Annotated in this window: 62 protein-coding genes and 1 pseudogene (1 of these 63 only partly in view); 33 read left to right on the plus strand and 30 right to left on the minus strand. The window is 45.5% G+C overall.

The window, feature by feature from the left end; all coding sequences use genetic code 11:
* From NWF01_04520 to NWF01_04535, 4 genes are all read left to right on the plus strand, one after another.
* Window positions 1-510: endonuclease III (locus NWF01_04520; protein MCW4024284.1), on the plus strand; the 510-nt coding region annotated here is incomplete at its 5' end.
* 50 nt (window positions 511-560) lie between these two features.
* A complete protein-coding gene (locus tag NWF01_04525; GenBank protein ID MCW4024285.1) occupies window positions 561-1,040 on the plus strand; it encodes a redoxin domain-containing protein in 480 nt (159 codons plus the stop codon).
* A 146-nt stretch (window positions 1,041-1,186) separates the two neighbouring features.
* Window positions 1,187-1,798 (plus strand): peptidylprolyl isomerase, encoded by a 612-nt coding sequence (locus NWF01_04530; GenBank protein MCW4024286.1) that lies wholly within the window; start codon window positions 1,187-1,189, stop codon window positions 1,796-1,798.
* Between the two features lie 85 nt (window positions 1,799-1,883).
* Complete coding sequence (locus tag NWF01_04535; GenBank protein MCW4024287.1) at window positions 1,884-2,390, plus strand: peptidylprolyl isomerase; 507 nt, start codon at window positions 1,884-1,886, stop codon at window positions 2,388-2,390.
* A 35-nt stretch (window positions 2,391-2,425) separates the two neighbouring features.
* Here NWF01_04535 and NWF01_04540 read toward each other — a convergent pair whose 3' ends face one another.
* The 6 genes from NWF01_04540 to NWF01_04565 form a co-directional block, all read right to left on the minus strand.
* Window positions 2,426-2,632 carry a hypothetical protein gene (locus NWF01_04540; GenBank protein MCW4024288.1) on the minus strand — a complete coding sequence of 69 codons (207 nt, stop codon included), beginning with the start codon at window positions 2,630-2,632 and terminating at the stop codon, window positions 2,426-2,428.
* A gap of 226 nt (window positions 2,633-2,858) precedes the next feature.
* Window positions 2,859-4,472 (minus strand): lysine--tRNA ligase, encoded by a 1,614-nt coding sequence (lysS, locus tag NWF01_04545; GenBank protein ID MCW4024289.1) that lies wholly within the window; start codon window positions 4,470-4,472, stop codon window positions 2,859-2,861.
* A 74-nt stretch (window positions 4,473-4,546) separates the two neighbouring features.
* Window positions 4,547-4,885, minus strand: a complete 339-nt coding sequence (locus tag NWF01_04550) for a hypothetical protein (protein ID MCW4024290.1) — start codon at window positions 4,883-4,885, stop codon at window positions 4,547-4,549.
* A gap of 9 nt (window positions 4,886-4,894) precedes the next feature.
* Window positions 4,895-5,875: an SPFH domain-containing protein gene (locus NWF01_04555; protein MCW4024291.1), complete on the minus strand. Its 981-nt coding sequence runs from the start codon at window positions 5,873-5,875 to the stop codon at window positions 4,895-4,897.
* A complete protein-coding gene (locus NWF01_04560) occupies window positions 5,875-6,414 on the minus strand; it encodes a hypothetical protein (GenBank protein ID MCW4024292.1) in 540 nt (179 codons plus the stop codon). Before NWF01_04560 ends, NWF01_04555 begins: the two co-directional genes overlap by 1 nt.
* Before the next feature lie 148 nt (window positions 6,415-6,562).
* Window positions 6,563-7,390 carry a hypothetical protein gene (locus NWF01_04565; GenBank protein MCW4024293.1) on the minus strand — a complete coding sequence of 276 codons (828 nt, stop codon included), beginning with the start codon at window positions 7,388-7,390 and terminating at the stop codon, window positions 6,563-6,565.
* A gap of 447 nt (window positions 7,391-7,837) precedes the next feature.
* Between NWF01_04565 and NWF01_04570 the strand changes: the two genes are divergently transcribed.
* Genes NWF01_04570 through NWF01_04620 form a run of 11 tightly spaced genes read left to right on the plus strand, consistent with a single transcriptional unit; the run spans window position 7,838 to window position 17,911 of the window.
* Window positions 7,838-9,070 (plus strand): aspartate kinase, encoded by a 1,233-nt coding sequence (locus NWF01_04570; GenBank protein MCW4024294.1) that lies wholly within the window; start codon window positions 7,838-7,840, stop codon window positions 9,068-9,070.
* Entirely contained in the window at window positions 9,067-9,864 is a 798-nt protein-coding gene (locus NWF01_04575) for a 2-amino-3,7-dideoxy-D-threo-hept-6-ulosonate synthase (GenBank protein MCW4024295.1), read from the plus strand. The genes NWF01_04570 and NWF01_04575 overlap by 4 nt, the downstream gene beginning before the upstream one ends.
* Entirely contained in the window at window positions 9,861-10,877 is a 1,017-nt protein-coding gene (locus tag NWF01_04580; protein MCW4024296.1) for a 3-dehydroquinate synthase II, read from the plus strand. The genes NWF01_04575 and NWF01_04580 overlap by 4 nt, the downstream gene beginning before the upstream one ends.
* Window positions 10,874-11,554: a type I 3-dehydroquinate dehydratase gene (locus NWF01_04585; protein ID MCW4024297.1), complete on the plus strand. Its 681-nt coding sequence runs from the start codon at window positions 10,874-10,876 to the stop codon at window positions 11,552-11,554. Before NWF01_04580 ends, NWF01_04585 begins: the two co-directional genes overlap by 4 nt.
* A 2-nt stretch (window positions 11,555-11,556) precedes the next feature.
* Window positions 11,557-12,417 (plus strand): shikimate dehydrogenase, encoded by an 861-nt coding sequence (locus NWF01_04590; protein ID MCW4024298.1) that lies wholly within the window; start codon window positions 11,557-11,559, stop codon window positions 12,415-12,417.
* On the plus strand, window positions 12,414-13,289 hold the full coding sequence (locus NWF01_04595) for a shikimate kinase (GenBank protein ID MCW4024299.1): 876 nt from the start codon (window positions 12,414-12,416) through the stop codon (window positions 13,287-13,289). Before NWF01_04590 ends, NWF01_04595 begins: the two co-directional genes overlap by 4 nt.
* Window positions 13,286-14,590, plus strand: coding sequence for a 3-phosphoshikimate 1-carboxyvinyltransferase (gene aroA, locus NWF01_04600; GenBank protein ID MCW4024300.1), 1,305 nt, complete (start codon window positions 13,286-13,288; stop codon window positions 14,588-14,590). Before NWF01_04595 ends, aroA begins: the two co-directional genes overlap by 4 nt.
* On the plus strand, window positions 14,568-15,671 hold the full coding sequence (gene aroC, locus NWF01_04605) for a chorismate synthase (protein ID MCW4024301.1): 1,104 nt from the start codon (window positions 14,568-14,570) through the stop codon (window positions 15,669-15,671). Before aroA ends, aroC begins: the two co-directional genes overlap by 23 nt.
* 2 nt (window positions 15,672-15,673) lie before the next feature.
* Window positions 15,674-15,934 carry a chorismate mutase gene (locus NWF01_04610; GenBank protein ID MCW4024302.1) on the plus strand — a complete coding sequence of 87 codons (261 nt, stop codon included), beginning with the start codon at window positions 15,674-15,676 and terminating at the stop codon, window positions 15,932-15,934.
* A 28-nt stretch (window positions 15,935-15,962) separates the two neighbouring features.
* Window positions 15,963-17,042 carry a pyridoxal phosphate-dependent aminotransferase gene (locus NWF01_04615; GenBank protein MCW4024303.1) on the plus strand — a complete coding sequence of 360 codons (1,080 nt, stop codon included), beginning with the start codon at window positions 15,963-15,965 and terminating at the stop codon, window positions 17,040-17,042.
* Window positions 17,039-17,911: a prephenate dehydrogenase/arogenate dehydrogenase family protein gene (locus NWF01_04620; GenBank protein MCW4024304.1), complete on the plus strand. Its 873-nt coding sequence runs from the start codon at window positions 17,039-17,041 to the stop codon at window positions 17,909-17,911. The genes NWF01_04615 and NWF01_04620 overlap by 4 nt, the downstream gene beginning before the upstream one ends.
* Window positions 17,912-18,100: 189 nt before the next feature.
* Here NWF01_04620 and NWF01_04625 read toward each other — a convergent pair whose 3' ends face one another.
* Window positions 18,101-18,247, minus strand: coding sequence for a hypothetical protein (locus NWF01_04625; GenBank protein MCW4024305.1), 147 nt, complete (start codon window positions 18,245-18,247; stop codon window positions 18,101-18,103).
* A gap of 109 nt (window positions 18,248-18,356) precedes the next feature.
* Here NWF01_04625 and NWF01_04630 point away from each other — a divergent pair, with 109 nt between their 5' ends.
* The 3 genes from NWF01_04630 to ilvD all read left to right on the plus strand — a co-directional run bounded on the left by NWF01_04630 (window position 18,357) and on the right by ilvD (window position 21,867).
* Complete coding sequence (locus NWF01_04630) at window positions 18,357-18,536, plus strand: hypothetical protein (protein ID MCW4024306.1); 180 nt, start codon at window positions 18,357-18,359, stop codon at window positions 18,534-18,536.
* Between the two features lie 125 nt (window positions 18,537-18,661).
* Entirely contained in the window at window positions 18,662-20,158 is a 1,497-nt protein-coding gene (locus NWF01_04635; GenBank protein ID MCW4024307.1) for a 2-isopropylmalate synthase, read from the plus strand.
* A gap of 80 nt (window positions 20,159-20,238) precedes the next feature.
* Complete coding sequence (gene ilvD / locus NWF01_04640; GenBank protein ID MCW4024308.1) at window positions 20,239-21,867, plus strand: dihydroxy-acid dehydratase; 1,629 nt, start codon at window positions 20,239-20,241, stop codon at window positions 21,865-21,867.
* A gap of 61 nt (window positions 21,868-21,928) precedes the next feature.
* On the opposite strand, the gene ppcA is transcribed toward ilvD, so the two are convergent.
* Window positions 21,929-23,518: a phosphoenolpyruvate carboxylase gene (gene ppcA / locus NWF01_04645; GenBank protein ID MCW4024309.1), complete on the minus strand. Its 1,590-nt coding sequence runs from the start codon at window positions 23,516-23,518 to the stop codon at window positions 21,929-21,931.
* Window positions 23,519-23,885: 367 nt separating this feature from the next.
* Between ppcA and ilvB the strand changes: the two genes are divergently transcribed.
* The 7 genes from ilvB to pheA all read left to right on the plus strand — a co-directional run bounded on the left by ilvB (window position 23,886) and on the right by pheA (window position 31,357).
* Complete coding sequence (gene ilvB, locus NWF01_04650; protein ID MCW4024310.1) at window positions 23,886-25,595, plus strand: biosynthetic-type acetolactate synthase large subunit; 1,710 nt, start codon at window positions 23,886-23,888, stop codon at window positions 25,593-25,595.
* A 2-nt stretch (window positions 25,596-25,597) separates the two neighbouring features.
* Window positions 25,598-26,110, plus strand: a complete 513-nt coding sequence (ilvN, locus tag NWF01_04655) for an acetolactate synthase small subunit (GenBank protein ID MCW4024311.1) — start codon at window positions 25,598-25,600, stop codon at window positions 26,108-26,110.
* A gap of 111 nt (window positions 26,111-26,221) precedes the next feature.
* Window positions 26,222-27,490: a 3-isopropylmalate dehydratase large subunit gene (locus NWF01_04660; GenBank protein MCW4024312.1), complete on the plus strand. Its 1,269-nt coding sequence runs from the start codon at window positions 26,222-26,224 to the stop codon at window positions 27,488-27,490.
* A gap of 7 nt (window positions 27,491-27,497) precedes the next feature.
* Window positions 27,498-27,989, plus strand: a complete 492-nt coding sequence (locus NWF01_04665; GenBank protein ID MCW4024313.1) for a 3-isopropylmalate dehydratase small subunit — start codon at window positions 27,498-27,500, stop codon at window positions 27,987-27,989.
* The gene (locus NWF01_04670; GenBank protein ID MCW4024314.1) at window positions 27,986-29,020 is read left to right on the plus strand and encodes an isocitrate/isopropylmalate dehydrogenase family protein; all 1,035 of its coding nucleotides are present in this window, start codon (window positions 27,986-27,988) and stop codon (window positions 29,018-29,020) included. The genes NWF01_04665 and NWF01_04670 overlap by 4 nt, the downstream gene beginning before the upstream one ends.
* 4 nt (window positions 29,021-29,024) lie before the next feature.
* Window positions 29,025-30,548, plus strand: coding sequence for a 2-isopropylmalate synthase (locus NWF01_04675; protein ID MCW4024315.1), 1,524 nt, complete (start codon window positions 29,025-29,027; stop codon window positions 30,546-30,548).
* Window positions 30,545-31,357: a prephenate dehydratase gene (gene pheA, locus NWF01_04680; protein ID MCW4024316.1), complete on the plus strand. Its 813-nt coding sequence runs from the start codon at window positions 30,545-30,547 to the stop codon at window positions 31,355-31,357. Before NWF01_04675 ends, pheA begins: the two co-directional genes overlap by 4 nt.
* Window positions 31,358-31,400: 43 nt before the next feature.
* On the opposite strand, the pseudogene NWF01_04685 reads toward pheA, so the two are convergent.
* From NWF01_04685 to NWF01_04735, 11 genes and pseudogenes are all read right to left on the minus strand, one after another.
* A pseudogene (locus tag NWF01_04685) lies at window positions 31,401-33,725 on the minus strand (arylsulfatase).
* Window positions 33,726-34,055: 330 nt separating this feature from the next.
* Complete coding sequence (locus NWF01_04690) at window positions 34,056-35,420, minus strand: TldD/PmbA family protein (GenBank protein ID MCW4024317.1); 1,365 nt, start codon at window positions 35,418-35,420, stop codon at window positions 34,056-34,058.
* Window positions 35,407-36,792, minus strand: a complete 1,386-nt coding sequence (locus NWF01_04695) for a TldD/PmbA family protein (GenBank protein MCW4024318.1) — start codon at window positions 36,790-36,792, stop codon at window positions 35,407-35,409. Before NWF01_04695 ends, NWF01_04690 begins: the two co-directional genes overlap by 14 nt.
* 78 nt (window positions 36,793-36,870) lie before the next feature.
* The gene (locus NWF01_04700; GenBank protein MCW4024319.1) at window positions 36,871-37,125 is read right to left on the minus strand and encodes a hypothetical protein; all 255 of its coding nucleotides are present in this window, start codon (window positions 37,123-37,125) and stop codon (window positions 36,871-36,873) included.
* A gap of 116 nt (window positions 37,126-37,241) precedes the next feature.
* Window positions 37,242-38,540 (minus strand): endonuclease Q family protein, encoded by a 1,299-nt coding sequence (locus tag NWF01_04705; GenBank protein ID MCW4024320.1) that lies wholly within the window; start codon window positions 38,538-38,540, stop codon window positions 37,242-37,244.
* 78 nt (window positions 38,541-38,618) lie between these two features.
* Window positions 38,619-39,182, minus strand: a complete 564-nt coding sequence (locus tag NWF01_04710) for an NAD(P)H-dependent oxidoreductase (GenBank protein ID MCW4024321.1) — start codon at window positions 39,180-39,182, stop codon at window positions 38,619-38,621.
* A 59-nt stretch (window positions 39,183-39,241) separates the two neighbouring features.
* Window positions 39,242-40,015: an S-adenosyl-l-methionine hydroxide adenosyltransferase family protein gene (locus NWF01_04715; protein MCW4024322.1), complete on the minus strand. Its 774-nt coding sequence runs from the start codon at window positions 40,013-40,015 to the stop codon at window positions 39,242-39,244.
* Between the two features lie 16 nt (window positions 40,016-40,031).
* Window positions 40,032-40,313, minus strand: a complete 282-nt coding sequence (locus NWF01_04720) for a MoaD/ThiS family protein (protein ID MCW4024323.1) — start codon at window positions 40,311-40,313, stop codon at window positions 40,032-40,034.
* 59 nt (window positions 40,314-40,372) lie between these two features.
* Complete coding sequence (locus tag NWF01_04725; GenBank protein ID MCW4024324.1) at window positions 40,373-40,747, minus strand: hypothetical protein; 375 nt, start codon at window positions 40,745-40,747, stop codon at window positions 40,373-40,375.
* 16 nt (window positions 40,748-40,763) lie between these two features.
* On the minus strand, window positions 40,764-40,994 hold the full coding sequence (locus NWF01_04730) for a 30S ribosomal protein S17e (protein ID MCW4024325.1): 231 nt from the start codon (window positions 40,992-40,994) through the stop codon (window positions 40,764-40,766).
* A gap of 137 nt (window positions 40,995-41,131) precedes the next feature.
* Complete coding sequence (locus NWF01_04735) at window positions 41,132-41,905, minus strand: TatD family hydrolase (GenBank protein ID MCW4024326.1); 774 nt, start codon at window positions 41,903-41,905, stop codon at window positions 41,132-41,134.
* Window positions 41,906-42,048: 143 nt separating this feature from the next.
* Between NWF01_04735 and NWF01_04740 the strand changes: the two genes are divergently transcribed.
* Both NWF01_04740 and NWF01_04745 read left to right on the plus strand, forming a co-directional pair.
* On the plus strand, window positions 42,049-42,270 hold the full coding sequence (locus NWF01_04740; protein MCW4024327.1) for an NFYB/HAP3 family transcription factor subunit: 222 nt from the start codon (window positions 42,049-42,051) through the stop codon (window positions 42,268-42,270).
* A 107-nt stretch (window positions 42,271-42,377) separates the two neighbouring features.
* Entirely contained in the window at window positions 42,378-42,881 is a 504-nt protein-coding gene (locus NWF01_04745; protein MCW4024328.1) for a rubrerythrin family protein, read from the plus strand.
* 4 nt (window positions 42,882-42,885) lie between these two features.
* Here the strand turns inward: NWF01_04745 and NWF01_04750 are convergent, their stop codons facing one another.
* Window positions 42,886-44,076, minus strand: coding sequence for an FprA family A-type flavoprotein (locus NWF01_04750; protein ID MCW4024329.1), 1,191 nt, complete (start codon window positions 44,074-44,076; stop codon window positions 42,886-42,888).
* A gap of 152 nt (window positions 44,077-44,228) precedes the next feature.
* On the opposite strand from NWF01_04750, the gene NWF01_04755 reads away from it, so the two are divergent.
* A complete protein-coding gene (locus tag NWF01_04755; protein MCW4024330.1) occupies window positions 44,229-44,402 on the plus strand; it encodes a hypothetical protein in 174 nt (57 codons plus the stop codon).
* Complete coding sequence (locus NWF01_04760; GenBank protein MCW4024331.1) at window positions 44,371-44,877, plus strand: thioredoxin family protein; 507 nt, start codon at window positions 44,371-44,373, stop codon at window positions 44,875-44,877. The genes NWF01_04755 and NWF01_04760 overlap by 32 nt, the downstream gene beginning before the upstream one ends.
* An 18-nt stretch (window positions 44,878-44,895) precedes the next feature.
* Here the strand turns inward: NWF01_04760 and NWF01_04765 are convergent, their stop codons facing one another.
* The 3 genes from NWF01_04765 to NWF01_04775 all read right to left on the minus strand — a co-directional run bounded on the left by NWF01_04765 (window position 44,896) and on the right by NWF01_04775 (window position 48,047).
* On the minus strand, window positions 44,896-45,135 hold the full coding sequence (locus NWF01_04765; GenBank protein ID MCW4024332.1) for a YHS domain-containing protein: 240 nt from the start codon (window positions 45,133-45,135) through the stop codon (window positions 44,896-44,898).
* A gap of 37 nt (window positions 45,136-45,172) precedes the next feature.
* Entirely contained in the window at window positions 45,173-47,593 is a 2,421-nt protein-coding gene (locus NWF01_04770; protein MCW4024333.1) for a heavy metal translocating P-type ATPase, read from the minus strand.
* A gap of 178 nt (window positions 47,594-47,771) precedes the next feature.
* On the minus strand, window positions 47,772-48,047 hold the full coding sequence (locus NWF01_04775) for a peptidylprolyl isomerase (GenBank protein MCW4024334.1): 276 nt from the start codon (window positions 48,045-48,047) through the stop codon (window positions 47,772-47,774).
* Window positions 48,048-48,273: 226 nt separating this feature from the next.
* Between NWF01_04775 and NWF01_04780 the strand changes: the two genes are divergently transcribed.
* Complete coding sequence (locus tag NWF01_04780) at window positions 48,274-48,402, plus strand: hypothetical protein (protein MCW4024335.1); 129 nt, start codon at window positions 48,274-48,276, stop codon at window positions 48,400-48,402.
* Window positions 48,403-48,466: 64 nt separating this feature from the next.
* On the opposite strand, the gene NWF01_04785 is transcribed toward NWF01_04780, so the two are convergent.
* Window positions 48,467-49,591: an aminotransferase class I/II-fold pyridoxal phosphate-dependent enzyme gene (locus NWF01_04785; GenBank protein ID MCW4024336.1), complete on the minus strand. Its 1,125-nt coding sequence runs from the start codon at window positions 49,589-49,591 to the stop codon at window positions 48,467-48,469.
* Window positions 49,558-50,127 (minus strand): DUF4234 domain-containing protein, encoded by a 570-nt coding sequence (locus NWF01_04790; GenBank protein MCW4024337.1) that lies wholly within the window; start codon window positions 50,125-50,127, stop codon window positions 49,558-49,560. Before NWF01_04790 ends, NWF01_04785 begins: the two co-directional genes overlap by 34 nt.
* 84 nt (window positions 50,128-50,211) lie before the next feature.
* Between NWF01_04790 and NWF01_04795 the strand changes: the two genes are divergently transcribed.
* The 3 genes from NWF01_04795 to NWF01_04805 are packed head-to-tail and all read left to right on the plus strand — an operon-like array spanning window position 50,212 to window position 53,094.
* Window positions 50,212-50,907 carry a glycosyltransferase family 2 protein gene (locus NWF01_04795; protein MCW4024338.1) on the plus strand — a complete coding sequence of 232 codons (696 nt, stop codon included), beginning with the start codon at window positions 50,212-50,214 and terminating at the stop codon, window positions 50,905-50,907.
* Between the two features lie 4 nt (window positions 50,908-50,911).
* Window positions 50,912-51,901 carry a glycosyltransferase gene (locus NWF01_04800; GenBank protein ID MCW4024339.1) on the plus strand — a complete coding sequence of 330 codons (990 nt, stop codon included), beginning with the start codon at window positions 50,912-50,914 and terminating at the stop codon, window positions 51,899-51,901.
* Window positions 51,898-53,094: a glycosyltransferase family 4 protein gene (locus NWF01_04805; GenBank protein MCW4024340.1), complete on the plus strand. Its 1,197-nt coding sequence runs from the start codon at window positions 51,898-51,900 to the stop codon at window positions 53,092-53,094. The genes NWF01_04800 and NWF01_04805 overlap by 4 nt, the downstream gene beginning before the upstream one ends.
* Here the strand turns inward: NWF01_04805 and NWF01_04810 are convergent.
* The 5 genes from NWF01_04810 to NWF01_04830 form a co-directional block, all read right to left on the minus strand.
* Window positions 53,091-53,615, minus strand: coding sequence for a hypothetical protein (locus NWF01_04810; protein ID MCW4024341.1), 525 nt, complete (start codon window positions 53,613-53,615; stop codon window positions 53,091-53,093). The genes NWF01_04805 and NWF01_04810 overlap by 4 nt on opposite strands.
* Before the next feature lie 87 nt (window positions 53,616-53,702).
* Window positions 53,703-54,386, minus strand: coding sequence for a hypothetical protein (locus NWF01_04815; protein MCW4024342.1), 684 nt, complete (start codon window positions 54,384-54,386; stop codon window positions 53,703-53,705).
* A gap of 53 nt (window positions 54,387-54,439) precedes the next feature.
* Entirely contained in the window at window positions 54,440-54,757 is a 318-nt protein-coding gene (locus NWF01_04820) for a hypothetical protein (GenBank protein MCW4024343.1), read from the minus strand.
* A 46-nt stretch (window positions 54,758-54,803) separates the two neighbouring features.
* Window positions 54,804-55,760 carry a DUF362 domain-containing protein gene (locus NWF01_04825; GenBank protein ID MCW4024344.1) on the minus strand — a complete coding sequence of 319 codons (957 nt, stop codon included), beginning with the start codon at window positions 55,758-55,760 and terminating at the stop codon, window positions 54,804-54,806.
* On the minus strand, window positions 55,750-57,168 hold the 3' portion of the coding sequence (locus NWF01_04830; protein MCW4024345.1) for a radical SAM protein. The gene runs 9 nt beyond the window's last position; 1,419 of the gene's 1,428 nt are visible here — the last part of the coding sequence; its start codon lies beyond the right edge, outside the window; the stop codon is at window positions 55,750-55,752. The genes NWF01_04825 and NWF01_04830 overlap by 11 nt, the downstream gene beginning before the upstream one ends.

Below are 57,168 nucleotides of genomic sequence, written 5' to 3' on the forward strand. Positions count from 1 at the left end.
GATGCCCAAGTCAACAACGTCACCAAAACCCTCTTCAAAAAATACCAAAAACCAGAAGACTACGCCAACGCCGACATAACAGAACTCGAAAAAGACATCCACTCAACAGGCTTTTATCACAACAAAGCCAAAAACCTAAAGGCATGCTGTCAAATGCTGGTTGAAAAATTCCATTCTCAAGTCCCAAAAACCATGGAAGAACTGCTGGAACTCCCAGGGGTAGCACGCAAAACCGCCAACATAGTCCTTTTCAACTCATTTGGCATCACCGCAGGTATCGCAGTAGATACACATGTACGTAGACTTTCGCAACGATTGGGCTTAACCCAAACAGATAATCCCCAAAAAATTGAGCAGGACCTGATGACGATTACGCCTAAAGAGAAATGGATGCCGCTCACAGACTTGCTGATTTATCATGGCAGGGCAGTTTGTAACGCAAAAAAACCCAAATGCGAGATTTGTGTGCTGAATCAGATTTGCCCATCAGCCTTCACGTTTAGCAGTTAATTCGCCAAGTTTTTATGCCTGCAACTTCATAGTTTTCTTGAGGGTTTTTTATGGTTAAACAAGTTGAAGTGGGCGATAAGGCTCCGGATTTTATTTTACCTGACACTGAAATGAAAATGCGAAGTCTAAAAGAGTTCTTAGGAGAAAAAGTTGTGCTTGCCTTTTTTGTGAGCGCCTTTACCAGCACCTGCACCCAAGAAGCATGCAGCTTTCGTGATTCGATGTCAAGGCTAACCGATATGAAAGCACAGGTTATTGGAATCAGCGTTAATGACCCCTTCTCTAACAAAGCTTTTTCAGAAAAAAACAGGCTGCCTTTTCCGGTGTTAAGTGACCACACTAGGGAAACGATAAGGGCGTATGGGTTGGAAATGCCTGATTTTGCGGGGCTAAAAGGTTACAGTGTTGCTAAACGCAGCATTGTCATCATTGACAAGGATGGGATAGTGCAGTGGATGTGGGTTTCTGAAAACTCGGAAGTTGAACCTGACTACGAACAGGTACAAAAGGCGGTAGAGCAAGTAAAATAAAGGTCTTTTTTCAAACAAAATCACTAACAAACATATCAGCAGATTTAGTGGTTGTTACTGAAAATTTTAAATAAACAGTTACCAGTATCTTTGCTATGACCCGCAAGAAAAGGCACACACCAAAATCTAGCCAGAAACATTCTGCTATGAAATTTGATAAAAAATTGGTGATAACAATTGTGGTGATGGCTGCTGTCGTCATTGTTTCTGTTGCATTTCTTGCAGTCAATTATTTTGGCGATAATTCCCCCAGTGAGTTAACAGGTTCAACTAAGGTTTTACTGGAGACCAGCATGGGCGATATCACCATTCAACTACGAACAGACAAGCCCATAACTTCTGAGAACTTCCGCACTCTGGTTGAGCAGGGAAGATATGACAACACAGTTTTCCACCGAATTATCGAGGGGTTCATGATCCAAGGCGGAATAGTCTCAGGCACAGTTGATAAAATATCCGACGAGATAGGACAAAACAACAACAATGATGCCTACACTGTAGCGATGGCAAAAACCAGTGAGCCTAACTCAGCAACAAGCCAGTTCTTCATAAACACCGTGGATAATGGCGAAAAAGTAGTGGATTATGACGGAACTAAATTTGACCAAGTTTACACTGTGTTCGGAACCGTGATTGAAGGCAAAGACGTAGTTGATGCAATATCGCAGGTACCATGTGGACCAAACCCAGATAATACAAGCGAGATTAGTTCACCATTGGAACCAGTGACTCTGATTAAAGCAACCATGATACCTTAATCAACCATTTATTCTTCGTCTGCAGTGTTTCTGGCGCAATAGGCATAATAAGTAAGATTCCACAATGTTTTCGAGGACACAATTTATGTCAGGACAAAATCAAACACCTAAACCAGCCTCAGCATACGTAAATGCAACCAAAGTTTTACTCCAAACCAGCATGGGCGACATAACAATCGCGCTACGCAATGATATGCCCATAACAACAGGGAACTTCAAAAACCTAATCCAAAATGGCACATATGACGGCACCATCTTTCACCGCGTCATACCAAACTTTATGATTCAAGGTGGCGACCCCACAGGGACAGGCTACGGAGACCCCTCAATCCCAGACATCAAAGACGAATTCACAAAAAGCAACCACAACGACAGAGGAACCATCGCCATGGCAAACGCGGGTCCAAACACGGGAAGTAGCCAATTCTTCATAAATGTAGTTGACAACAATTACCTTGATGCAATGCACCCCGTTTTTGGGGCGGTTATTTCAGGAATGGATGTTGCAGACAAGATTTCAAAGGTAAAGCGGAACTCAAACGATAAACCCAAAGAAAACGTGACAATCGTAAAAGCAACAATACAGCAGTAGCAAAAATAGGAAAAATCAAAAATTAAGTAAAAAATTTACTTTTTCTTTTCTTCTTTATCTTTAGGCTTAGAACCAATTTCTACCAGTTGGATGTTGACCTGATAGTTTTTGTCGCCTACTTGCATTTTGCCTTGTCCGTAGAAGCCGCGGCTTCCTGTGCTGAAGTTTTTAGGGTTGATTATGAAGGGTTGTTTTACGCCGTTTAATTTTATAGTTGCCATATTGGGTATTTCTTCACTCATTTGAATCATCCAAGTTGGATTATTCTCAGGGTTGCTTTTCACCTTTTCGCTTCCAAAAAACAGCCACAAATAATTACATGGTTACCCATTAAGTAAATCACCCATTGCCAGAAATCCACTTTTCTAATGCCATAATCATTTTCACAAGTCTCAAATTAAGGTGCCTGGATAGGATAACATGGGTTAAAACTGGACAGACAATAACTGCCCAAATTTTTCTTTCCCATCAACTTTTGCTCAGCACTCGACTAAGCGCTGCAACAACGTTTTGGTTACCCATCGCAAGCATGTATGGACCAAGCCTTGGACCTTGCTTTGCACCCAACAAAATTTGGTATAGTAGCTTGAAGAATTTGGCTGGTTTGAGGTTGTTGGTTTTTGCACTGTTGAAGATGGCGTTTTGGATTTTGTCAGGGTCAGATTCAGCTTCCAATGCAGGGATTAGTTCGATGAGAGCTTTTTTCTCCTCAGCAGTCAACGTGACGTCGGTTTCGGTGATTTCTTCAAAGTCCTGTGTCCAATTAAGAGCGTACTCTATACGTTTAGCTAAGCCAGCGTCTATACCTTGACCTTTTTGCAGATAACCATAACTTTGCAGTTTTTCAGCTACAAAATCGTTTAGGCATTCCTTGGGCGCTAGCTTGACAAGGAAAGCCATCAGATTGTAGGGTACATGAATGCTGGCTTTACTTGGTGGCTTCATGACATAGCAGTATTTTAGCAAGCCAGTGAGGCGGATTTTTTCTTTTTCACTAACCTGTTTTTTGCCAAAATAAACATCCTCCATCTCGTCAAGCTCGTTCATGTAAGAAGGAATATCAGAAACATCCAAAGTCCTTGTGCCCACAAACCGCTTAAGCATCAACAACAGCAACGACTGCGGAGAACCATAACGGAACCACACCTGTGGAGTAAACACGTTACCAGCAGACTTAGAAATCTTTTTGCCGCCCTTGTCAAGGAACATCTCGTATTTTGCGTGGCTTGGAGGCTCAAACTTTAGAACTTCACGGCAGATGCGGTCATTTATTTTGACTGAATCCGCGATGTCTTTGCCGTAGGCTTCAAATCGGATGTCCAGTGCTCGCCATCGGGCTGCAAATTCGCTTTTCCAAGTAAGTTTCCCATTTCCACTTTTAATGTCCACTTCGCCCTCATGACCACAACCAGGTATGAGTTTGCCGCGGATTTCTAGCCCTTCGCATTTGTAGGTGACTTTGTCGGTTTTGGGGTCAAACTTGTATGCTCGGGTAGTGTAGAGATGCCCACATTTTTCGCAAACCGCAAAGAACGGCAATACTTCAGTGTAGGTTTCCTGTCCGACCTCTTCTTTGACAATTTCACCTACTTGCCTTGCGTTAGTAAGGATTGTTCGGATTTCGTTTAACAGTAAACCTTTTTTGTAAACTTCGTTGGCTGAGTAATACGTGTACTCTATACCACACGTATCCAGAGCATCCAGCAGTAGTGAACTCATGTGTTTGCCATAGCTTTCATGACACCCAAACGGGTCAGGTATAGTTGATACCGAGTAACCAAGGTATTTCTCTAGGCTCTGAGCAATGTCTGAGGGTAACCCAGCGGGAACCTTGCGCAGCCCGTCCTTGTCATCACAGAAAGCAACCAATTCAGAATTACAATCCATATTTTTCAGCGCTAAGGTCACAGCGTAGCTTCTTGAAGCATCCCCTAAACTGCCAATGTGCGGAAAACCTGAAGCGCCCAAACCCATTTCTGTGCGGACTTTGCTCATGTCGCGCTTTAGGGATTGCTCGCGCTCGATTATTTTTTTTGCCATTAGGTCATACCATGTGCCGTGACCGATAATTTCTTCACTCATTACGTCTGCCTTCTGTCAAATTGACTGTACGTTGATGTAAAAAAATGTATAGGAGCCAAAAAAGGCTTAGGGATTTACTTTCGTTTCAATGCCGCCACTATAGCTAAGACGCCTATTACCAGCAGGATAAGCGCAAGCGAGTACACCCAGCCATAGCCAAACAGGAACCAAGCGCCGCCAACCGCGATTGCACACAAACCCATCGCTATGGTACTAAATGCGCTACGCTCATACTTGACGGGTTTATTTCCTCGTATTGCACCCAGCACTGTTAGCCATAATCCTGCGAACACCAAAAATAGAGGAATCGTCCAAACCCAATCAGCAAGCACCAATACAGCGAGCAGTATCGCAACTACAAAGGCAACAAAGAAAACACCGATGGTTAAGAGTTGACGATTACTTTCGCTCATTATGGTTGCCTATTCTATTTTGTTTCCGCATTCAGGACAGAACTTGCTGTTTGCTGGTATGGATTTGTTGCATTTTGGGCAGGTCATTGCTTCATGTGAGGGCGGGGATAGGTTGGTTCCGCAGTTGGGGCAGAATTTGCTTGTTGCAGGGACTTTTTCGCTGCATTTTGGACAGATAACCAAAGCTGCCGCGGGTGCTGCTTGGGGTGCACCTGTGGGCGTCATGATTTGTGGGATAAGAACCATGCCTGCTCCGAGTGCTCCTGCGCCGCCGCCTCCTTGCCCGAGGCTTGCTGCTGCGCTTTTGACGGTTTCCATGCGCAGAACATCACCGGGTGCGGTTTGTCCTGTTTTGAGCCAGAAGAGTCTTTCGCGGTATTCGGGGGTTGTGTCGATGCCTTCAAAGCGTAGGTCAGTTAGTTCTATGCCGACTCGTTTGAAGTAGTCGCTTAAGCTGTTTTTGACTATGACACTGGTTTCGTCTAGGCGTGTGAATACTGTGATGAGGTCGTAGTGGCTGAGTTCATCAATAATTTTTTCGTTTAGGAAGCCGCGTAGGAAACTGTTGACTTCGTCGGTTGTGTAAGCTTTTTGTCCACCTACAACTTCGTTAACAAACAGTGAAGCCTCCGCGATTTTAAACCAGAACTGCCCATACACTTGAAGCGGTGCAAGTTCGGTGGTTTGTGCTTTGGTTCCCCATTTGCCGGCGAAGATTTTTGTGCTGATGAATATGACGGTTGCTTTGAAGGGTTTGTTTCCGCCAAAACCTGCCAGCCGCGTTAGCAATCCTGTTAATAGGGGCAGATTAAGTGTGGTTAGGGTGTGTCGTCCTGGTCCGAAAACGTCATAGGCTTTTCCATCTCTGAAAAACACTGCCATTTCGTACTCGTGTACGACTAGTTGTGATCCCCATGTGATGTCTTCATTTGGGTAACGCCAAACAATTGCTTCGGCACCAACATTGGTCCATTCTATTACTTGTGGCATTATACATTCACTCCCATGATTACTTCATTTCTTTTACTAAATGTGTCATCTAAAAGTTCAAGCTTATCAGCTATACCTTGAACCTTTTCTTTAAGGTTGGTGTAGTCACCATTTAACAGTTGCACTTTGAGCGCGTCCACTTCTGCAGAGAAAACGTTGACGCTGTCTAAGAGTTGATTGTCAAAGGCTATCATGCGGTCAAGATTTTCCTCTTTGATTTTAACTATGTCAAAGAAGCCGCTGTACCCATAAGATGCATGGTTAACTTTTGAGGCTACTGCATCTGCTTTTGCGGTTAACCTGTCGATGTCAGTTAAAACATCAAAGTAACGTCTATCAGCTATTTTTTGTGATATAGCTCGGATGTTATCTTTATCTTTTGAAAGCTTGGCGTAAAGGTGATTTCGAATAAGCTTATCGGATTCACGTCGCAACTCTTTCTCTTTGTACCCTCTAAAACCAGGGAGCGCCGCGACGATTTTTTCTGAAAGCCTCATTTGGCTTTTAGATTGAGCATATACATCCTTATTTTCGGTCATTTTATAATCCGCCTTTTTTCACTTTTTAATAGAAAAATGGTGTGGCTCTTAAAGTTTTTTAATACACGGAAATCAACCTACTTTACCCTAATACCTTTAGATAACAGATTTTTTTTTTGAAAAGCTTAAGTGCAGAAAAAAACGGATTTTACATCAGCCTTGTATTGCAGTATGGACAAGAATATGTTCCCGTCCGGACCACTTGTCTGCAGTTGGGGCAAATTTTTGTTCCTCTACTGCTTTGTCCACCTGAACTGTACTGAGTAGTATAGCTGCCTCTTGAGTAGCCACCATAACTACTTCCCCCATAGCTATAGCCGGCGGGTTGCCCATACTGTGAACCCCCATACGGTCTTGAATATCTTTGACCTTGATACAATGAGGGATACGAGCTGGGTTGTTGGTAGGGCTGATATTGCTGGTAATAACCTTGCCCTCCGCTACCGCCATAGCCGTAAGGATCCTGCGGATAATATGGGTCTAACCCATCATCATAACCTCTACGTCGTTTGCCTCTACCTCCAATTGAACCTCTAAAATACAGCAAAGTAACGGGAATAAGAATCGCCGCTAAAACAGCCGCGACTATAGCAACTGTTGTGCCAGTGTTGTCTGTTTCGGTTAGTATTGTGGGTTCATCAATGTAGGGGTTGCCAGTTTCTTGAGGGGAAAGCGTTACAGTTGGTGTTGATGTTGCTTGAGCGTCTGTAACTGTGAAATCCACGGTAGCGTTAGTTCCTGAGTCACTTTGCACTGCAATTAATTCATAATCATCTGGATCCCAAGTGTCTTTCACTGTGAAAGTCATGTTAAAAGCTCCGTCACTGTCGGTTATTGTAGTATTGACAAAGTAGTCACCGAGTTCAATTGTAACTGTTGCATCTGAGCCAAAGCCTGTGCCATTCAAAGTAACAAGTGTATCTTCAGAGGCTGAGTCTGGGTCAACAGTTATTGATGCCCCATCAGCTTTAACCATAGGTGAGGCGGCTATTAAAAATAAGACCAAGAAAGTAAAAACCGCTAAAACTGTCTTGGCTAAACTATTTCGTGAATTAAACATAGTTTCACCAAACAAACTATTATAAAATTAAGATTTAACATTTTGCTAAATACCCTATCAATCAAGCGATAAAAAGAATGACATAGAAAGAAATAACCAACATTTTTTCGCATATTAAAAATAGTTTGCTATACATTTCATATTGAATAAAACAAGAGGGCAGCCCAAAAATTTATTGCTAATCCGAAACGCTTATATTTAAAGGATAAAAACACATTGGCAGGTTCGAAGCTCAATGTCAAATCTTAAAAACATCAAAACAGGCAACGCGTTTCTTAGCTTCGACTACTGCTTTTATTATTATTTTACTTAAGCCCAGGACTAAAGTAAAGAAAGTTCTGGGCAAAAAAGGTGTGTGAAGAGATGGCAAACAAAAAAATTGTTGTAAAATTTGGTGGTTCAAGCCTTGCAGATCATGAACGTTTACTGAGAGCTGTAAAAGCCGTGGTTAATGAAACTCAAAAAGGCACAAAAATCGCCGTTGTAGTTTCCGCCATGGGCAAAACAACCGATGTACTAATGACCACTGCAAAAAACACTTCAAATGGAAAACTGGAAAAGAAAGACTTAGACGACATCCTCTCCATGGGCGAACGGACAAGCGTGAGAATCTTTTCTGCAGCACTCAAAAACAATGGTGTGGACTCATGCTATTTTGACCCCGTTGACTGTAATTGGCCAATAATCTCTGATGACTCATTCCAAAACGCTAACCCGATACTTTCAGAATGCGAAAAAAACATCAAAGAAGCAGTCCTGCCTATAGTTGAAAGAGGTGTCGTTCCAGTAATTGCTGGGTTCCTTGGAAAAACCAAAGAGGGAAAAACCACAACAATGGGCAGAGGCGGAAGTGACACAACAGCGTTTGTACTGGCAGAATCTTTAGGTGCAGACCAAGTTATCTTGGTAACTGACGCGGACGGCATAATGTCAGGTGACCCCAAACTGATTAGTAAGCCTCAGCGACTTAAAGAAATAAACGTGTCATCACTTGTTGGCTTGGCAGATTCAGGCTCCAAGTTCATCCACAACAAAGCTTTAAAGTACAAACCTAAAAACATCGACGTTAAAGTTATGAACAGCGCGCACGGAGATTTAAGCAAGGAAGGCACCATAATTAAAGGAGGATTAGCAACGGAACTCGGCGTTGAAATAGCACACCCAAACCCAGTAGCAGAAATAACAGTAGTTGGAAAAGGCATCCCATCAAACCCAGAAATCGTAATGGATATGATGCAAAAAGCCAAAGAGCACTCATCACTTCTGGGCATGTCAATGAACATGAACTCAGTCATACTCTACGTTGCCCAAGACCAAAGCTTAGAGCAGCTAGTAAATAGCATTCATCAGATAACAGTAGGCAACAAAGAAACCCTTGCTATGGCAGTTAAAAAGGACCTTGTGTTTTTGCAAACCAGCGGAGTTGGGCTGGAAGAAACACATGGAATTATCGGAAAAATCAGCGAGGAACTTCGCAAAAACAACATCAACATTTCGGGTATTTTAACCATAACTTCAAGTATTCTTCTTTTTGTAGACTGGAACGAACGAGAGAGAACTCTTACATTAGTAAAGGATGCATTAAAAGGTAAATGAAAATGAATGTTGGAAAAGAACGCAGACTAAAAAGAATAATACAGCAAGACAACAAAACCGTAATCGTACCCATGGACCACGGCGTAACCATAGGACCAATCCAAGGCATAACCAACATGCAACAAATAATCAACCAACTCATAGCAGGCAAAGCCGACGCAGTATTAGTCCACAAAGGCATCGCAAAACGAGTCAACACAAACGGCACAGGATTAATCGTTATGCTCTCAGGCGCATCCAACCTAAACCCCAACATGAACAACAAAGTCCAAGTTTGCAGTGTACAAGAAGCCATAAGAATCGGCGCAGACGCAGTATCAGTGCATGTGAACGTTGGCGCAACTGATGAAGATAAAATGCTGCGAAACCTTGGAAAAGTAGCAGATGAATGCGAAACATTTGGAATGCCCCTGCTTGCCATGATGTATCCGCGAGGACCAAAAATCAACGATGAGCACAACGTACATGTAGTAGCTCATGCCGCACGAATAGGCGCTGAGTTAGGTGCAGACATCATCAAAACAAACTTCACAGGCAACATAGACACCTTCAAAACCGTGACAGAAAGCTGTCCTGTCCCAGTCGTGATTGCTGGAGGACCAAAATGCAAGACACAACAAGAAATCCTGCAAACCACCAGTGACGCAATCAAAGCGGGAGCAGTAGGGCTCTCAATTGGCAGAAACATTTTCCAGCATGAAAACCCAACCTTAATAGTTAAAGCACTCTCAGCAATCGTGCACAAGGAAGCATCTGTTGAGGAAGCCTGTAAGATTTTGGGTGAAAAATGTTGAAGGAACTTTGGATAGAAACACCAAAAAAAAACACCGTAGAGAGCATTGTTAGCCAATATGCTGATTGGGTTGTTGAAGAAAACAAAGCCACACGGCTATCAGATAAAATCACAGCAGATGTTGTTAACCCAAAAAAAGACGACAAACTCGAAAAAGCCAATGTGCAAAACAAGATTTTACGCATCTGCATCCTCGATAAGGAAACAGAAAACCAAACAGTAGAAGCAGCTGAACTGGGTGCAAGTTACTTAATTATCAGCACTGCGAACTGGCGGGTTATTCCATTGGAAAACTTGATTGCCCGCACAAAAAACAAAAGCAAACTCATCGCAGAAGTTACCAACGCAGAAGAAGCCAAAGTAGCCCTTGAAACTCTCGAGTTGGGAACTGATGGTGTTTTACTGAAAAACAGTGACAGCGACGAAATCATAAAAACCGTCTCAGTTGTCAAGCCTGAAGCGTTAAAGCTTGAGATGAAAACAGCAAAAATCATCGCCACCAAACCAATCAGTAACGGCGCAAGAGTCTGTGTTGACACTTGTGACTTGATGACGGTTGGTGAGGGCATGTTGGTTGGCAGTCAAAGTGCGGGGCTGTTTTTGGTTGAGGCTGAGGTTAACGAGAACCCCTATGTTGCGTCGCGTCCCTTCCGTGTTAACGCGGGTTCATGTTCAATGTACACGTTGGGTAATTTGCAGACTACAAGGTACCTGCAGGAGTTCAAAGCAGGCGACGAAGTTGTACTTGTGAATCGCGAGGGTAAAACGCGTAAGGCTAATGTGGGAAGAATAAAAATTGAAATCCGACCACTCATCCTAGTTGAGGCACAGGTGGAGGGAAAAATCATCAAAACCATCCTTCAAAACGCCGAAACCATCCGCGTTGTCACACCAGAGGGCTCAAAACCCGTAACGGAATTAAAAGCGGGCGATGAGGTTGTGGTTCATTTGGCAGCTAAAGGCGGGCGGCACTTTGGAATTTCTGTGCCTGATGAAACGGTGATTGAGAAGTGACCGCGAGAATCTGCGTCTCGATTCTCCCAAAAAACAACCTTGAAGCATTAACCCTAATAAAACAGGCAGAAAACGCAAACGCCGACTTCATCGAAGTCAGATTAGACTGCCTTGAAACCTCCCGCAACCTAAAAGAACTAACAAACATCACAAAAACCCCTCTTATTGCAACCAACAAACTTGAGCGCGAGCACGGGTTTTTCTCTGGAACCGAAGCTGAGCGACAGCAGACGCTTTTGGAATCCGCCAAAAATGGTTTCCAGTACGTTGATGTTGACCTTTCAAGTAGTCTGCATCAAGAGACACTTCTAAAACTCAAAGAAACAGGGGTAAAGACGATTGTGTCCTTCCACAAATTTGATGGACCCTTAACCAATTCGGAAATGGAAGAAGTTCTTCAACAGCAACTTGCTCTGGACGCGGATGTCTGCAAAATCGTGACCACCGCCAGCACAGTTGAAGATAACCTTGCAATATTGCAGTTTATTGCTAAAAACAAAAAACAAGCCCGACTGGTTTGTTTCTGCATGGGCGAGAACGGAAAACTTTCCAGATTGTTCTCACCCCTCTTTGGTGCCTTCTTCACCTTTGCCGCCTTAGACACAGGCAGCGAAACCGCAAAGGGCCAAATGAGCATTGGCGAAATGAAGGCATCCTATGGCATGCTAGGTGTATAATCATGGATGTTTCGGGAAAAACACGCGTGTACGGAGTCATAGGTGACCCCATAGAACACACCCTAAGCCCAACACTGCAAAACGCAGCATTTGAGGCATCAGAGTTAGATTGTGTATTTTTGGCGTTTCCAGTCAAAACAGGACAGGTCAAAGAGGCGCTAGACGGGATGCGAGCACTTGAGATTTGCGGGTTAAACGTGACTATGCCCCACAAAAACGCCGTTATAGCGTATCTGGATGAAATCCAAGAAGAAGCCAAATTCCTAAAAGCAGTAAACACCATCCACAACCAAAATGGCAAACTCCAAGGCTACAACACTGACGGAGTCGGCGCAGTCAACGCGCTAAAAGAAAATGGTGCAGACCCCAAGGGTAAACGTGTTCTTCTTTTGGGTGCGGGTGGTGCTGCAAGAGCAATCGCATTTGCCTTAACTAAGGAGGCATCGGAAATAGTGGTTTTGAACCGCACTGAATCACAGGCAACAGAATTAGCCAATGCCCTGACCGAAGCAACAAAAAAGAAAATCAGTTCAGACACCCTGTCTTCAGAATCACTTAAGGGTCACCTGCCAAAAGCAGACATACTAATCAACGCCACCTCAGTTGGCATGAAACCAGCCCTTCAAAGTCCAGCACCAGCAAACCTGCTAAAACCCGACTCGGCAGTGATGGATATTGTGTACAATCCAGTGGAAACCCAATTGGCAAAAGACGCCAAAGCCACAGGTGCCAAAGTGGTTAGCGGGGTTGAAATGCTCATTTATCAAGGTGCGGCAGCGTTTGAGATTTGGACAGGACAGAGCGCGCCCGTAGATGTTATGAGGAAGGCCGCGCTTAATCACTTACAGAAGGTGCAAATTTGAAGGGTCAAGCAACGGCTTTGGCGCATGGTGCAGCTACAATAGTTAACGCGATAGCTTTGGGGAAGGGTGCCGCGTTTGGTGTGGACTTGTGGACTAAGGCGCGTGTAGAGTTAACGGATGAACCAGAAATAATCAAGGCTGAAATTACTTCTGACCCAAAAGAGAGCCCATTATTAACCCAAAGTGCTGCAATTCGAGTTCTCAAACATTTCAAAGCTGACAAACAGTTTGGTGCAAACATCACCTCATGGTCAAGCATTCCCGCTGCAAGAGGACTAAAAAGTAGCAGTGTAGCCGCAAACGCTGTGGTACTGGCAACTGCAGCCGCACTTGGGCAGAAGCTGGATGATTTGGAAGCTGTGCATCTGGGGGTGCAGGCGGCGTTTGACGCCAAAGTTACGGTCACCGGCGCTTTTGATGATGCGTCAGCATCCTATTTTGGCGGCGTAGTAATCACTGACAATTCTGCGCAGAAAATCGTGAAGTGTTTGCCTCTACCTGAAGACGTGGTTGTGCTGTTTCATGTTCCGCCCCAAAAAGCTTACACAATAAACAGTGATGTTCAGAGGCTGAAAACTGTAAAGCCGCTGGTTGAGCTCGCCTACGAGGAAACTTTGAAGGGCAAAATCTGGGATGCCCTGACGCTTAATGGTCTGGTTTATTCTGCTGCGTCGAATCAGAACAGCAAAATCGCAGTTGACGCGTTGGCGGCTGGTGCTGTGGCAGCTGGGCTTTGTGGTAAAGGGCCCTCAACAACCGCAGTGTGTCCCATAGAAAAAGTGGAAGTGGTTAAAGTTGCTCTTCAAGCCTATGAAGGCGAAATCTTGCAGGCGAACCTGAACAGTGAGAAAGCCAAGGTGATACCGAATTGACAGACGTAACCATCAATCGAACCCTCAAACTCAAAGGCAAAGTCTGCACGCCACCCTCAAAATCTTACACTCAACGCATGGTTCTCGCTGCTGCACTTAGTCAGGGCACATCAAAAATCTCCAACCCACTAATCGCCCAAGATTCCGAGGCAATATTGCGAGCCATCACAGCTTTTGGTGCAAAAACCAAAATCTCAGAGGATTGCTGGAAAATCGAAGGTACCAGACAGATAACAACTCCAACTGAACCAGTGGATTGTGGTGAATCAGGTGCGACTTTGCGGTTTATGGTTCCCGTAGCAGCGTTAACGGAGGGTTCTTCGACTTTGTTGTTTAGGGGTTCTCTTGAGCGTCGCCCAATTGACCCGTTACTGAAAAGCCTCAGTGAGCTTGGAGCCCAAGCAGAGGTTACAAAGGTTGGTGATAAGGATGCAGTGAAGGTTTTTGGTGGCGGAATCAAGGGCGGAAAAACCCAGATTGCAGGCAACGTGAGCAGCCAGTTTATTTCGGGGTTAATGTTTGCGTGCCCAATGGCACAAAATGACACCGAAATCACCTTAACCACACCCCTTGAATCGAAGGATTACGTGAAAATGACGGCGGAAGTGCTTGCCCAACACAAAATACGTGTTCACATCAAAGAGGACTTTAGCCAAATAATCATACCAGCAAAACAAACCTACAAACCACACAGCAGCAGGGTTCCAGGCGATTTCTCCTCAGCAGCCTTTCTTTTAGCAGCTTCCGCCATAACAGATTCAAAAGTGAAAATTGAAAACCTCCCATATCAAACTGCTCAAGGTGACAGGGCAATTTTGGAGATTCTCAAACGTATGGGTGTAGAAGAAAAAGTCTCCTCGGGTTATGTGGAAATCAGAGGTACAGGCGGCTACCTCAAAGCCACTGACGTTGATGCCTCAAATATTCCTGACCTTGTTCCAGCATGCGTGGTTCTTGCCTGCTACGCAAGGGGTATCTCAAAAATTTACAATGCAGGCAGACTCAGACTCAAAGAATCAGACAGACTCACATCACTCTATATTGAGCTAAAAAATATGGGAGCAGACATCGTGATGGATGAGGACAGCTTAACAATTAGGGGTCCATCGATGATGTATGGTGCAATGATTGATGCACACAATGACCACCGAATCGCCATGGCCTGCGCAGTCGCAGCTTTACGCGCAGAGGGGGAAACCATCATAAAATATGCGCAATGCGTTCGAAAATCTTATCCGCAATTCTTCATTCATCTTAAACAATTAGGAGCAGATGTAGTTGGCGGGAAATTCGATAGGTAAAGAATTCACCATAACCAGTTTCGGAGAAAGCCACGGCAAAGTCATCGGCGTAGTAGTTGATGGTTGCCCAGCAGGCTTGCCACTATCCGAAGAAGACATCCAAGTTGAACTGGACAGGCGCATACCAGCAGAACCCAAAATCAGTTCAGCGCGAAGAGAAAAAGACACAGCAACCATACTATCAGGCGTTTTCAATGGTTACACCACAGGTGCCCCAATTACAGTTACAGTTCAAAATAAGGAAACCATCTCAAGTGATTACGAATCCATCAAAGACCTGCCGCGACCTGGACACTCTGATTTTCCAGCTAAAATCAGGTACGGCGGATTTAACGATTACCGAGGCGGCGGACGCTTCTCAGGACGAGTCACCGTCGCATTGATTATGGCTGGTGCGATTGCCAAAAAACTGCTCACCCGCTACAACATTGACGTTTTAGCTTACACGCTGTCAATCGGAAACGTGCGGACAGAGAAGCGGTTCTCGGCAGCGATGATTCGTGAAAACAAGTTTTTGGCTTCAACACGTTGTCCTGACCTTGAATGCGCACAGAAAATGGAGGAAGCCATCATTAACGCACGCAAAGAAGGAGATAGCCTTGGCGGGTTAGTGGAATGCTTTGTGTTGAATATGCCCGTTGGCATAGGTGAGCCCTTGTTTGATGCGTTGGATGCGGATTTGGCTAAGGCGGTTTTTGTGGTTTCTGCCGTAAAGGGTGTAGAGTTTGGTGCGGGGTTCGTGGCTGCTGAACTGCGTGGCTCAGAAAACAATGATGAATTTCTGCTAAAGAACGGCAAAGTCGTGTCCAACACGGAGAATGCTGGTGGAATTCTTGGGGGAATGTCCACTGGAATGCCCATCACGCTACGGGCAGCAATCAAACCCACACCAAGCATCGGCAAAGAACAAAAAACCGTGAATTTGTCCTGCATGAAAGAGGAAACCCTAAACATCACAGGCAGACATGACCCATGCGTGGTTCCCAAAGCAGTGCCAGCAATCGAAGCGGTAGTTGCAGTAACCATAGCTGACCATCTGATTCGAGCAGGATTTATTTCTAAAGTTCTCAAGGAGCACTAAAAATGAGCGAACTTGAACAACTAAGGAAAAAAGTAGATGCCACAGACGAGAAAATTTTGGCTGCGCTCTGTGAGCGGGTGGCTGTTTGCAGAGAGATTGGTGCGGTTAAAAAGAAGAATGGATTAGCGGTTAGAGATACGGAACGTGAGGAGCAGCTTTTGGAGCGAATTAGCCAGAGGGCTGCTGAATTGGGTTTGGATTCAGATTCTGTTTTGGTGCTTTACCGCGAAATAGTTAATATGTGCAGTATCGTTCAAAGGTAAAGGAACTCTTTACGGAGAGCCAAATGGTATGCTGTATGAAATAAATGAGAAAGCTCTTAGACTGGAAAGTGAAGGAAAAAAGATTATTCGCTTAAACCTTGGTGACCCTGACATGGCAACTCCACCCGAAATCGTGGAAGCAGCTTATGCGTCAATGAAGGCAGGTAAAACCAAGTACTCATCCTCTTATGGCGAAGGCAAGCTGAGGGCTAAACTTGCAGAAATTCACAATGTTAAACCTGAAAACATAGTTATCACTCCGGGGTCTAAATGGGGCATCTTTGCTACCCTGTACTTGATGATGAAGGGCGGCGGAAACGTAATCGTGCCCACACCCTACTGGACCGCTTATGATTTAATCGCTAAAACCCTTGGCGCCAAAACCAAACTGCTCAAAACTACGCTGGAAGACCAATGGAAAGTTGATTTGGGTCAGCTGGAAGAAATGATTGATGCCGAAACCAAAATGATAATTCTCAACAACCCCAACAACCCAACCAGCAAAGTCATCGACGACAGAACGTTGGATGGCATCGTGGAAATCGCCAACAAAAAAGGCATCACCATCCTCTCCGATGAAGTTTACGGCGCTATCGCGTTTAACAAAACCAAAAGCATCCTCGACTACGACGGAGAATGCAAACACATACTAAGCAATGGGTTTAGCAAAACCTTCACCATGACAGGCTGGAGAATCGGATACATCATCGCCGAAAAAATGCTAGTTGACAAAATAACCAAACTCAACCAAATCACCATCAACAACGTACCCGTATTCATCCAAGAAGCCGCCATGAAAGGCTTAGAGCTACACGCCCAAATCGCCAGCAACATTAAAGCAAAATACAAAGCACGCGCTGACCTCGCAAGCAAAAAACTCGCAGACGCAGGCTTCAAATTCACCAAACCCGACGCCCCCTTCTACGTGTTTCCAAAACTGGATGGGTTAGATGGCGAAAAATTCACTTTGAATTTGCTGGATAATGGTGTCGCGGTGGCTCCGGGTACAAGTTTTGGTGATTACCGTGAGCACTTCCGCATTAGCTTAACTGCTCCAGACGACCAAATTGAGGTTGCACTGGATAAAATCTGTGAGGCTGCCAAATGAGAATTGCGGTTATCGGCGCTGGAAAAATGGGCGTATGGTTCGCCAAGTTTTTTCAGAGCAGGGGCTACAGCGTAGTTCTCGCCGACCGCAAACAAGAAAAACTCGTTCCTCACCAAAATCAATCCTTTTCTTTAACAACCAACTTTTCTGAAGCCGTCAAAGACGCAGACCAAGTTCTGCTCTGTGTAGCCATTGACGCCATGGAAGAAGTCACCAAAACCATCAGCCCCGCCCTACACAAAGGACAAGTCGTCATGGACGTGTGCTCTGTTAAGCAGACACCCGTAGAGGTTATGCACCGCTACATCAAAGACGCCACCGTATTAGGAACGCATCCCGTGTTTGGTCCCGGAAGCAATGGCATAGCCCACAAAGCCTACATCCTAACCCCAACCAATTCTGAAGAAGAAAAATTCGCCTCCGAGTTCAAGGCGTGGCTGGAAAAAGAGGAAGCTCACGTGTTTGTGATGTCTCCTAAAAAACATGATGAGCTCATCGCGGTTGTGTTGGGTTTGCCGCATTTTCTGGGTTTAGTTGCCTGCGAGACACTTTTGGAGCAGGAGACTTTGGCTGAAACCAAAAAGGTCTCGGGAACCACGTATCGCATGCTGTACACGCTGGCTGAGGCGACTGCGTTGGAGACGCCTGATTTGTTTGCGAGTTTGCAGACGAGCCTGCCTGAAGTGGACAAGGTTGAGGGCGTGTTTGTGGCTAAAGCTCAAGAATGGCTTGATTTGATAAAGCGCAAGGATTCTGCGGCAATCAAGGAGCGCATGGCACAACTTAACAAGAAACTCAAACAATCCGACAGCAACTTCACAGACTCCTACGAAGTAATGTATAAGATGCTGGAATCCACAGAAAAATAACCCACATTTTTGAGAAACAAATTTTGGTTGAAAAATCAGCTATTAGGGATCTACCCCTCTATGGTTTCTGCATCGAGTTTCTAATAGGCACCAAATAGGCTCCAAATATGAAGTTGCCAATGAGTAGCATTGAGTACATGTTGGGGAGTTTTCAGGGACAAAAACTATACAAAAAGCCTTTTAGGCAAATTATTTTTTCTTGATTAGGATTTGGATTGCTTTTTCTACTTCTTCAGAGATGACGCCGCCATGGGTTTTTCCGTGTTTTTCGATTAGGTATTTCATGAATTGGTCCCAGATGATTGTGTCGACGTATATGGTTGTTCTTTTTTTCACTTTGGTTCCTCGTGGGACATAATGACGTCATAACCCTAAATGTTTTATACAACATGACGTCATAACATAATAACATCATAACGCTAATTTGTGAAGGTGAGAAACAGGCATGAGCCAACAAAAAACAAAACACCGCAATGTAACCAACATGACCCCAAACCAACAACGCGAACTATTCAAAGAATACATGAACCAAAGCGGCTTTTCAGCTTTCATAAAAAACCAAAACAACCAACAAACCCAATACACCTTCCACTACAAAAACCAACAAACTAATCCTACTTTTTAGCATTGAACTTTTAAAAAATGCTTTAACTCTTTTTGTTACCATAATTTTTATATGGTTGGTTCACCCTGAAACAAGAGATGTGATTTAAATGGGGTATTGCTTTATTCAACCGCTTCCCTAAAACCATAAAATTTTTAGACACCACCCTACGTGATGGTGAACAAACTCCCGGAGTATCTCTTGTAGCTGAAAACAAACTGCGCATAGCCCAGCGGCTAGACGAGCTAGGCGTGGACGTGATTGAGGCAGGCTTTGCCGCGGTCAGCGAGGGCGAGCTTGAAGCAGTCAAACTCATCGCCAAACAGGGTCTTCGTGCTGAGGTTAGCAGTGCAGGCAGAGGCACCAAAGGCGACATTGACGCCGTAATCAAAAGCGAAGCCTCCACCATGAGCATGATTATACCCACCTCAGATTTGCACATAGAGGCTAAAATGCGCAAGACCCGTGAGCAAGTGCTCAAAGCCACCGAAGACTGTGTTTCTTATGCAAAGGCGCATGGCTTAAAGGTGGAGCTTTTGGCTGAGGACGCCACCCGAAGCGATTTTGAGTATCTGACAAAGGTGTTTCAGACAGCGGAAGCCGCAGGAGTAGACCGAGTAACACCATGCGACACCGTAGGCATCCTAACTCCCGAAAAAACCGTCCAGTTCTTTGGCGACCTATCCAAGGCGCTTAAGGTTCCCATCGGCGTACACTGCCACAACGACTTTGGAATGGCCGTAGCAAATACAGTCATCGCATTGGGCAATGGCGCAACCGAAGCCCACGCAACAATCAACGGCTTAGGCGAACGCGCAGGCAACGCTGCGCTTGAGGAAATCGTGATTTCACTGCGTAGTCTCTACAAACTCGACCTAAACATCAAAACTGAACTCCTATACAGCACCAGCCAGCTGGTTCAACGTCTCTCAGGCGTGCATGTGCAACCCAACAAAGCCGTCGTGGGAGAGAACGCTTTCACGCATGAATCGGGTATTCACACTCAGGGCGTCTTAGCTAACCCGCTCACTTACGAACCCATCGCGCCCGAGCTTGTCGGTGGAGTCCGCCGCATAGCGCCGGGCAAGCACAGTGGAACAAACGCCATCCGCAACGATCTCGCCAACATGGGATTGAACCCCAGTGAGGAACAGTTCAAAGAAATCTTCCAGCGCATCAAAGAGTTGGGTGACAAAGGCAAAGCCATAATGGATGCTGACGTGCTCGCAATCGCTGAAGCCGTTATGGGTTTGAGTTCTGAGAAGCCTATCTCGCTTGAGGAAATGACGTTTGTGGGTGGCGACAAAGTAACGTCTACTGCTTCGGTTCGGCTGTGTCTTTACGGCAAGGACGTGTGGGGCACAGCAGTTGGAGTAGGACCCGTTGACGCTACAATAAATGCTGTCAAAAACGCCATATCCGAAGTTGAACCCATAGCCCTTGAGCAGTACAACGTCAAAGCCATCACAGGCGGAACTGATGCCATGGTTGAGGTCATCGTTAAGGTACGCAAGGGAAGCAGAACCGTGACTGCTATGGGTGTTCGTGAGGACATTGTGAAAGCCAGCATTGAAGCGGTGCTTAGCGGCATGAACGTTTTGATGGTTGGCAACAGCAACGGTAATGGTAAACCCAAACACTAACCCTTCTTTTTTGTTTGAAAAGACTTAACAGCAACATCAACCAACATATCACAACACACTTATTCAGAGGATAACCCAAAATGAGAAGTGACGAGATTAAACTTGGAACACAAAAAGCCCCGCATAGGGCACTTTTGAAATCTCTTGGTTTAACTGATGATGACCTGACTAAACCCTTCATCGGAGTAGCCAACAGCTACACCAACATTGTCCCCGGACACATTCACCTACGCGCCATAGGCGACGCCGTCAAAGAAGGCATCTTAGCCGCAGGCGGCATACCCTTCGAGTTTAACACCATCGCGGTCTGTGACGGCATAGCCATGGGGCACTTGGGCATGCGGTACTCGCTTCCCAGCCGCGAAATCATCGCCGACTCAGTCGAAATCATGCTGCAAGCCCACAGTCTAGACGGTATGGTCATGGTTTCTAACTGTGACAAAATCACCCCCGGCATGCTCATGGCAGCCGCCCGCGTTAACATCCCAGCCATTATGGTTACGGGTGGACCAATGCAGGCAGGCAATCTCCGAGGCAGAAAACTCAGCTACGCCAACATGCCCGAGGCACTTGGGCAGGTTACTGCAGGAAAACTAACGGAGAAAGAACTTTTTGAGTTAGAGGATGCTTCGTGTCCTAGCTGTGGCAGCTGTAGTGGCATGTTTACTGCTAACACGATGGCATGTATGACAGAGGCGTTGGGGTTAAGTTTACCTTACTGCGCCACTTCACTGGCTACCAGCGCCCTTAAAATGCGCATAGCAAAAGAAACAGGCAAACAAATTATTTCCTTAGTAAAACAAGAACTTACACCCTCAAAGATTCTAACCATGCAGGCTTTCGAGAACGCAATTGCGTTGGACATGGCTTTGGGCGGCTCAACCAACACGGTTCTGCACCTTCCAGCTATTGCTAAAGAGGCAGGGTTGACTTTGCCTTTGTCGTTGTTTGATGAAATCGGTAAAAAGGTTCCTCACCTTTGCAGTATGATTCCAAGTGGATCTTATGCAGTTGAGGATTTGGATGCTGCTGGCAGTGTTCCTGCAGTGCTCAATGAAATTCGCGATATGTTGAATTTGGATGCAAAGACGGTTTCGGGAAAAACCTTAGGTGAAAACGTCAAAGATGCCAAAGTGCTCAACAGTGAAGTAATCCGTCCACTTGATAATCCTGTGCACAAGGAAGGCGGCATAGCCATCTTAACAGGCAATCTTGCACCCAAAGGCAGTGTTATCAAATCTGCAGGTGTCTCGCCAAGCATGCTAAAGCACACGGGTCCAGCAAAAATTTATGATTCTGAAAAAGAGGCAATTGCTGCGATACGGGGTCAAGAAATCAAAGCCGGCGACGTCGTAGTTATCCGTTATGAAGGTCCGAGAGGCGGACCAGGTATGCCCGAGATGCTTTTCCCCACTGCCGCGATTGCAGGTATGGGCTTAGCAGAATCCGTCGCGCTTATCACTGATGGACGCTTTAGCGGTGCAACCCGCGGCGGCAGTATCGGTCATGTGGCTCCTGAAGCGTTTGATGGTGGTCCAATCGCTGTTATTCAAAACGGCGATGTCATAACCATTGACATACCTAACCGTGTCCTCAAAGTGGACCTCTCTGAGCAAGAACTCAAAGAGCGCTTAGCCGCGTGGAAGCCCAGACCGCCCAAATTCAGCAAGGGCATATTGTCCCGCTACACGCCAACACCCATAGAATAAGCAGATTCGAGGGTTTTTAGCCCTCCTCATTTTTTATTAAAAAATTGAGAAAAAGTTGTTTTTAGCCTAAACATTTTCGGAGTTTTGCTGATTCTACCAACGCTCTTTTGGCTTCTTCATCATCTTTTTGTAGGTAAGAGAGTAGGAAGTTGTTGGTGTAGTTCTCATGTTTTCTCTGCGGCAACTCTTTAGGTCCAAGCTTTAGTGGTAGTTTGTCTTCTACGGTTTTTAGATCCTCTTGTAGCGATATTAGGGCGGTTTTTAGGTCTTCTTCGTTCATGTTTGCTCTTTTCGCGGTTGCTTGGCTCATTTCCATTAGCATGTTTAGGTTTTGCCAAGAAACAAATCCGCCTACTACTTTGAGGTCATTTTCCAGTTTTAGATAGTTCTTTTCGAGTAGACCCCATTCTCTATCTGTTAGTTTACCCAATGCTTTTAGTCCTATGAACTCGGGGGGTAACCCGATACTGTACAGGGCAGTGGCAAATGAGATGGCTCGAGGTAGGCATACACCTGCGACGCATCTGCTGTAGCCGAAGAGTCCAATGTGGAGTTTGCGTGCTCGTCTCGCGGGAACGTACGCTGCGACACTGTTTATGAAGGGTGCTAAGGATTCAATTTGGCATTCGTATTCTTTTCTACATTTAGCCAGTAACCCCATGATTGTTTCTTCCTCTTCGGGGCTGATGGGTTGTGGGGTGCCGTTTGGTAGTCGATGGTTTAGGGTGTTTACGCTTTCTTTAACCTGCTCGATTGGGTAATCGTATCGGAACGCGGACTGAATTGTTACTGTTGAGAGTCCCTTGTACTCATCTAAGAAATTATAGATGTTGTCTGGGGAGAGGTGTCCTCTGAAAGGCTTTGAGCCTACACCAAGGATTGGATGAATTTCAACATCTGTCTCTTTTTCTAGTTTTTTGAGTTTGTAGAGTCCTATTTTTGACAGGAGCACCGCGCAGATTAAGCCGTAGTTGAGTGCGGGGTCGCTGCGTGCGATGAATACACGTTGTTTTTTGGGTTTAACGGCTTTAATGTAGGGTGTGACGATTTTGTCTACGCAACTTATACTTTCAAAGTCCTCAACAAGGGGTATTACTTTGAGACTTTTGGGTTTGAAATCGCCAATCCACTCTTTTGCTGTTGTGTCTTCGCAGACTGGAACGTTTTCAGCTTCCACGATGGCTTTTTTGTAGTAGTTAAAAAGCATGATAAGCTCTTTAGCTTCAGTTGTGAAGGGCAGGATGACTTCAAAGATTGGTTCTACCTCACGTTTGTATGCTAAGGAGGCTACATCGTGGGCTACGGGAATGTTTTGAAGTGTTTCAAGCAGGTATTTGCGTTCTGCGCCTTCAATTTTTGGGTTGGGTATACGATAAGTCAGCAGGATGTCTTCGCCGATGGTGTGACCTGCAAAGTAGTCCCAATGTTTCTGCATAAGTTTTCGGACTACGCGTGTGTCTGTGTCTTTGCCCTCTGAGTCCCACATTACTTCTTGGCAGCCAAGAATGCTGTAGGCGCGGTAAGCTTCAAAAACTTCTAAACTACCGTTAATTATGTCCTGATTGCTCCACTCTGGAACATTGGCGTTATCAGGGTGCTGCGTTGACATGGTGCATGGAATAACTCTTTTTTCGTCAAAATCTGAGTTCAATTTTTAACCCTCTTGGTTGCCTTTTAAAGCTTGGCATGATGTGAGAGAGTTTATTTAAATTTTATCGCCCAAAATTTAGTTAATAATCGCTTTTCTACACCGTTCATTTCATTTCTACTATGACCTTGTCAAATGTTTGCTGCCAATAATCCATGAGTCACCACAATCTTTTTATGGTGTTAGCCATTAGGTTTAGATACTTAATTTCAAGAGGCATTGAAAATGAGGGATCGTCACCTCAATAGCTGGGATCGTCGGGTACTTATTCTCTAATTATTCCAGTGAAACCTCTAAAAAAGAAGCTTGTAAAACACGATTTTTCTGTTCAGACGACAGTATAAACGTTAATGATAAGGAGCAATGTTAAATGTCCACTAAAATCTCTGGTGCAAAAGCACTCTTAGAATCTCTTGAACGACAAAACGTAGACGTCATGTTCGGCATCTTAGGCGGAGCCATACTGCCCGTATACGACGCACTTTGTGGAAACACAAAAATCAGACACATCCTTGCTCGACACGAGCAGGGAGCAGCGCACATGGCAGAAGGCTACGCTAAAGCCTGTGGGCGAGTAGGTGTGTGCATGGCAACTTCAGGTCCCGGAGCCACCAATCTAGTAACGGGCATAGCTAATGCGTACATGGATTCTTCACCAATGGTTGCCCTAACAGGTCAGGTTCCTTCCTCAGGCGTTAACACTTCTTACATGATTGGTAGAGATGCTTTCCAAGAAGCAGACATCATCGGCATAACCACTCCAATCACCAAATACAACTTCCAGCCCCGAACAACCGCTGAAATCCCAGTAACAGTTAACACAGCATTCTACATAGCAGGAACAGGCAGACCTGGACCAGTCTTAATTGATTTGCCAAAGAATGTGCAGTCCGAATCCGCTGAGGTTCAATTCACAGACAAAATTGATGCTAAAGGCTACAAACCAGCCTCCCAACCCAACTTAGAAAAAGTAAACCAAGCCGTTGAGTTGCTGCTGAAAGCTGAAAACCCTATATTCTTAGTGGGCGGTGGCGCTATAATTTCAGGCGCATCAGATGAACTGGTGAAAATGTCCGATTTGCTAATGGCGCCAGTTGCAACTACCTTTATGGGTAAAGGCGCTTTCCCCGAGGGTCATCCGTTATCGTTGGGCTGCATTGGTATGCATGGTAACCCAGTAGCTAATAAGCTGATGAGTGAAGCAGATGTTTTGTTGGCTATTGGAACCCGTTTCTCTGACCGTGCAACCGCGAACTTGGACACTTTCTGTCCTGACGCCAAAAAAATCCAAATCGAAATAGACAACGCAGAAATTAACAAAAACATCGAGGTTGATGTGCCAATTGTGGGCGATGCCAAAGTCACCCTGAAAATCATGTACTACGCCATCTCTGAGAAACTCAAAAAGAAAGATGGACAAGCTTGGCTAAAACGGGTTAAAGAAGTCAAAGAAAAACTAAACCCCATAATGAATGAGCAACCTAAAGATTTAGTTCCCAAAACCCTACTGATGGAACTACGCAAGTTGCTACCTGAAAACGGCATAATCACAACCGAAGTCGGGCAAAACCAGATGTGGTCAGCACTGTACTTTAAAACACTAAAACCCCGAACCTTCCTCAGTTCAGGTGGGCTTGGAACCATGGGCTTTGGTTTTCCAGCAGCAATAGGCGCCAAAGTCGCGTGCCCAGACAGGCCAGTGGTTGACATTGCAGGAGACGGCAGCTTCCGAATGACTGAAAACGAGCTTGCATGCTCAGTCGCCGAAAATATTCCCGTCACTGTTATTGTGCTGAATAATTCAGTGCTGGGTATGGTTGCTCAGTGGCAAAGAATCCTCTACAAGCGTCGTTACATGGCAGTTGATTTGGGTAAGACTCCTGACTTTGTCAAGTTAGCGGAGGCTTATGGAGCGCAAGGCTTTAGAGTAACTTCCATAGAACAATTCCATAAGGCAGTTAAAACCGCATTAAACAGCAAAGTTTCAACCGTGATTGATGTGCCAATCGGCTCAGAAGAGGACGTGGTTCCTTTTGTGCCTCCAGGTTGCGGTTTACCTCAACAAAGTGGAGACTACTAAATATGGAAATGGGAAAAACAAAAATCATATCCGTGCTGGTAGAAAACAAGCCCGGTGTACTGCACACCGTAGCTAACCTTTTTCGACGACGAAACTTTAACATTGAAAGCATAACAGTTGGACCAACAGAAAAGCAAGAACTTGCACGAATGACAATCACCACCAATGGCGATGAGAAAACTGTTGACCAAGTCGTAAAGCAACTTGCGAAAATGATTGATGTGATTCGAGTTGAGGAACTGGAGATGGGCAACTGCGTGATAAGGGAGCTGTCGCTGATTAAAATTAATGTGCCAACTACTAAGGAGCGCTCAGACATCATTAATTGCGTAGATGTGTTTCGGGGACGAATTATTGATGTTTCAACTGACAGTTTAACTGTAGAAATCACTGGAACCCCTGATAAGCTAGACGCATTCCTAAACCTGATGCGCAGCTATGGCATACTAGAACTTGCACGAACAGGCATAACTGCACTGGCACGTGGTTCAAAATCCATAAAGATTAACGAATAAACTGTTAATCCAATGGAAAAACTTTATTTGTTTATCCATAAAAAAATGGATGCGTCCTCAAAGTTATCGCAATAGAAATAGGTAGTCAGTGGACAACAGAGGAAAAAAATCATGAATATCACAGAAAAAATCTTAGCTAAAGCCTCAGGCAAATCTTCTGTTTCACCCGGTGAAATAGTCGACGCCAACGTGGACAAACTCATGATCCACGATTTAACTGGACCTTTAGCAGTTGAAGCCTTCAAAAAAATAGGCGTAAACAAAGTTTGGGATAACCAAAAAGTAGTGGTGATACTAGACCATCAGATTCCCGCCGAATCCGTGAAAGCGGCGGAACTGCACAAAACAATGCGGCAATTTGCCAAAGACCAAAACCTCAAAATATACGACGTGGGTAGGGGCGGAGTGTGCCATCAAGTCATGCCTGAACAGGGACACGTGGTTCCTGGTGCAGTAATCGTGGGCGCAGACAGCCACACCTGCACATACGGTGCATTCGGAGCGTTTGCAACCGGAATCGGCTCAACTGAAGCAGCCGCAGTCATGGCAACTGGCAAGATTTGGCTGAAAGTTCCCGAAGCAATCAAAATCAACGTAACAGGGAAATTCAAAAAATACGTCACCCCAAAAGACTTGATCTTAGCCATAATCGGCAAGTTAAGCGTGGATGGCGCAATATACAAGAGCGCAGAATTCACGGGACCCACAATGAAAGAAATGAGCATTGCAGGACGAATGACTGTTTGTAACATGGCAGTTGAAATGGGTGCCAAAAACGGTATCGTAGAACCAGACCAAACCACCCAGCAATTCTTGCAAAGCAGAGTAGCTGGTGATTTGCCTGATTTCGCAGCCTTAGCCAGCGATAAAGACGCAAGCTACGAGCAAATCGTTGAGTTTGACGTATCCAAGATGCCCTCTCAAGTAGCCTGCCCCTCATCAGTTGACAACATAAAAGTCGCCTCAGAAGTAGGCGATGTCGCAGTTGACCAAGCCTTCATTGGTTCCTGCACAAACGGCAGACTGGAAGATTTGCGTTTAGCCGCAGAGGTAATGAAGGGTAAAAAAGTCAAAGATGGCGTACGCGCCCTAGTAATCCCAGCTTCACAGCAAATTTACATGCAAGCATTAAAAGAAGGCTTAACCGAAATCTTCACCGAAGTCGGTGCAGTGGTCTGCGGTAGCGCTTGTGGTCCATGTTTAGGTGGTCACATCGGGTTGCTGGCAGCAGATGAGGTTTGCGTGAGCACTTCAAACCGTAACTTTATCGGACGAATGGGTAGCCCCAAAGCCAGCGTGTATTTAGCCTCACCCGCGACAGTTGCGGCATCAGCGATTACAGGAAAAATAGCTGACCCATCTACACTGGAGGTACACTAAATTGAACATGAAAGTAAAAGGCTCCGCAGTAGTCTTCGGAAACAATATCGACACAGATGTTATCCTACCTGGCAAATACCTAGTACTAGTTGACCCCTACGAGTTGGCTAAATATGCATTAGCAGGCTTAGACCCAGAGTTTGCCCAGAAAGCCCAAGGCGTCGTCTTGGTGGGCGGCAAAAACTTTGGCTGCGGCAGTAGCCGTGAACAAGCCCCATTAGCACTAAAGTATGCTGGTGTTCAGTGTGTGTTGGCGGAATCGTTTGCCCGCATCTTCTTCAGAAACGCCATCAACATCGGTTTGCCCGTTATTGAATGCAAAGGCATATCAAGCGCGGTCAAAACAGGCGATGTTGTAGCTGTTGACTTTGAAGCAGGTGACATTGAGGTTATTTCAACAAATAAAAGCTTCCAAGTTCCCAAGCTGCCACCGTTCATCTTAGAAATCCTAAACGATGGCGGATTAATCGAACATTTAAAGAGGAAAATGAAAAAATGACAGAATATAAAATATCCCTTGTTCCAGGAGACGGCATCGGACCAGAACTCTCCGAAGCCACATTAGTTGTCCTTGACTCAGTGCAAAAAAACTTCGGCATAAAACTATACATTATTGAAGCCCCAGCAGGCGACATTGCACTTGAAACTCTCGGTGCAGCACTGCCCGCTGATTCACTTGAAAAAATCAAGAACAGTCACGCCTGCATGAAAGGTCCAGTTGGCGAAAGCGCAGCAGACGTTATTGTAAAGTTGCGTTTAATCTTTGATTTGTACGCGAACCTGCGTCCTTTGAAAGCTTACCCCAGTGTTCCAGTTGCACGCCCAGACATCGATATGATGTTTGTCCGCGAAAACACTGAAGACGTCTACAAAGGCTTAGAACACCAACTAGACCCAGACACAACCATCTGCATACGCTTAATCACCAGACGTGCATGCGAAAGAATCGCTCACAAAGCCTTCCAAATGGCACGCCTACGCAACAATAAAAAGAAAGTCACCGCTATACACAAAGCAAACGTTATGCGCGTAACCGACGGCTTATTCCGTGACGTATGCCGCGGTGTCGCAAAAGAGTACTCAGACATTGCATTTAACGAACTATACGTTGACGCAGCATCCATGCGCCTAATCAAAGAACCCCACGCCTTCGACGTCCTCTGCACCTGCAACATGTTCGGAGATATCCTCTCTGATGAGGCAGCACAGCAAATCGGCGGCTTAGGCATGGCACCAGGCGCAAACATCGGTGACAACTTCGCACTCTTCGAACCCATCCACGGTTCTGCACCAAACCGCGCAGGCAAACAAACCGCAAACCCAATCAGCATGATCCTTTCCGCGAAGATGATGTTTGATTGGTTGGGTGAGAAATATCAGGATCCTAAGTGTATCGAGGCTGGAAAAGCAATCGAGAACGGTGTACTGTACGCGTTGCGTAACAAGCAATCTGTTCCAGACTGTGGCGGCACAACTACAACGTTGGGCATGGCCAAAGCTATTGCTGCAGCCTTAACACAGACTGGCTGAGACAATGACAACCCAAAACCAAAAACAAATCCGCATTTTTGATACAACATTGCGCGACGGGGAACAAACCCCCGGTGTTTCTTTGACTGCTGACGATAAAATTGAGATAGCCCGCCAATTAGGTATGCTTGGCGTTGACGTTATTGAAGCTGGTTTTCCAAGCAGTTCAGATGGCGAAAAACGAATCGTTAAAGACATTGCTAAACTGGGTTTAACCTCCCAAATCTGCGCGTTATCCCGCTGCACAAAAAAAGACATCGACGCCGCACTAGACTGTGATGTTGGCTTAATTCACGTGTTTATCCCAACCTCGCCCGTGCAGATGAAGCATGCAGTAAACATGACACCCGAACAAGTCCTGTCTTCCGCTGTTGAATCCATTCAGTATGTCAAAAAGCATGGCGTAAAATGCGAGTTCTCACCCATGGATGCCACACGCACAGAACTGCCCTTTCTACGGCAAATCTGCAGCGCCGCACAGGACGCAGGCATGGACAGCCTAAACGTACCCGACACAGTCGGCTGCATGATACCCAAAACAACCTACAAACTATTCAAAGACTTAGCATCATTCATCAAAGTGCCAATCAGCGCCCACTGCCACAACGACTTCGGCTTAGCCGTAGCCAACAGCCTCGCAGCGGTGGAAGCAGGTGCCTCTCAAATTCACGTTGCAGTCAACGGATTAGGTGAACGCGCAGGCAACGCAGCCCTAGAAGAAATCGTCACCACGCTGCATGTGGTTTATAATTACAAAACCAACATAAACACACGCTTACTCTACAGCACCAGCCGCATGGTAGCCTCCTTATCAGGTGTTTCCGTGCAAGTAAACAAAGCCATAGTTGGCGAAAACGCGTTTGCCCACGAATCTGGCATTCATACACGAGGCGTCACTGAGCAGCCTCTTACGTTTGAGCCCATCAGTCCCGAACTGGTCGGCAGAACACGCAAACTGGTCGCGGGTAAACTGGCGGGAACACGCGGCATTCAGGCGGAGCTGGAAGAAATAGGTATACACCCAACTGAGGAGCAGCTAAAGCAAATCGTGCAGCGCGTAAAAGACTTGGGGGACAAAGGTAAAATGGTCACTGACGCGGACTTGCTGGCGTTAACCTCTGCAGTTATAGGTCAAGTGATTGGGGAAGAAAAAATAGTTGACCTCTGTGACATGGCAGTGATAACAGGCATAAAAGTCATACCCACCGCTTCTGTACGCTTAACCATTGACGGCAAAGAATACACAGCCGCGGAAACAGGCGTTGGACCAGTGGATTCAGTGCTTAAAGCCATTCAGAAACTAACCAATAACATTGCAAAAATCCGCCTAAGCGAGTACAGGCTTGAAGCCATCACAGGCGGTTCTAACGCGGTTGCTGAAGTAATCATCAAAGTTGAAGACGAAAACGGCAACATCGTATCCGCAAGGGCAGCCCGAGAAGACATCGTAATGGCCTCTGTGGAAGCCATGATTAACGGCATAAACAAGTGCCTAATAAAAAATCGTAAGCAGGGAAACAAACAGTGAAAGTAGCCTACCAGGGTGAAGCAGGCGCATACAGCGAAATGGCAGTCTACAAATTCTTCGGAGCCACAGCTGAGCCGCTACCCTGTAAGGACTTCCGCGGCGTGTTCGAATCTGTAAGCAACAAAACAGTGCCCGCAGGCGTCATCCCAATCGAAAACAGCATCGAAGGCAGCGTCAATCAGAACTACGACCTCTTTTTATCCTATGACTTGAAAGTGCAAGGAGAAGTAGCCGTAAAACTCGCTCACGTCCTCATAGGCAACCAACAAACCAAGTTCGAAGATATCGAGAGCGTATACTCCCACCCTCAAGCACTCGCCCAATGCCGAAGTTACCTTGAAAAGCACAAATGGCAAATCATCCCCGAATACGACACCGCAGGCAGCGTCAAACTCATCAAAGAAAAAGGACTCCTCAACGCCGCCGCAATCGCCAGCGAAAAAGCAGCAGACCTCAACAACATGAAAATCATTGCCCGAGACATATCCGACAACCTCACCAACTACACCCGCTTCCTTGTGCTCGCACATCAAGATGCTGCGCCGACAGGCGATGACAAAACCAGCATCATCTTTTCAACCAAACACGAACCCGGAGCGCTATACAATGCACTAGGCGAATTTGCATCACGAAACATCAACTTGACCCGCATCGAATCGCGCCCAACCAAAAAAACAGCATGGCAATACAACTTCTACCTCGACTTTGAAGGACACAGAACAGAGAAACGCTGCACCGAAGCGCTACAAGCTATAGAAAAATACGCAACATTCGTAAAAATTCTAGGGAGTTACCCCAGAGTTATTTAATTGATAACTTTTCTGAACTACTGGGACGACGTCGCCGTCCACATTAGTCTTTGGCGAATGCGGCACTAGCAAGCTTCTCTAAATCAAGGTATTGTGTTTTTTCCACTGTGACTCCAACGAACTTTATTGTTCCGCCCTTGAACGCCGCTGGCGCTTTGTATTCCCGACTGACAGGATCACCGCTATCTCGTCCAATGCAGAGACCATCACCGCACAATGAAAACTTGCCAATCTGTGCATGCATAGGACCCTCCGCAACGAGTGTCTCATTAATGTACAGCTTCGTTTTGCCTTCAGATTCTTTGAATTTTCCTGAACCTTCTCTAACGAACTCTACACCTAAAACGTATTTACCTGGTTTAAGCTCAGGAGAGATAAACTGTTGCTCCGGAGGGATTCCCAAAAAGTTGTAGACATAATAGAGTTTCTTGTTCTTGATGAAGAGCGCGTGACCGCCAAATCGTGCACCTTGAGCAAAGATAAGTCCTGAACAGTCTGGATCGGTTATTTCGATATCAGCAAGAATCTTGTATGAGCGCCCAGCAACGTTGACAGCTGCAGACTCGGGAATTTCAGGAATCCCCGGATAGTAGATGTATCGTTCGCGTGGAGGTTCTTCGGTGGGTCGATATGTAGTAAGGACAGCAATTGCGCCGCGGTCATCTAGCGGCAGCACAAGGTTTTTGTCCGCTTCTTCGAACCAGGTCTTGATAAGCAACTACAATTTTTCAGGATACTCCTTAGCAAGATTTTTGGACTCAGAACGGTCTTCATCAGTATTGTAGAGTTCCCATACATCCTTGTCGAAGTGATCCTTATCTACTGGACAAGGGGCATGAATTGCAGCGGCCTTCCAGCCGTCCTCCCACATTCCCCGAGTACCCAGCATGGCATAATACTGCCGCTTTTTTCTCGTTGGATCATCTGGCTTCGCATCAAATGTATAACGCATTGAAACGCCCGAAAGTGGGACCTGTTCCACACCCTTGTAGACATTGGGCATCTCCAACCCACAAATATCAAGAATAGTTGCAACTATGTCAGTGCAATGATGGTATTGGTTGCGAACACCTCCTTGCGCGTTAATACCCTTTGGCCAAGAAATAACCAGAGGGTCACAAGTGCCACCTGCAAATTCAGAATAGCGCTTGAACATTTTGAAGGGAGTCGAGAAGGCGACAGCCCATCCTGTTGGATAGTGCTCGTAGGTATCTGGGCCGCCCAACACGTCGATAAGTTTCATGTTCTCAGCAATATCATCTGGGTAGGAATTGAAGAACTTGTTCTCATTGACTGAACCATTGGGGCTACCTTCTCCTGAAGCACCGTTATCCGCTAAGTAAATAACTAGTGTATTATCGAGTTGATGAGTCTCCTCAAGATAATCGATGATGCGGCCAATTTGTGCGTCTGTATATTCTGAGTATGCAGCGTAAACCTCTGCAAGGCGAGAGAACAATTTTTTCTCGTCGGCGTTAAGCGTATTCCATGGACGCACATGGTCTCCTGGGTTTGCTGCATCATCAGGCATTGGATTAATGGGTGTAAGTTGAGTACCCTCAGGAAGAAGCCCTTTAGCGATCATGCGTGGTAGTACCCACTCACGGTAGGCTTCATAGCCGTCGTCAAACTTGCCCTTGTACTTATCAATGTATTCCTGGGGAGCCTGATGTGGAGCGTGGTTGGCGCCTGGACAGAACCACATGTACCATGGCTTTGAGGGATTGGTGGATTGTTGGGCCCTTAGCATTGCTAGGGCTTGATCCGCAAGGTCTTTGGAGAGATGATAGCCCTCGTCTGGGAGGTAGGGTTGTTCGATGATTTCGTTGTCCCTGACTAGACTGGGATACCACTGGTTTGTTTCGCCACCTAGGAAGCCGTAGAAACGGTCAAAGCCCAAATTGAGCGGCCACCATTTGCGGGTAGCGCCAGATCCGAGGTCATTTTCGGGAACGTTGTGGTTTTTGCCTAACCAGAAGGTGCTCCATCCGTTATCTTGAAGGATGTGGCCGATTGTGGCGCAGCTAGCTGGGATGCGGCAGTGTTGACCAGGAAACCCGTTTGATGTTTCTGTTATAGACGCAAATCCGTTTAGGTGGTGATTTCGCCCAGTTAGGAGGGTGGAGCGTGTCGGTGCGCAAAGCGCAGTGGTGTGAAATTGTGAATACATTAACCCGTTGTCGGCCAACTTTTGCAGCGTTGGCATGTTGATCCTGCCGCCCATAGGCGACCAAGCTGCGAGACCGGTGTCATCATAGAGAATCAAAAGGATGTTTGGGGCTCCTTTGGGAGCTTTCTTTGGTATGTATGGATTCCAGTCTGGCGTTGAGTCTCGAACGTCCAGCTTGATAACACCCTTAAACGGTATCGCACTTCTTGAAAAAAATTCTTGAACTGGTTGTTTCTTTACATCGTTTGTTGACAAAAAAACACCTCGATTTAATCAAAATTACCATTTAACAGACTGCCTTTAGCTACAAATAAACCTGTGTGTACTCATTACAACAACAACCAAAGGTACCTTATTTTTTTTATCGTTTAACTGATGTGTAAAAAAATTCTCGATTATCTTTCTTCCAAATGTTTGTGTTCATATTTGGAGCCTATTAGTCAAGGTATGCAGAAATGATAGGAAGAGGTCAAATAGTCTATTTGGTTCCTATTAGAAATTCTATGCAGAACCTATAGAAGGGGAGAGTTATTGCCCTATAACCCTAACATTCTCAACCATAACCCAAGGCGCAACCAGCGACCCCACCTGACGCTCATTATTAGCAACCAAACGTATGTTTTTGAGCAACTCAAAGACGTTTCCCGCCAGCATCACGCCGCTGGATGCATCTGTGATTTTTCCATTCTTAATTTGCCATGCAGGAGTCGCGACAACGGAGAAGTCGCCGCTCATGGGGTTGCTGCTGTGTGCACCCTGCAGATAGTAGGCGATTAAGCCATCATCTATTTCTGCCAGAAGGTCTTCGCTGGTTTTGTTTGTGGGCATTATGTGGAAGTTGGTTGGTCCAATGTTTGGCGTGGACAGGTAACCGCTGCGTAGTGCGTTGCCTGTGCTTTCTTTGCCCTCTTTCTTTGCAGAGTAATTATCATAGAGGAAATTTTGCAGGATGCCGTTTTCGATAATTGGGGTTTTTTGTTGTGGAGTACCTTCTGCGTCAAAACGCCAACTCCGCATGCCACCGGGCAGTAATCCGTCATCGTAAATGGTGAGAGCCTCTGAGGCGACTTTTGTGCCGATTTTGTCTTTAAAGGCTGATTGCCCACGCTGCACGCTGTCAGCTTTAACGGCGTTGAGCAAAGTGTATCCTAAAAGTTCACCAAGTGCGAATTGGGTTAGGATTAGTTTGGTTGTTTTTGTCTTGACAGGTTTAGTTTTTAGAGCTGAAAGGGCAAGTTTGGCGGCTTCTTTGCCAACCCAATAGGGGTCAACTGTGTGGTTTCTTGAGATGTTAAATTCAAAACATGCAGGTGTTACTTTGTTGCCGTCTTTGGCAATAGTTTCAAGACTGCACTCAACCACTGTACCCTTATCAAAAGCCAAAACTCCCTTAGAGTTAGCTATGGCATTTTCAACATAGGCACTTCCCACGCCACCCTCAATTGATAAGACGCGTTTATCCACTTCTCCTGCGCGGTCTAACATTTGGGCTGCCAAACCCACAAGGTCTTCTGCGTGCAAATCGACGATTTTTTCATCAAAAATTCCTTGCAGAGTTCCGTATGGCTTCTTTTCTGGGAGACCATGCCAGTTTGGGTCTGGGGGGCTGGCTTTGGCTGCGTTCAACGCGTTGGATACGGCTTTTTGTATGGCTTCTTGGCTACTGATTATGTTGGTGTAAGCGAATCCGACGGATTTGTTTATTGTTGCCCTTATGCCGATGCCGCGGTCAATGGTTTTTTGGCTTTTGCTTATCTGTCCAAGGTTGATGCCGATGCTGATTGCTTGATCCTCGTAAACGTAGGCTTCGGCTTCTGAGGCACCAATTTTTAAGGCGTATTTAACAGCGTTTTCCGCTATGATTAGCATTTCGTTTTCTTTAAGCACTGCCACCCACCATCACTTTGTTAACTCGAATATGCGGTCCACCATCACCAATAAATGCAGTTTGCCCTTTCCCACATCTACCCATGTTCAGGGAAAAATCTTTGCCGACAGCATCCACTTTATGCAAGGTTTCCAGCGTGTTGCCGCTGATTGATGCGTCACGCACTGGTTCACCGAGTTCGCCATTGATTATTTCGTAGCCTTCTTGAATGCCAACTTGGAATGTGCCATCCAAATTTGCTTGTCCACCACGGAAACTTTTCAGATAAAAGCCTGACTTGACGCCTTCCAGCAGTTCCTCAAATCTGTGGTCTCTTGACGCCATGTACGTGTTACGCATACGAATTATGGGTTCCACTCGGAAATCCTCGGCGCGCGCGTTTCCTGTGGGTTTTGTGTTGAATTTTTGGGCGGTTTCACGGCTATGCATCAAACCCGTGACTATACCATCTTTGATTAGTAGGGTTTTCTGGGCAGGTACGCCTTCATCGTCATATCTAAAAGAGCCAAACGCGCCGGGAATGGTGCCATCATCATAAAAGGTGACCAGTTCTGAGCCGATTTTTTTGCCCATATTACTTGACAGCACGCCGCCTGACAAAGCCAAATCTGCTTCTGCTAAATGACCAAAGGCTTCATGGACAAATACGCCTACAACGTTTGGCCCCAAAATCACTGGGAAGGTTCCGCCTTTGATGGGTTTAGCACGTAACTGCTGAACGGCTCGTTTGGCAGCGTTTGTGCCTATTGTTTGCGGCGGGTTTTCTTGGAAAACTTCGTATCCCGCTGTTGAGCCAAGTTCTTCTCTGCTGTAGGTTAGGATGTTTTGGTATTGAGCTGAAGCGGTTATTCTTGCCCAAACATACAGCTTGTCCATTTCAAGGCTGGTACCGTCGCTGTTGGCAAACTGACTTGTCCCAGTTAAATCAAGATAGTCGATTGTGCAGCTTTTGATTTTAGCATCAAAGCCCATGGTTGCCTTGTTGATTTCCGTGAATGTTTTTATTTTATCTTCCATGCTGATGTCTGCAGGGTTAATTTTGGGTTTTAGCGTCACATGGTCAGTTACGGTTTTTGCAGAGGCAAGCGAAACGGGTTCTTTAATGCTGGCGCTTGCTGTTTTGGCCATCTTGCAGGCATCCTCAACCGCTGTCAGTAGAATTTGTTCATTTAAAGAGCCAACCGACGCAAACCCCCAAGCCCCATTGACTAAAACTCGGATTGCAACACCGTGCTCTAAGCCCTGCTTGGCAGCTTCTACGCGTCCCTCTTTTAGGGTGAGCATGGTTTTGTTTAGGCTTTGCGCTCGGGCTTCGGAGTATTGGGCTTGGTGTTTTTGGGTGGCTACATTGTTGATTTTTGCTAAAAGGTCCTCCAAAATGGTGTGCCTTCAGAATGGTAGTAGCTAGTTGCTGCTTGCAGATAAAAACTGTTTGTTTTGCAGAAAAAGATTGGGTTATTGGTTTGTGATTTTTAAGCCGTAGAGGTCGTATAGAATCATGTTTTCTATGGGAATGGCGCCTGTTGTGCTTAAGCAGTCTTTTAGACCTTTAGCAAATAAATCCATCCTTCCTGCGTACTCATGCGGATGTAGTGAATAATAATTTTCTAGATGTTTGTATATGAGTACAGCGGCTTCTTTACCTAACACTTGCGTTAGAACATTGTCTACAACTTGAAAGAACGGGTCTTCCTTTTTCCGCTCAGCCATTATCAATATTGTCCCCTAGTGCTCTTGCCCCGCCAATCGCACGTATTTGTACTTAATAAGTATTCTCGGTAAACTGTTATACACAAAAACAGTTAAAACACCATGCAAGTCCATGCCTAAAAGAAATCAGCAATATTCAACTGTTGAACACTTCCACGTGGCGAATTAGGCTTAACCTGCACCTCAGACGCGCCCAAATCCAACTGACCATAAACGCCATCATAACCAGGAATCACCTTAACTTTACCTTCACGCACAGCAACAATCACAGATGCCAACCGCTCATCCACCACGCCAGCCAACGCTTCCTTTTGTGCATCCATAAGCACCGAGTACTCATCGCCGAATCTGCCAACAAGCAAATTGTACTCCTTCCAAACCGCTTGTGTTGAAGGGGAACTAATTCCTAAAACAGCAGCAATTATCTCAGACAGCGACAAAAGACACAGAAAACTCGGCACGCCCTCACGCTTAAAACCCACGGGTCTATCCGCCAGTTCCTCAACGCGTTGCTCAACACCGCGGGTTAGTTTTCGGCGGCAAACAGGGCAAATGTTGTTGTATTTTTGGGCAGCCTGTGGTGAAAGCGAAACTTTGCAGTTGCGATGCCCTGTCCAATGATACTTGCCATAGGCGGGGTCAGTTTCAATAGTCATCTTGAATCGGGAATCATTTTGGATTATGGCATCAATTACTTCTTTGTATGTGACTGATTCCAGCTCAAACACGTTGGCTTCTCTGCCGATGCGCCAAGGCCAAAAACTGTGGCAGTCACTGTTTGAGAGAAGGGTAAAGCGGTCAAGAGCACTTAGGCGATAGTTCATATCTGGGTCTGAAGACAAACCGGTTTCAAGCGCATGAATGTGCCGGGTCATGTCTTGGTAGCAGTCCTCGATGTGGTCAAAGCCGCTGAAGCTTCCAAACAAGCTAAACCATGGTGTCCATGCATGCGCAGGAAAAACCATGTTATCAGGGCTGGTTTCCATTACTTCTTCAACCAGTTGTGGCGCGGCCATATCCAAAATTGGTCTACCATCAGAATCTAAATCACCATGCTTCCTTAAGGCTTCGTTGATTTGTTGGGCTACCTCAAGACTTGGGGTTAGGATAACATGGTGAATCTTTTTTGATTCGCCCTTGTAGTCAAAGATCGTACAGACTTCGGTGGTTAGCATGAACTTGACAGAAGAATCTTTGGCGTCTGCGATTTTGTATAAGCCTTCAGTGTCAGGTGTTAGAATTTCTTTTATTTCTTGGAGCCAGAGGGGATGTGTGAAGTCACCTGTTCCGATAAGGTTTAATCCTTTAATTTTTCCAAAGCGGGCTATTTCTTTAAGGTTCATCTGCTCGCTTGTTGCCCTGCTGTATCTGCCGTGAATGTGAAGATCAGCAATCACTCTCAAGTTTGACGCCATAAAATAGCATGCCGTAAACGGTTTTAAAGTTACTGTAACTACGTCAGAAAAACCTGCGTAACAAAAGCACGAAGGGTATTAAGGTGGATTTTTCAGCTTCACAGTCCATTTTGCCAATTCTTCCAACAGTTGCCTAATTAGCCTTTTTGTGTCCTCATTAGTCAAGTTTCCCTCTAAGTCAACATGGTCTTTAGCGTTAGAAAGCATGACTTCTGGTCGGTTAACTGGGTGCATGTCAAGAAAAACAAAGGTTTGTCGTAGATGATACTGGGATCTGGCACCACCCAAGCGCCCCGTTGATGCGCTCATTATGGCTATGGGTTTGCCATCTAGTGGGTTGCCAGTTTTGGGGCGGGAAGCCCAGTCAAGCGCGTTTTTTAAGACCCCTGGGATGGAATAGTTGTATTCTGGTGTGGCAATTAGTAACGCGTCAGCTTGGCGGATTTTTGTTTTAAACTCGATAACCCTTGAAGGCGGCTGAATTTCCAAGTCTTGATTGTAGAGTGAGATGCCTTCAAGGTCAAAAACTTCAATCTCAACATTTTCAGGTTTAACTTCAAGTGCTGCCCTAACAAGCGCTTTATTAAACGAGCCATGACGCAAGCTTCCCGCAAAAGCAAGAACCCTAAGTGGCTTATCCATAAGAAAACTCCAATTAAACCTAATGAAAATCAAATATAAAAAGAAAAACAGGACAGGGTTTATTCGGGTGAGAGCTGGATTTTGTCACCGGTTTTTACGTGAAGCATTTCTGCGGCGCTGCCTTGGTTTAAGGCTATTTCCAAAAAGCCGTGGCTTCCGATAAGTGCCAAAAGTTTCTGAGGTTCTGCTTCCCCGTAGGATGAGCAAAAATCGAGGCGTACTTGATGATGACCTATCTGTACCTTCACCGCGCCTGTGATGCCAATTTGGAGGAGCATTTTTTGGCTGATGTTTGAGATTATGTTACCAAAACTATCCACCTGCAAAACCTCCCCAAACACGCAGTCGCCATCCTGTTTAACGTTGGCAAATTCGGGCAGAACAATATTTTGAACTGCTGGACCAAAAGCAGAGGGCTTTGTACCGCGCTCCAAAAAGGCTGCTGCGGGTGCAAAAATGTCTCTTCCATGGAAAGTTCTGGATATCTGAGGCTGCATATAGCGGGGATTTGATAGTTGGTAAATACGTTGGATTCCCTGATTTTGGGCGGCTAAAATCAAGACCCCATTGTCAGGTCCAATAAGATAACCCTGTTTTGTTTGAATTAGGATGGGTAATCTTTCTGTGCCTACCCCAGGGTCGACAACGGCTACGTGAATGGTGCCTTTGGGAAAGTAGGGTACAACAGAGGCTAAAGCAAATGCACCTTGTTTAATGTTGAATTTTTCTATTTCATGCGTGACATCCACTATGATGGCGTTTTGGATAATGCTCAAGATTACGCCTTTCATTTCAGCAACGTATGGATCTTTGACTCCGAAATCGCTTGTCAGTGTGATTGTTAACTTTTTAGCCTCCGTGTGTTATTGGGATAAAAACTACTTCGTCGCCATCCTGCAAGGTTGTTTCTAAACCGGCAAGAACGCTTATTTCTTTTCCGTTAACTAGGATGAGCGCGTGTGGTTTAGGATTTTCCTGCTGGTCTATTAGATTCTTTTTCATTTGGGGATTATCCTGACTTATCTGAGCAATCAAACTAAGAAGGGACTGCCCCTCAGTAAAGTTTATGGTAAGGGGGGTTTTTCCAAAGATTTGGCGTAGTGCACCGACGAATTTTATGTTAACAGTCATGCTTCACTTGCTCAATATATTGAAGGTAAATTGAAGATTAAAAATTTTGTTTCAGAAAGCTAGTTTTCAAGTTTTTCGTCAGTTAAAGTTTCAACGATGTCTGAGGCAATCTCTACAAGTGAATCCGCCTGCTTAAGGATGGCATCATCATTTACCTCCTCAAGCTGCGAGAGCTGCTGAACCACGCCTTCAATACCCATCAAAAAACGCAGAACAGAATCGTTTGTTGCAGGGTTTTTCATGACTTCTTCACGGATAAGAATCTCGATAAAAGCAGGTTCGCCAAGACTGTAATAGATAGCGTTTCTAGCTTTACGGATTGCCTCCAGCAGAAGCGTAGATGCCATGTACGGCATTTTCTGCGCTGCTTCTAACTCAGCCTTTGCTTCGCGCAGGTATCTAAGGGCCCACCCTTTTCGGTATTCATCCATCATGAAGGGTCATCCAGAATTATTCGGATGTGTCTATTTCTTCTTCTTCGATTTCTTGTCCAGCTTGAGCTAGGGTGACTGTTCTTGTGATGTATCCAGCGACCTTGTTTCGTATTCTTGTAGTTGAACCCCGAGTGAGAGTGTTAACTGCAAGCTTGTTCTCGTCAAAGTTCGTGGAGAACTTGTCTGGAAACTTTGTCATCAGTTCTTTGCCAAGCCGTTTTACTTGTTCAGTTTTTACTTTTCCCAGTGTTATTCCTCCGTAGTTAATCTCAGTTTACCTACGCTAAAAGCGCAGAATGCAACTCTCAATAGACAGGGGGTTTAATTTAAGGTTACGCCTTATAATCCAAATTCTACCTACAAAACCCTAACAGGCTACCCGGCTCAAGAAAGTTTTATCCCAAAAAACGCCTCAAAATTGGCGATGATTTGTTCAGAAACCGTTTCCAGAGGCAGTTTCTTGATTTCAGCCACTGATTCAACTACTGTTTTGATAAATGACGGCTTAGTCAATTGCCCACTGTAGGGACGCTTCCAATACGTTACTGGTCCATCAGTTTCAGTCATCAAATTCGTTAAAGGCACACGCTCTACAACTTCACGCAACCCATTAGAGTAAACAATTGGCGGCCCCTCAGTTATGAAGTAACCGTGCTCAACTGCCTTGTCAAGTGCACTTAGCGGGTGACTAAACCAGTGTAGCAAAACTTTTTTCAGGTTATAGGATGGAAGCATATTTACAATTACGTCGGTTGTACCGCGTGAGTGAATGATTACGGGCAGGTTAAGTGTTTCAGCTAAATGGAGCATGCGGTCAAAAACTGCCGTCTGCTTTTCCCATAGGGTTTCATATTTGTAGTCTAATCCGATTTCGTCAATAGCCACAACACGCTCTTTTTGGGAGGTTATGAATTTTATTATCTCATCTAACTCGCCGTCTTTGAGCACATTAACATTCCACGGGTGAACTCCTAGAGCGGGATATACAAGGTCAGGGTATTTTTGAGAAAGGACGATATCGTTTTGGCAGGTGGCTAAGTCCATACTGTTGGTGACTAATGCTTTTACATCCGCGTCTTTGGCATCCGCGATTATTTCCTCTATGTGACCTTTATATTCGGGATCTGAGAGGTGGACGTGGGCATCAATCAGTTTCAAGATGATTCGCTTCTCTGGGCGTTTATTTGATTTCTTGTTTAATAAATTGTTCGCTTACTGCTGAAAGCTTAAATAAGGCACTGTGCGAACAAAAAAGGTTAAATATAGCTTTAAAATGAAAAAGAAGCTGAAGAGATGTCGATATGACTGAATTAGAAATAGCTGTAGCTCCCATGCACCGTTTATGCAAGAAAGCTGGAGCAGATAGAGTAAGCGAAGCAGCAGCAAAAGAACTGGCTAAAGCATTAGAGGACATCGGTGTTAAAGTTGCCAAGGAAGCCTTAGACTACGCAATGCACGCTGGACGAAAAACCATCAAAGCGGAAGATATCGAAATAGCCGCAAGAAAAGTCATGGGAAAATAAACTCACATTTCTCTCTTTCTTTTTTTGTTAACACAAAAGAGTTTCTTAGCGTTAACTACGAATGCCTTATTATCCCGATTTAAGTTAGTATTTTTTGGTGATTTTAATTGACTAAAACTGAGGAAAACCTAAAAGCCGCCTTCGCAGGCGAATCCCAAGCAAACAGGCTTTACCTATCTTTTGCAAAAAAAGCTGAACAAGAAGGATTAACACAAATCGCAATGCTGTTTAAAGCAGCAGCAGAAGCAGAAACCGTGCACGCACACAACCACCTACGCGTGTTAGGTCAAGTAAAAGAAACACAAGACAACCTTGGCACCGCAATCGCAGGGGAAACTCACGAGTTCAAATCAATGTACCCCCAATTCATTGAAGAAGCAAAAACCGAAGGCAACAAGCAAGCCTTAGTAAGCTTTGATTGGGCAAACAAAGTAGAACAGATGCATGCAGAACTTTACCAGAAAGCCTTAGATGCACTGAAAAACAAGACGCCTATTGCAAAAGCCGATTATTATGTTTGCCCAGTGTGCGGCGCCACCTTTGAAGGCACAGCACCTGACAGATGCCCAATTTGCGGAGCACCGCAAAAAAGTTTTAAGAAAATAGAATAAGAGGTTAAGCTTTGATTTTCTGGGCTATTTTTTGCCCAAATTCAAAGCATTTTTGCATTTCTTCTTTGTTTGGCACGAACTTGACTTCTAAGCCGGACTCAAACACGTCAAAGCCAGCTGTTTTAGCCATCTCCGTCATCGTACGCACTGCACCACCGCCCCATCCATAGGAGCCAAAGAATGCCCACAGTTTACCCTTCGGCTTAAGCCCAGCAGCATAAGTCAAAAACGAACCCAACGTTGGGAACATACCGTTGTTAATGGTTGGAGAACCCACAAGAACTGCTTTTGCATCCAAAATCTCTGCCATTGCTTCCGAGTTGGGGTAATTGCGAAGTTTCAGGACTCTAACTTCCATGCCTTGACTGATTAAGCCGTCAGCGATGGGTTTAGTCATAATGTCTGTGCTGTGCCACATGGTATCAAAAACGATAACTGCCTTATTCTTGACTTTAGCGCCGGAGCTCCAATCCATGTACGCGTTAACTATTTTCATGGGGTCTTTGCGCCAGATGATACCGTGGCTTGGGGCAATCATGTCAATTGGGATTTTCATGGCGACAACCTCTTGAATCTTGCGGGTTATGAGGCTGCCCAGTGGCATCAAAATGTTAGCGTAATAGGTTTCAGCTTCCTCCATGATTACGTGCTCGTCAACTTCATCATCAAAATGCGCAGAACTTGCAAGATGCTGCCCAAAAGCGTCGTTTGGCATCAAAACCTTGTCCTCCACAAAATAGCTAAACATGCTATCAGGCCAGTGAAGCATAGGTGCTTCTACAAAGGTAACGGTTTTTTTGCCCAGTGAGATTTTGTCACCTGTTTTTACGGTTTCGATGTTTTCAAATTCTTTGCCATAATATTTGATTAGTTCATCTTTGGCGCGTACTGAAGAGATGATTTTAGCATTTTTGGCTAGTTTAGCAATCATTGGCAAACTGCTGGAGTGGTCCATTTCCACATGGTTAACGATGATGTAGTCAATTTTGTCAAAACTGGTCAATTCTTCAACGTTGCTGACAAGTTCATGTACAAAGTCGCTTTTCACAGTGTCTACTAAGGCGGTTTTTTCGTCTTGGATTAGATAGGCGTTGTAGCTGGTTCCCCTGTTAGTGGTGTATCCATGAAAATCACGCAGGTTCCAATCAATAGCGCCAACCCAATATATGCCATCTTTTAAAGTAACTTTAACCATATTTTAGGTCTCCAAAAATTAATTATTACTTAAAAATCATACCTACAACACCTTATATGATTTTCGTTGATGCCAACTAAAGTTATATGTGTGAAACACCAACAATTTAAGTAAGAACGTTAAATGTTCGACGAGTTTTTGGAGGCAAAAAAGTGAGTTTAATCCCTGACGACAAAAAAGAACTTCTCAAAAACGATTTTAAAGCTAAACTTGTTGACCCCATAAAAATTTTAATGTTCACACAAGAAATCGAATGCCGCTTTTGCGCTGAAACAAAAAAAAATAGCCCAAGAAATGCCCAGCCTCAGCGACAAAATCACTACTGAAGTTTACGATTTCATGGCTGACGGCGAAAAAGTCAAACAATACAACATAAAACGAATTCCCGCTTTAGCAATTTTAGGCAAAAAAGATTACGGCGTAAGAATCTACGGAGTGCCCTATGGCTACGAACTACAAACGCTCATTGAAGCCATCGTTAACGTTTCGAAGGGAACCACAGACTTAACCGAAAAAACCCGAACAGTTCTAAAAGACGTTAATGCACCAGTACACATCCAAGTTTTCGTGTCCCTAACTTGCCCACACTGCCCCGGTGCAGCGGCAATAGCACACAAACTCGCCGTTGAATGCGACAACATAATAGCAGACGTGATTGACGGCAACGAATTCCCAGAGCTAACCCAAAAATACGAGGTCATAGGCGTCCCAAAAATTGTAATTAACGAAAAAGTTGAATTTATGGGGGAATTCAACGAGGACCTTTTTGCAGAGCACGTCGTGCTTGGGACACTGCAATAACAAAAAAAGAAAATGCGGTCAGTGCCCGCCGCAACCACAGCCGCCGCAGCAATGATGGTCATCTTCGCCTTCGTGGTGATGATGGTGCATGTGATGCTGGTCTTCTGAGATTTCAGAGTTTATGTACAGTTCAGGTTCTTCATCAAAGGAGTTTTTGCATCCTGGAGCACAGAAATAGTAGGTTCTGCCTTTGTATATTGACTTCCATTTTGCCGTTTTCTCATCTACATCCATTCCACAGACTAAATCTTTTGCCATAAATTATCACCTCTTTACCATTTCTTTTCTGGTGACTTTAAAGTTTCGGCTTAAATCGACGCAACAATGACGCATTAGTAACTACAGTTACCGAACTGCTCGCCATCGCCGCAGCCGCATACACGGGGTCAAAGAGCACACCAAGCAACGGATAAAACACGCCCGCCGCCAAGGGTATTAGGATTATGTTGTAGAAGAACGCCCAAAACAGGTTCTGCCGTATCTTACGCATAGTAGCGCGACTGAGTTGAATAGCAACGACTACGTCTCGAAGGTCGTTCTTGACGAGTACGATGTCACCTGTTTCAACAGCCACATCCGTTCCGCCGCCCACTGCAATGCCGATGTTTGCCTGCGCCAACGCAGGTGCATCGTTGATGCCATCACCCACCATTGCCACAACCTTGCCCTCTGACTGCAACCGCTTAATTTCGGAAGCTTTCTCACTGGGCAACACCTCAGACAGCACGCGGTTAACGCCAACTTGCCCCGCGATGGCTTGCGCTGTGCGTTTGTTATCGCCGGTTATCATTATGACTTCAAGCCCCATCTGCTGAAGAGTTTTTACCGCGTCGGCAGAGTGCTCCTTTAGGGTGTCGGCTACTGCAATTAGCCCAGCAAGTTGCCCGTCAATAGAGAGAAGCATGGCGGTTTTTCCGGCTTCTTCCAACGCAGCCATTTTGGGCTCAACAGTGGTGATGGGGACGTCGTTTGTTTCCATGAGTTTTCGGTTTCCCAGCAGAACCCGTGAGCCTTTGGTTTGAATTTCAACACCATACCCCGGAAGGGCATTGAAGTCATCGGGCCACTCAACAGCTATGTCACGGCTTTCGGCAGCTTTTACTATAGCTTCACCTAAGGGGTGCTCAGAGTTTTTCTCTGCCATTGCTGCAAGCTCCAAAAGTTGCGCCTCGCTCAAGGTTGTGTTTGTTTGGATTATATCGGTAACTTCAGGTTCACCCTTTGTCAGGGTACCTGTTTTGTCAAAAACGACAGCTTTTAGTTTGTGGGCGGTTTCAAGGGCTTCGCCGCTTTTGATTAAGATGCCATTTTCTGCTCCTTTTCCGACCCCAACCATAATGGCTGTCGGAGTCGCCAAGCCCAAAGCACATGGACAAGCAACGATAACCACGGCTATGAAGACGGTTAAGGAGAACACAAACGTTTCTCCAATCAAGAAGTACCACACAAACGCGGAGATTGTGGCAGTTAATATGATGGCGGGTACAAAGTATCCTGAGGCTACGTCGGCTATGCGTTGTACTGGGGCTTTGCTGGTTAAGGCATCTTCTACCAAATCTATGATTTGCGCCAAAACAGTGTCTTTGCCAACTTTAGTAGCTTGGAACCGCAAAACTCCTGTTTTGTTTATGGTTGCTCCGACAACGCTGTCGCCAACCCGCTTCTCCACTGGGATGCTCTCGCCAGTTATGACTTTCTCATCAACCGCTGAGTAACCTTCAACTACTTTGCCGTCGACAGGGATTTTTTCACCTGGACGCACAATCACGACATCACCAACACGCACTTCTTCGACTGGGACAATTTGCTCTATGCCGTCGCGGATAATGCGGGCACTTTTGGCTTGAAGCCCCATGATTTTGCGTATGGCTTCTGAAGTTCTGCCTTTAGCGATAGCATCCAACAGTTTGCCTATCAATATGAAGGTCATTATCATGGTTGCTGTGTCGAAGAATACGCCTGCTCCAGGGAAAGCGTTTGGCATGAAGGTGACGGCGGTGCTGTAGATGTATGCGGTGGAGGTGCCCATAGCGATTAGGGTGTCCATGTTAGCAGTTTTGTTTTTTAGCCCCTTGTATGCTCCTACGTAAAAGGTCCAGCCGACCACAAACTGTACAGGCGTAGCAAGCAGAAACATCAAAATGTTATTTTGCGCCATTGGCAAAACGGGGAACCACATCAAAACCATAATGGGAACCGTGAGCAGAATGCTGACGGCTAGGAGGGTTTTGAGGCGCTGGATGTGGCGTTTACGTGCTTTACCTTCAGCGTCTTCCACGGGTGTTTGCTGCTCTATGGTACCGTAACCTGTGTCTTGGATGATCTTTTTAATTGTTACAAGGCTAATCTGCTCGGGGTTGTATTCGATGTTGATGCGTTCGGTAGCGAAGTTGACTGCGGCGTTGTATATGCCTTCGCGGTTGCCGAGGGCTTTTTCGATGGTTTTGGCGCAGTTTATGCAGGTCATTCCACTGACTTGGAGGCTGATTTTCTCGTGGATTACTTGGTAACCTGCGGCAGTCACAGCATCTTCGATGGCTTTCTGACCTACAACGGCGGGGTCATACTCTACGATGGCTTTTTCTGCGGCAAGGTTAACGGTGGCGTGGATTACGCCGTCTAGTTTGTTGAATTGTTTTTCGATTGTGCGGGCGCAATTGATGCAACTCATGCCGCCTATGTTGAGAATGATTTTTTTTGTTTGGGGGTGAGTCATAAACACGCCGTTGTTGTTTAGTATATTTTGGGGTTTGTAACGATATAAGTATTTCTTTTAAAGATATATCTTTAATCAACAAAAACAAGTGTCATTAACACATCTTCAACCAAACCACCAACAGCCAGAGTGTCGGATTTTATGCAAAAATGTCGGAAAGTCAAACAAAAAAGCAGATTTATTCGACACGCTTAATGATGTGATACCCAAACTGGGTTTTTACTGGTCCAGAAATTTGCCCTTTCTCCAAACTGAAAGCAGCTTTTTCGAATTCCTTAACCATTTTGCCACGGGTAAACGTGCCTAAATCCCCGCCCTTTTTACCCGAGGGGCAAAGAGAAACCTGTTTGGCAATGGTTGCGAATTTTTCGCCTTTGTCAAGCCGTGCTTTTACTGCTTTAGCTTCTGTTTCTGTTTTTACTAGGATATGGGCACAGTGAACTTTGTCTGACATAAGGAAGAATTCTCATTTTGGCATATATGTTTTACTTGGAATTAAGCAAATTTAGCCTGTTGCTTTTTGGGTGAAGAAGGATTTTGATGTTGATTTTTTACAGAAACAAGTTTTGAACCGCAACTTTCCCCATGGAATATACATTAAAATGTTAAAATGCTTAAACCCAAAGCACACACTACTTCGAACTTCGAAGCAATCGACATGGATATTGTTAAATCAAAAGTTGCCACAATTCATTACCATGCAGAAAGCTAAGCCAATCAGCAACATAGAAGAAACCCAGAAAATCGACAAAGCACTACTTATCCAACTGGCAAAACTACTGGAAAGGCTCCCAAACATAGAAGACTAAAACCGCAGTCGCCCTTTGAATGCTGTTTCTCTTCAGAATAAACCCTAAATAAAAAAAGACAGTACTAACTAGAGAAGGTTTTGGCAGTTACCTTTTTGAAAGCTTCAGTTAGTTTTTGGTTGTCTTCTGCTGAGCGCACAGTGACCCTAACGTAACTATCATCCAACCCGACAAAGGTGCAGCAGTCACGAATAAGCATGCCCTGCTTAGCCATTTGCTCCTTAAGCATTGTTGAGGTGAGTTTTCGGTTCAAAATTTTAACCAGTAAGAAATCAGTTACTGACGGAAAAACTTGTAAGCCCTCAATTTGGCTGAGGTTTTTGGCGAAGTCTTCACGTTCTTTTTCGATTGTTTCCTTGGTGTTTTGGATGAACTCTTTGTCGCTAAAAGCAGCCAGCGATGCGTAACCTGCCAAGCTGTTGATGCTCCACGGTTGCCGCACGACCTCCAGCTTTTCGATGAGGTTTTCGGATGCAATCCCATACCCTAGACGGATTCCGGGCATGCCGTAGAATTTTGTGACGGAACGGATGACAAAAAGGTTCTCGTACTCTTTGACCATGCCAGCCAAAGTTTCATATTCACCCTTCTTGGCAAACTCAATGTAGTTCTCGTCAACACTAAAGATAACATCTTTTTTCTGACAATAATCCACCAAGTCCAAAAGGTCCTCTCTACTGTAGAGTGCTCCTGAGGGGCTGTGGGGGTTGCAGATGCACAAGATTTTTGTGTCATCCGTGATAGCGGCTTTGATTTTGTCGTTTTCCAGCACGAAATTCTCGGGTAACTGCAAAAAGGTTGTTTCCCCATTCACGCGCAAAGCAGCTTTCTCATATTCGGTGAAGGATGGCACGGGTATGAGGGCTTTGAAGGGGGCAGATAAAATCTCAGTTATCATGTAGATGAGTTCGATTGAGCCATTGCCCAATATCACGTTTTCGGGTTCCACGCCATGTCCAACATACTTGGCGATTTCAGTTTTTAGCTCGACAGGATTGGGGTCGGGATAGAAACGGATTAGTTTAGCGTACTCTTTTACGGCTTCGACGGCTTTGGGTGCTGGACCTAAATAGTTGATTGGTCCGCTGAAGTCAAGCACGTTCTCTATTGGGAGGTTGTATTTTCTGCTAAATCCCCAAACGTCTCCGCCGTGGCTTACGAATCTGCGTTTTTTACAGGTGCTTGACATTTTTCTTGCTCCATGATTTTTTCGATTTCTTTTTCTACATACCACTGTGCCTTGTAGTGGGCGTTGTAGAGGTTAACGAGTTTGTACAGCCAGTATATTCCACCAACGCCTAAAGTAATTATCGTAAGAACCGCATATTTTTTTATTGGTATCGTCTGGGTCATGAACATACGGTTAGGAAAAGCTTCTGCTAAAAAGGTGTCCATCTGATGTTCATGCATAACAAGATCTCTTGAAAGCAAATACATAATGATAAAGGCGGGAACAATCAAAATTATGCTTGCAGCCCAAGCCAAAGCGTTCATATCGCGATAGCTTTTTGTTGCTTGCGGCGGCTGTTTGCTCTGACTTTTCAGATAACTTGCGATTTGCTGTTCAAGGGCTATTTCGCGGCGGAAATGCTTGTTTCTACTCTCAACTAGACGATAAAACAAGGGGAAAAATGCTAAGCCAAAGGTTACTATGGCACCTAAAAACCACATGGAAAACCATGTTTTTCGGTCGGCTTGCTGGTTTTTGGCGTATGCGGTTTCCATAGGGTTCAGTTGCTCGGTTCGTGGTTGCTTGACAGAGTGGGGTAGCCAAACTTTATAAGTTCTTCCATAAAGCATGATAATAAAATGAGCCATTCGCAATTGCTCTCGCTGATTGTTCCAGTTCGGAACGAAGAACTAACCGTAGGAGACATTATTGAACGCATCCAAAACGTCATGGCTCAGGTTGGCTTAGAATACGAAGTTATAGTTATTGACGACTGCTCCACCGATAAATCACGGCAAAACGCACTCAAACACGAAGTTGCCGTCTGCACCCTTAAAGAACACTGTGGGAAAGGGTATGCGTTGCGAGTTGGGTTTAAGCGGGCAAAGGGCAGCATAATCATCACGATTGACTCGGATGGGTCTCATCGTCCTGAGGAGATTCCGCAATTGCTTGCGCCTGTTCTGCAGGGCAAAGCGGATTTGGTGATTGGTTCACGCTACCTTAATCAGAAAAACGTCAAGGCAAGATGCCTCAACGCATTTGGCGTGAGAATCTTTAACATGCTAATTAAACTGTTAACGGGAACCGCCATAACCGATTCCCAGTCAGGCTACCGCGTCATGAAACGCGAGGTGCTAAAGCGGCAAAACCTCAAAGCTCAAGAGTACGAAATAGAATCTGAAATGCTTGTCCAAACCGCCAAACAAGGATTCCGAATCTACGAAGTGCCCATCAGTTTTGAGCAACGCACTTATGGCAGGTCAGGCGTGGACCCCATGGTAGATGGTTTTAAAATTTTGCTTTCGATAATAATTGCGTATTGGAGGGCTTAACAAGATGGCTAAAAACTCTAACCTCAAGGTTTCGGTGATTGTTGCAGCCTACAACAGCCAAGACACAATCGAAGAATGTTTACAGTCCATCCTCAACCTCAACTACCCAAAGGGCAACGTTGAAGTTATCGTTATGGACGGACAATCAAAAGACCAAACGGTACAGAAAGCCCAGCAGTTCCCAGTCAAAGTCATCTCAATCTGCCTAAATGCGCCCGCAGCCTACAACTACGCCCAAAAAATCGCCCAACACCCAATCCTCGGATTCATAGACGCCGACGCAAAAGTCGAGCCAGAATGGCTAAACAAGCTTGCTCCCCACCTCGCTGAAGAAAAAGTGGCTGGCGTAAGCGGCTCCATTGAAACGTGGAATCAGGAGAATCCATGGGCGCGGAGCATTGGTTACGAAATCAAAAACCGTTACAGTCGCATTGGCAAGTACACGGGACGCATAGCCACCATGAACCTGCTGCTAAAGAAAACCGTCATTGAGGAAGCAGGAGGGTGGGATGAGAACCTGCCAAGCCAGTACGATACGGACTTGGGTTTTCGTGTCAGCGCTAAAGGCTACAAAATCGCTTATGAACCTAGCGCGCTCTGTTACCATTTTAATCGCCCAACCGTGAAAGCGTTCTACCGCCAACAGCAACAGTACGGAAGAAACACGCTAAAACTCTACTTTAAACATGGGCACTTGGCGCGGGGTGACGAAATCACTGATGTGGGCATGAATATTCAGCCTGCACTTTTGTTGGCGGTTTTGGTATTTTTCTTTATGGGGCTTGTTCCCTTTTTGCGTTTGTTGTGGATTGTTTCAGGTGCAATCTTGCTGGCGATGCTGCTCTACTTTGTTATTTCCGCGGCTAAACTTTCCGCCAAGTTTAAAGACAAAACCGCCATGCGCCTTGTCGTGCTCTACTTTGTCCGCGCCGTCGCTTGGTCAGTGGGAGCAACAAAAACCACTGTAAACACCGCATTTGGGAGGGGCAAATGATGCGGCAAGTCTGCTTTATCTCGCCCGAGTTTTGGCCTCTGGCAGGAGGAACAGGCGCATACGTGTATTACTTAGCCAATTCACTTATGAAAAACGGCTACGGCATCCGCGTGGTCACGGGCTCAAACCAGACAGCGGACGTGCAGGTTAACCCACAGTTACAAGTTAATTTCCTGAAAATCCCCCGAATGCCCATCGTCAAATCCTTCATGCTCGCAGAGGCCAGCAACCGCAAACTGACAAAAACCAAAAAATCCGAAGAACCCGACATCACCCACGCGCAGTTGCCCCTGACGCCCAGTTTTGCCGTGCCCCCTAACTATGGAAAAAGCCTTGTTTGCACAGTACACTCTACATGGAAAGGAGAAGCAGAAGCCATCCGCGGCGAACCCTACAGCCGATTGAATGCCAATGAGAAGTTTCTGGTGAGTTTTAACTGGTTTTTGCGGTTCTTTGAGGTGGGCATGATTAAACGCGCTGCTCGCGTCATTGCAGTTAGCGATTTCACACGGCGGGAACTGCGCAATTACTACAACATCCCCGAGAACAGAATCCGCGTAATCCACAACGGCGTCAACACCCAAAAATTCAAACCTGCAACAAATAAACGTAAAATTAAAACCCAACTCGGCTTAAACCCTGATGACCTTGCCATCCTCTCCGTGGGCAGACTCTACGCCCGAAAAGGATTATTTACATTAATTGAGAGCATGCCCGCCGTCATCAAACGCCACCCAAACGCCAAATTCGTCATCTCCGGCAAAGGACAAAGCACAGAAATGGCAAAATTAAACGCGCATGCAGAGCACCTAGGCGTAAAAGACAACATCATCTTTACAGGCTACTATCCCGACAACAAGTTGCCCCTACTCTATCAAGCAGCAGACGTGTTTGCGTTCTCAACGTTTTATGAGCACCACCCCTTCGCAGTGCTGGAGGCACTCTCGTCTGGGTTACCCGTGGTCACTACCAACGTGGGCGGCATTCCCGAAACAATAGTTAACGGCAAAAACGGCTATATGGTGCAACCCTTCAACCAGCACGCTTTCTCCGAGAAAATCCTGTATCTTCTTGACCATCCAGCGTTTGCGGCGGAAATGGGCGCATCGGCAAGAGAAACCATCGTGAAAGGTTATGATTGGGGGATTCTGGTTAAGGACGCCATAAAAGTCTACAATGAAGCCCTAAACTAAACAGTTAACTTATGTTTGCCTCTCCAAACCAGCAGGGTAATTACCGCAATTATGATGGCGGCGATTAGTGCACCTACCCAAACTGCAAAGGAACCCAACTGCTCAGTTCCTGATAGCGTGTTTAAGCTGATTACTATAGTGTGTGAACTGTGATGATAGGTAAAATAGAGTAACCACTCGTCTTGGTTTGAGGTTATGTTTACACTTAATTGGTTTCCATCTAAGTACACTTTGACGTTCTGGACGCTTGAAAGCAAGCTTTTAGCAATTCTGTACTGCACGTACCCTGTTGTGCCTTCTGGACCCGTTACGGTGAAGCTTAATTCAGAATTCGTGCTGTTAAAGTAAAGCTGTGTAATTGTACTGTTTGACTGTATATCCAAGTAACTGTTGTTTTGACTATTGCTTGGCGTCGTGGTGTCCTGTTGGTCGGGAAGCGTGCTTATGGTCCATGTAGGTGTTGGTAAATCTGGGACAGTCGTGGGGGGCTGACTTGGGGCTTGAGAGTTTGAAGTATTCAATATTGGGTCAAAATCAACAGCGCCTAAAACAGAATTGTCTGCTTGGTCATAGATTGAACTGCTGATTGCTTCGGTATTGTTTGTTCCCTACCAATTATACTCCGCATACATACTTGTTGTTCCAAGCAGGTACAGGCTATATTTACTGTAAGAGACAAAGTTATTGCTGGAAAGATGAGGTGAGTAAACTGGCGAGTTATCATTGACTGTTACTGCTGTTTGACTGTTAATGATTGTGTTATATCGGAATGAACCATAAGCACCAAGTACAAGCCCATAAGTGTTGTTGGCGATATAGTTTTTCTCAGAAGTAGCCTCCCCTGTTGCAACAACATTTGTGATTGAGGTTTTGCCCAAGTAAAAGGGTCCACCTATTCCAATGTAATTGTTGGCTATTGTGTTTTCCTTAACTGTGATGCTGACTTCCTCCAGTTGAATGTCGTCAAAGGATGTGCCAGTTACTTTTCCCAGTCCAATTCCTATTCCACAATTAATGATGGAGTTACGCTGAATTGATGCTTCACTTGCAGCCCAAATTCCAACTGCAAACCCAGAAATAACATTGCCAGTTATACTGGCGATGCCCTGTTTAATTATAATGCCATAGCCAACACCGCTATCGCTGAGAATTGTGTTATTGGAAATGATACTGAAACCGCCAATTGCCAGCGCCCCGTTGGAGGCATCTTGGGGCGCAATAATTGAACTGCAGTCAATTTTTATGGCATTAGAACAGGATATTGTGGTTTTGTTAAAAGTTATATACTGCATTATACTACCTGAGCCGCTTTGGTCATCCCACGCAGGGCTGGAAGAAGAAAAAATTAAGTTCCACTGTTAAATTCTATGTCATCCAAACTGCTTCCAATGGCGTGAAGCGTTCCATCCACTTTTATACTGTAACCATTCAGGTGTACAACTGTTCCAGCCTCAATTGTCAGGGTTACGCCGTTTGTCACTGTTACGGTTCCTGTAAGAGAAATGGGACCATCTGTTTTAGTCCAAGTTATGTCTGAAGTGATTGAACCAGATAAATTTGCGGCATTAACATTGCCGATTAAAGGAAAACTCCCAAAATTAATGTAAAAATAATCGTTAAAGATGAGCTGAGAGAGATTTTTCTTCTCATAAACACCCCACAACTAACAGGGGCGTTAGATTACATTTAAGCCTTTTCTAACTTTCCCTTTAACCTATTTCTACGGGTTTTCCTCTGTAAGCAACTGTGACTTTTTGGAACAGCTTTACCACGTCAAGTGAGCAGAACAGGAACTTGGTGAGGTACTCATGCTGGTAAATTATCATCTGGGCTTTTACGGGCAAGTCAATTCGTGGCGGTTCGAAGCGGCGGGCAACGCTTTCAATGGTTAAGCCTTCGGTTTTTATGTCTGTGTCTTGCATGCCTACTTTTTTGGCGACGTATCCAAGGTAGGTTTCTTTCCAGTTGAGTTTCATGATTTTGGTGGCGACAATATCTGTTGCGAACGCGTCGTTGCCTGTGAGGATGAGCCCCATTTGGACGGGGTTGCCTTTGGTTGGTCCGTTGCCCTCGATTGCGGTTCGAGCGTCCATGATGGTTAGTGCGGGTTTAAATGTGGTGTAAAGGCGATAGAAAACCTCAGGCAGATACGGATGCAGGTAGATGCGACGGTTGCTGGGAATGCAACCAAACAAGTTTTTGAGGGCTCCACTGTAGGCTGCGAACTCATGCGTTTTCATCAGAGGCAAGTCCACGACGGCGTCGGCGTCAAGGATTGTTTTGGGCAGATACAACTCTTTAAGTGCCGTTGGGTTTGGGAATTTAACTTTGACCACTTTGTCTTCTGAGAGGTTAATGACTGAGCCACCAGCAGATTTCACGGCATCTTCAACGCCAGTTTTCTTAAATGCTGTCCAGCAGGGATAGTTGAACCCGTTAGATTCCCCAACGATGACTTCACTGTTGCCATCACGGAGAAAACCGATTAAGTCATGCATCAATTCGGGACTGGTTACGACACCTGGAAGGTATTCGGGGTGGCTTAGGTTGGGTTTAATGTAGATTTTCTTTTTGCCCCACAAGCCCGCGTTTGATACTGCCTCTTTCAAAATGCCGCTTATGTCCTCGCCTGCACGGTATATCTTGACGGTGTGGTTAGGTGCCATTTTGGATTTTCACTCCGTTAAGGCATCCGGGGTCACCATTTAAGGTGTCTCCGTCATGATAAGCAGCGCTGCGGGCGCGGCATCCTCCGCAAATGTACTTGTATTGGCATTTGCCACATGAGCCTTTAAGGTTAGCTCGGTTTCGGAAAGCATTAAACAATGGCGCATTGAGCCAGACGTCCCGGAACTTCTCTGCTTTGAGATTGCCAACGCTGACGGGCAGAAACACGCATGGATGCACGTCACCTTGCGGGGAAATGCTGCAGTACAATCTACCAGCACCGCATCCGCCAATGAATTCACCTAATGGAACAGCTTTTTTGGTGACCTTGACAGTTTGTATGTGCGCCAAAGCCAACGTGACTTCACCTGTACCCTCTGGACCCTGACACTGCAACGCGACACGTGCCAGTTGTGGTGCCGTGGCAAGAATTGTGGTTTTGCAACCTGCTGACATACGATTCATCAGATAGCGCATTACATCTTCACGTTCTTTGGCGGAGAGGTCTTGGTCTTGGTGTTCTTTGCCACGTCCTGTTGGGATGAAGTTGAAGTACGTGAAGCGCTCCACATGCATTTGCTCAGCCAAGTCAATAATCGCTGGCAACTCGGCCATGTTATTCTTGCCCACTGTGGTAGCGATGCAGGTGCAGATGTCGGCTTCAACGCAGTTTTTGAGCCCTACAATTGCCTTCTCAAAAGCGCCGGGGACTCCGCGGAAGTCATCGTGGGTTTTGGCTGTTGCTCCGTCTATGCTTATGTCTATGTAGTTTACTTTGGCGTCTTTGATTTTCTGCACATTCTCTTTTGTGAGCAGGGTGCCGTTTGATGCAAGCGAAACGTAGAGCCCCCTGTCAGCTGCGTGCCGTGCAACCTCAAAGAAGTCTTTGCGCGTTAAGGGTTCACCGCCGCTAAACGCTAACGCTGTCACGTGCGCATCAGCAAGCTGATCCACAACCGCTAATGCCTGCTCCGTTGTCAACTCATTCTCTTCTACGGCGCCGCTGTTACTGGAGCAGTGCTTGCATCGCAAATTGCATTTGTGAGTGAAATCCCAAACAACAAGGAAAGGCGCAACCAGCGACATGGGCTTTTTTATGCCAAAATACGTGAAAGACTCAACCAGGTTCAGAACGGCGTTGCGTGCGTAGCGGTCGGTTAGTAGTTGAGCAACTTTTTGTCGCTTAAAACCCAAAGCACGCCTTAGAAACTCTACCCAGAAACATATAACTTGCGAGTAAAACTGTTTGCAACTGTCGCAGTGCTTGTCGGTTTTGCCTGCGTAATCGTCCAGTGCTGCTTCAAGAATGGTTCTGCCACAGGTGGGGCACACTTTGAGGGAGAGCTGGAGCATTTTTTTGGTCATAGGCAACGTTATCACTGCATTCCAAAAGGTATCGTGACTCAG

This window comes from Candidatus Bathyarchaeota archaeon (assembly GCA_026014585.1).
GTDB lineage: Archaea > Thermoproteota > Bathyarchaeia > Bathyarchaeales > Bathycorpusculaceae > Bathycorpusculum.

Excerpts from the sequence above, each read along its gene's own strand:
- NWF01_04525 (MCW4024285.1), top strand. The coding sequence starts at position 561 with ATGGTTAAACAAGTTGAAGTGGGCGATAAGGCTCCGGATTTTATTTTA.
- NWF01_04530 (MCW4024286.1), top strand. The coding sequence starts at position 1,187 with ATGAAATTTGATAAAAAATTGGTGATAACAATTGTGGTGATGGCTGCT.
- NWF01_04535 (MCW4024287.1), top strand. The coding sequence starts at position 1,884 with ATGTCAGGACAAAATCAAACACCTAAACCAGCCTCAGCATACGTAAAT.
- NWF01_04540 (MCW4024288.1), bottom strand. The coding sequence starts at position 2,632 with ATGAGTGAAGAAATACCCAATATGGCAACTATAAAATTAAACGGCGTA.
- lysS (MCW4024289.1), bottom strand. The coding sequence starts at position 4,472 with ATGAGTGAAGAAATTATCGGTCACGGCACATGGTATGACCTAATGGCA.
- NWF01_04550 (MCW4024290.1), bottom strand. The coding sequence starts at position 4,885 with ATGAGCGAAAGTAATCGTCAACTCTTAACCATCGGTGTTTTCTTTGTT.
- NWF01_04555 (MCW4024291.1), bottom strand. The coding sequence starts at position 5,875 with ATGCCACAAGTAATAGAATGGACCAATGTTGGTGCCGAAGCAATTGTT.
- NWF01_04560 (MCW4024292.1), bottom strand. The coding sequence starts at position 6,414 with ATGACCGAAAATAAGGATGTATATGCTCAATCTAAAAGCCAAATGAGG.
- NWF01_04565 (MCW4024293.1), bottom strand. The coding sequence starts at position 7,390 with ATGGTTAAAGCTGATGGGGCATCAATAACTGTTGACCCAGACTCAGCC.
- NWF01_04570 (MCW4024294.1), top strand. The coding sequence starts at position 7,838 with ATGGCAAACAAAAAAATTGTTGTAAAATTTGGTGGTTCAAGCCTTGCA.
- NWF01_04575 (MCW4024295.1), top strand. The coding sequence starts at position 9,067 with ATGAAAATGAATGTTGGAAAAGAACGCAGACTAAAAAGAATAATACAG.
- NWF01_04590 (MCW4024298.1), top strand. The coding sequence starts at position 11,557 with ATGGATGTTTCGGGAAAAACACGCGTGTACGGAGTCATAGGTGACCCC.
- NWF01_04610 (MCW4024302.1), top strand. The coding sequence starts at position 15,674 with ATGAGCGAACTTGAACAACTAAGGAAAAAAGTAGATGCCACAGACGAG.
- NWF01_04615 (MCW4024303.1), top strand. The coding sequence starts at position 15,963 with ATGCTGTATGAAATAAATGAGAAAGCTCTTAGACTGGAAAGTGAAGGA.
- NWF01_04620 (MCW4024304.1), top strand. The coding sequence starts at position 17,039 with ATGAGAATTGCGGTTATCGGCGCTGGAAAAATGGGCGTATGGTTCGCC.
- NWF01_04630 (MCW4024306.1), top strand. The coding sequence starts at position 18,357 with ATGAGCCAACAAAAAACAAAACACCGCAATGTAACCAACATGACCCCA.
- ilvD (MCW4024308.1), top strand. The coding sequence starts at position 20,239 with ATGAGAAGTGACGAGATTAAACTTGGAACACAAAAAGCCCCGCATAGG.
- ilvB (MCW4024310.1), top strand. The coding sequence starts at position 23,886 with ATGTCCACTAAAATCTCTGGTGCAAAAGCACTCTTAGAATCTCTTGAA.
- ilvN (MCW4024311.1), top strand. The coding sequence starts at position 25,598 with ATGGAAATGGGAAAAACAAAAATCATATCCGTGCTGGTAGAAAACAAG.
- NWF01_04660 (MCW4024312.1), top strand. The coding sequence starts at position 26,222 with ATGAATATCACAGAAAAAATCTTAGCTAAAGCCTCAGGCAAATCTTCT.
- NWF01_04665 (MCW4024313.1), top strand. The coding sequence starts at position 27,498 with ATGAAAGTAAAAGGCTCCGCAGTAGTCTTCGGAAACAATATCGACACA.
- NWF01_04670 (MCW4024314.1), top strand. The coding sequence starts at position 27,986 with ATGACAGAATATAAAATATCCCTTGTTCCAGGAGACGGCATCGGACCA.
- NWF01_04675 (MCW4024315.1), top strand. The coding sequence starts at position 29,025 with ATGACAACCCAAAACCAAAAACAAATCCGCATTTTTGATACAACATTG.
- NWF01_04700 (MCW4024319.1), bottom strand. The coding sequence starts at position 37,125 with ATGGCTGAGCGGAAAAAGGAAGACCCGTTCTTTCAAGTTGTAGACAAT.
- NWF01_04705 (MCW4024320.1), bottom strand. The coding sequence starts at position 38,540 with ATGGCGTCAAACTTGAGAGTGATTGCTGATCTTCACATTCACGGCAGA.
- NWF01_04710 (MCW4024321.1), bottom strand. The coding sequence starts at position 39,182 with ATGGATAAGCCACTTAGGGTTCTTGCTTTTGCGGGAAGCTTGCGTCAT.
- NWF01_04720 (MCW4024323.1), bottom strand. The coding sequence starts at position 40,313 with ATGACTGTTAACATAAAATTCGTCGGTGCACTACGCCAAATCTTTGGA.
- NWF01_04725 (MCW4024324.1), bottom strand. The coding sequence starts at position 40,747 with ATGATGGATGAATACCGAAAAGGGTGGGCCCTTAGATACCTGCGCGAA.
- NWF01_04740 (MCW4024327.1), top strand. The coding sequence starts at position 42,049 with ATGACTGAATTAGAAATAGCTGTAGCTCCCATGCACCGTTTATGCAAG.
- NWF01_04750 (MCW4024329.1), bottom strand. The coding sequence starts at position 44,076 with ATGGTTAAAGTTACTTTAAAAGATGGCATATATTGGGTTGGCGCTATT.
- NWF01_04760 (MCW4024331.1), top strand. The coding sequence starts at position 44,371 with ATGCCCAGCCTCAGCGACAAAATCACTACTGAAGTTTACGATTTCATG.
- NWF01_04765 (MCW4024332.1), bottom strand. The coding sequence starts at position 45,135 with ATGGCAAAAGATTTAGTCTGTGGAATGGATGTAGATGAGAAAACGGCA.
- NWF01_04770 (MCW4024333.1), bottom strand. The coding sequence starts at position 47,593 with ATGACTCACCCCCAAACAAAAAAAATCATTCTCAACATAGGCGGCATG.
- NWF01_04775 (MCW4024334.1), bottom strand. The coding sequence starts at position 48,047 with ATGTCAGACAAAGTTCACTGTGCCCATATCCTAGTAAAAACAGAAACA.
- NWF01_04785 (MCW4024336.1), bottom strand. The coding sequence starts at position 49,591 with ATGTCAAGCACCTGTAAAAAACGCAGATTCGTAAGCCACGGCGGAGAC.
- NWF01_04790 (MCW4024337.1), bottom strand. The coding sequence starts at position 50,127 with ATGGAAACCGCATACGCCAAAAACCAGCAAGCCGACCGAAAAACATGG.
- NWF01_04795 (MCW4024338.1), top strand. The coding sequence starts at position 50,212 with ATGAGCCATTCGCAATTGCTCTCGCTGATTGTTCCAGTTCGGAACGAA.
- NWF01_04800 (MCW4024339.1), top strand. The coding sequence starts at position 50,912 with ATGGCTAAAAACTCTAACCTCAAGGTTTCGGTGATTGTTGCAGCCTAC.
- NWF01_04805 (MCW4024340.1), top strand. The coding sequence starts at position 51,898 with ATGATGCGGCAAGTCTGCTTTATCTCGCCCGAGTTTTGGCCTCTGGCA.
- NWF01_04815 (MCW4024342.1), bottom strand. The coding sequence starts at position 54,386 with ATGCAGTATATAACTTTTAACAAAACCACAATATCCTGTTCTAATGCC.
- NWF01_04825 (MCW4024344.1), bottom strand. The coding sequence starts at position 55,760 with ATGGCACCTAACCACACCGTCAAGATATACCGTGCAGGCGAGGACATA.